This is a genomic window from Tabrizicola sp. YIM 78059, assembly GCF_004959785.1.
GTDB classification, from domain to species: domain Bacteria; phylum Pseudomonadota; class Alphaproteobacteria; order Rhodobacterales; family Rhodobacteraceae; genus Tabrizicola; species Tabrizicola caldifontis.
This window is the reverse complement of sequence record NZ_SJZH01000018.1, coordinates 1-40,378: the sequence shown is the minus strand read 5'-3', so window position 1 is coordinate 40,378 and position 40,378 is coordinate 1. Positions and strand designations below refer to the sequence as shown.

The following is a 40,378-nucleotide window of genomic DNA, read 5'->3' as shown; positions in this document are numbered from 1 at the left end:
GACAAACGGGAATCCCCAAATGCAGACAGGACCTAGGCGCAGGGGGCAACGTCATTGGCGCGCTGGTTCGCCTGGCCGACCATCGTCTTCACGGTGATCGTGCCGGCGCTGGTCGGGGCCACCGCCTGGGCCTTCTGGCGCCGCCTGCGCGAGGGGCGGGACGGGGTGCCCTTCCTTGCCGGGCTCGCACTGTTCGTGCTGAGCTATGCGGGGCTGGGGATCAGCTTTCATCCGCATATCGTGCCGCCTGGCCTGACGATTCACGAGGCCGCCGCGCCGAATGAATCGCTTCTGTTCCTGCTGGTCGGCGCATTGGTGCTAATCCCGATGATCCTGGCCTACACGGGCTATTCCTACTAGGGCTTCCACGGCAAGGTGCGAACCGAGGACGGCTATCACTGATGCGCCGCTGGCTGTGGTTCGTGGGGCTTTATCTTGCCGGGGTGGCCGCACTGGGGCTGGTCGCGCTGGCAATAAGAGCCGCCATCATGCCCTGATCACGCCCGGACAGGCGCCGTCTTCCCCCCAATCAACCGCGCTGCATCGGCAAGCGGCAGAAGCGGCGGCAGGGCCGAGGGCACGGCCAGATAGCGTGGCCGCCAGTCGGGGTGAAACTTCTCCTTGAAGACGCGCAGGCCGGCGAAGTTGTAGAAGTTGCCGCCACGGCGGTAGATCAGCGCGCCGAACCGGTCCCAGAGCCTGCGGCTGCGTTCAGGCGCAAGTCCCGAGAGCGGCGCCATGCCCAGCGAGAAGGCGCGGTAGCCTTGCCCTTTCAGTTTCAGCATCAACTCGGTGAACAGGAATTCCATCGTCGTGCCCGGCGCGGCATCCGAATGGCGCATCAGGTCGATCGTGGCCATGGCGCGACTGCGGGTGGTCAGGATGTGCGCGAAGGCAACGATCCGACCCTGACGGCGCACCAGCGCCAACCGCCAGCGGCCCAGCCAGGACGGATCGAACCGGCCCACCGAAAAGCCCTTCTCGCGCGCCCTTTTCGTCCTGAGCCACGCATCCGAGATCGCGCGAAGTTCAGCGATCAGGGCCGGATCGTGCGGGGGCTGCACGATCTGAAGCGTAAGGCCGTCGCGCACTGCGCGGGCATGGGCCGCGCGCAGCTTCTTTCGCTCGGGGCCGTCCAGGGAAAAGCCGGTCAGTTCCACCACCGCCTCTTCGCCCATCTTGTGCAGCATCAGGCCCAGTTCCAGCATCAGTGGCACGTCATCGACCCCCACCTCGTAGAACACCGGCCGGGCCCCTGCCTGGCGGGCGGCTTCGACAAAGGTCAGCGCAGCCTCTCCGGCGGCGTCGGCGGGCCCGACCGGGCCGCCGTAGGCGATCCACGATCTGCCTGCGACGCCGAACATCACGAAGCCGCGCCCGTCGTCCGAAAAGATCAGCGCCTTGTCGCCGGTCAGGGCAAAACCCGTATCGGGCCGGTCGGCCACAGCCGAAATCGCGGCAGCGCGGGAAAGGTCGTCCGCCCCCGGCAGCACGAAGCGATGCCTCGGCGCACGCAGCAGAAGCCACAGCGCGGCCAGCCCGACGATCAGGCTGGCAACCAGCCCCGCCCGCAAGGCCCGCGGCACTCGGCCGTCAACCGCGAACTGCCACCACAACTCGTGCGCATAGGGTGTGCCCTTGTGGTCAAAGAACAGCACGAAACCGAAGGCGGCAATCGTGGTGACGACAAGTGCGATCCAGCCGGGGCCAAGGGCGGCATGGGTCAGCGTGGTGCGCCGGTGGAATTCGCGCCGGAAACGCAGCAGGATCACCAGCGCCAGCGCAAGGGCACCCGCACGCTGCCAGTCGGGGCCTTGGACCAGTGCCACGACCACGCCGGCCGCCATCGCCGCCAGCGTCAGCCAGAAGGCCCCGAGGCTGCGCCGCACGATCCCCAGCGCCAAGAGGATCAGCCCCGCCCCCAGCGCCGAGGACAGAAGCGCCGACCCCTCCACGAAGGCCAGAGGAAACAGCGTCTCGGCCACCTCTGCGGCCTCGGTCGTGGGCGGGATCAGGGCCGACAGGCTCATCCAAAGGCCCGAACCGAAGACCATGACCGCCAGCACCAGCGGCGCAAGGGGTGCGACCGCGCGCAAGGCGGGGTCCATCGCGGCCATGGCCCTTCCGAAGGCCCCGGCCGGCGCATGCGCTCCGGCTGCCCGCCAGGCCTCGTGAAGGGCCAGAACCACCAGCGCCAGCACGAAGGGAACGAGGAAATACACAAGCCGGTATAGCAGCAGCGCCGCCGCCACCTTGTGCATCGGACTGCCCGCAGGCATGGCGGCAATGACCACCGTTTCGAACACGCCGATCCCGCCGGGGACGTGGCTGATGATGCCGACCATGGTAGCGGCGGCAAAGACCGCCAGGAAGGTCAGGAAGCCAAGGTCCGATACCGGCAGCAGCAGGTATAGCGTCAGCGCCGAAAAGCCGATGTCGCCAAGGCTGAACAGGATCTGCCCGGCAAGGACCGGCAGCGAAGGCGCATGCAGCGTGAAGCGTCCCAGCGTCAGGCTATGGTCTGAGACCGAGGCCTAGGCCAGCGGCAGCGCTATGGCAAGGACGATACCGATGGCCAACAGCCGGATGGTCGTCGCCGAAAAGGGTAGCACCGAAGCGAGGGCACCCGGATGCAGGGCCAGAGCGCCAAAGGCCGACCACGGTTGCCGCCACGCCAAAGGACACGGCAGCGAAGGTGGACACGGCGGCAACGTCGTAGCCATCAAGTCCAAGCCCGGAATAGACCCGCCACCGCACCGCCCCGCCCGAGACGGCGGTAAGTCCGATGGTGTTGCCGAAGGCATAGGCCATCAGCCCCCCGGTCAGAACCACCGGCACCGGCAGCGGCTTGCCGATGTAGCGCAGCGCCGACCAGTCATAACCCGCCAGAGAAAGATACCCGCAAAACGTGGCCGCCAGCGCCAGAGCCAGCGTTGTCCAGGGCGTGGCATGTACCTGAGCCGCGACCTCGGCCAGATTTACCGGTGCCAAAAGCCGGTAAAGCGCCCAGAGACCCACCGCAAAAAGCCCGGCCGCAACGATATAGGGAAACGCGGCCTTGATGCGCGGCCAGAACCCCGGGCGTTCCGTCAAGATCTCGGCATCAACCGGCATGGGCGGCTTGATTCCCATGGGAAAGGGTGTCTCCAACTCTTATGCTTTGTCGTTCAAACGTCGGCAACCGAGGTGGGATTTCCGCACATGAGCTTTCTGAGGCGGATCTGGCACAGTGGCTTGATCGGCAGCTTCCTGACCGGGCTTGCGGTTCTGGCCCCGTTGACCCTGACCTTGATGATCCTGCAATGGATCATGTCGCGTCTTGCTGGGGCCTTCGGGCCGGGCACCTGGGCGGGCGACCTGCTGGCGCGTGCCTGCTCGGCAATGGTCGGGCAGAATCACGCGGCCGTTGCCTTTCTGCTGGGCCTGCTTGCCGTGCTGGCCGAAATCTGGGCACTTGGCGTCCTTATCAGGGGGCGTGCGCGCAAGGGGATCGAGGGCTGGCTTGACGCGCTGTTCTTGCGGGTGCCGCTTCTGCGGCTGGTCTATCGCCTGGTGGCGCAGGTGTTCCGCCTGATGGCGGGTGGCAGCGGCGACGAGATCAAGGCGATGCGCGTGGTCATGGTGCGCTTCGGGGGGCTGGCGGGGCCGATGTGCTGGCGCTGCAGGCCAGCGCGCAAGTCTATGACACGCCAGGCGGCGATCGGCGTGTGATGGTCTATCTGCCCACCTCACCGCTGCCCATGTCCGGCGGGCTGGTGCTGGTGCCCGAGGCCAGCATCGCCCCCGTGCCGGGCATGACGGCCGACGACCTGTTGCGTGTCTATGTCTCGCTGGGCGCGCTGACCCCGGCGCGGCCGGATGCTTTCACCGGCCCGCAGCCCCTGACTGCAGTAAGGGCATGAACCAGATCGCCCCGGCATTCGTGGCCTTCATCGAACAGCACGCCAATCTGGCGGCCCTGATCGTCTTTCTGCTGGCGGCTTCGGAATCCATCGTCGTCGTGGGGGCCCTGATCCCCGGCACGGCCATTCTTCTGGGTCTCAGCGCGATGATCGGTCTTGGCCATCTGCCGCTGTGGCCAGTGCTGATCGGGGCGACGCTGGGGGCGATCGCGGGGGATGCCTTGTCATGGTGGGTGGGCCATCACTGGCGCGACCGGATCGGGGTCATCTGGCCCTTCAGCCGCTACCCCCGGCTGATCACGGACGGGCAGCGCTTCTTCAACCGCCATGGCGGCAAGAGCATCCTGATCGCCCGCTTCACGCCGGGGGTGCGGGCGATCGTGCCCGTGGTCGCGGGCGCCTCGGGCATGCCGGCCGGGCGGTTCTTCGCGGCCAACATCGGATCGGCCCTGATCTGGGCGCCGTCGCATGTCCTTCCGGGGGCGCTGGCCGGCATGGGGCTTGGGCTGGCAGGCCATGTCAGCGCGCGGCTTCTGCTGCTGGTGCTGGGCCTGATACTGACGGTCTTTCTGGCGCTGCTGCTGTTGCGTCTGGTGCTGCGCTGGGTTCTGCCTAGGGCCGATGGCCTGCGCGCCCTTGTGGCCCAGCGCCTGCGCAGCCGCCCGCCCGCACCCTGGCGCCGGGCTGCGCTGGCGGTGCTCAGCCCCGACGATGACCTGCGTCCGCTGATTCTGCTGGGCCTGCCCTTGCTGATGGTCGCGATGGCGCTGGCGGGCCTGGCAGAAGAAGTCGCCGAACATGCGGGCCTTGCCCGGGCCGATGCGGCGCTGAGTCGGGCAGTGACGAGCCTGCGGACCGCGCCGGGGAACGAGGCGATGACCCTGGTGACAAACCTTGGCGATGCCCCGGTGATCATCACTGCGACGGTGGCGGCGGTGTTATGGCTGATCATCCGCCGCCGCTGGCATCTGGCGACGGGGGTCGCGCTGACGATGGGACTTTCCACCGCATTTGCCACCGCGATGAAGCTGACTTTCGCCATTCCGCGCCCGACCGCGCTTTATGACGGCGCGCAGGTGTTCGGATTTCCCAGCGGCCATGCCACCGGGGCGGCAACGCTGTTCGGGCTGCTGATCTGGTTTGCATGGCGCGGGTTGCCACAGCGCTGGGGCGGGCGGCTGGCGGGGCTACTGGCGGTTCTGGTCGCACTGATCGCAGCCTCGCGCATCTATCTTGCCGCGCACTGGCCATCGGACGTAGCGGGTGGTCTTCTGCTCGGCGCCGGGCTGACACTGGTCTTTGCGCTGGCATTCCGCCGGACCGACCCAACCCCTGTCGCACGGGGAACCCTGGCGGCGACTCTTGCGGTCTTCGCCGGGTTCGGCGGCTGGCATGCCATGACGAACCTTCCCGCCGCCCTGCGCATCTATGCCCCCGTTTCCCCCCCGCTCGAGATCATGACCATGGCCGACTGGCTGGCCGGTGGCTGGACCGCTCTGCCCGCCCGCCGAACCGACCTTGCCGGGGAGACCGAGGAAGTTTTCACGCTGCAATGGGCCGGTAACTTGGCAGACCTGCAGAACCTTCTGCTAGGCCAAGGCTGGCACGCGCCGCAGCCGCTTTCAGTCGCCCTTGGGGCCGTTCTGTCGCCCGCAGCCCCGAGCGAGGCGCTGCCCGTCCTGCCCAGGCTTGACGACGGCGCTTATCCGGTGCTGACCCTGATCCTGCCGGCCGCCGATGGCGCCTCACGCAGTGTGCTGCGCCTTTACGCCTCGGGCCATGCGGTTGAAGGCGTCGGGCCGCCTCGACCCATCCTGCTGGGCACGCTGGAGCATGAGCGCCTGATCCACCCCTTCGGTCTGTTGACCCTTTCCATTGCCGAGGACGGCCCTTCCCCGACTCTTGCCATGCCAGATCCGAACCTGCGCACGGTGACGGCTGGAGACAGAACGCAGTTGCTTGGCCCGGTTTGACCTGTGGCGCCGAAGCCTCCGTCGCGTCATACCCGGTCGTGCAGGCGGTGGGCGTGCCGGGGCCGATGCCTCAACGCCGCGGCCTCGCCCCGGCGCAGCGCGGTCAGGCTAGCTGCGGCGATCATGAGGACTGCGGCCCGTAGCCCAGAATGCGGCCGGAAGATGCGACAGCTGCGGCGGGGCGTCGGGGGCGGGATTGCCCCGCCCATCTGCAGCACGAAGGCCGAGAGCGAGATGCCCGCCGTCAGCCCCACCTGCTGCGAGACCGCGGAAAGGCCGGTGGCGCGGCCCATCTCCTCTTCCGTCGCATCGACGAAGACGATGCCGTTCAGCCCGGTGAACACCAGCGCCTGCGCGAATCCTGCCAGGATCACCAGCGGCACGATGACCGCGTAGTTCACGCTCTGGATCGTGCCGAGGCCGAGGAAGGCCGCCGTGCTGACCAGCGTGCCAGCGATCAGCGTCCGACGGAAACCGAAACGGTTCAGGATCCGCGGCGCCAGTGCCCGCATCGTCAACCCTCCCAGCGCGAAGAGCCCGCTGAGCAGGCCCGAGACCAGGATCGAGAGCCCCAGTCCGACCTGGAACAGGAGCGGCAGGAGGAAGGCCGCCGCCCCGCCGCTCATGCGGAAGATCGTGCCCGCAACGATGCCGACGGTGAAGGTATGGTGCTGGAACAGGCGCGGATCGACCAGCGCATCGCTTCGCCCCCGCGCGCGGATCGTGTAGAGCGCCATCACCGCCAGACCCGCCGCCATGGCCCCGAGGGCGACGGGCGTCGAGACCAGATGTTCGCCGAGGCAGAACAGGCCGAACAGCCCGGCGCCGAGGCCTAGGGCGGAAAGGACGAAGCTGGTGCGGTCGAGGGGCGCGACCGGCTCGGGCGGCAGGCGCGGAATCAGCGCCAGGGCGAGCGCGATGGCGATCAGACCGATGGGCAGGTTGATGAGGAAGATCCAGCGCCAGCCGAGGGTCTGGGTGACGGTCGCGCCCACGAGCGGCCCCAGCGCCGGCCCCATCAGCGCAGGCACGGTGATCCAGGCGAGGGCCTGTACCATCTCGTCCTTGGCCACGCCGCGCAGCACGATCAGCCGGCCCACCGGCACTATCATCGCGCCCCCCGCGCCCTGCACCGCGCGCGACAGGACCAGCCCGGTCAGCGTCGATTGCGCGGCGCAAAGGGCCGAGCCGGTCAGGAAAATCACCATCGCCGCGACGAAGACCCGCCGCGCCCCGAAGCGGTCGGCCAGCCAGCCCGAAACCGGCACCATCGCCGCGAAGGCGATCAGGTAGGTGGACAGCGCCAGTTTCAAGGACAGGACGGGGACCGACAGGTCCTGCGACAGGACCGGCAGCGCGGTGGCCAGCACGGTGGCGTCCGTTGTCTCCATCAGCATGGCCAGCGCCACGATCAGCGCTACGACCACGCGCGCCCGGAAATCCTGTGTGGCCGTCAATGCGCCATCCCTGCCTTGGCGCCCGTCTTCGGCTTCTGCATCAGCGCCACGAAGGGCAGCATGGCGAAGGCTGCCCAGCCGGTCAGCGCGAAGGCGTCCTGGAAGGCCAGCATCTGCGCCTGCCGGGCGATCACGCCCGAAAGCTGCGCGGCCGCCGCCGGGTCGGTCGGGGATAGCCCCAGCGGCGCCAGCCAGGCTGCGACCTCGGGGCGGAAGGGGGTGATGTCCTGCACGAGGACGCTCCAGTGGAACTGGGTGCGGGTGGCCACCTGCCAGCCCACCACGGCGATGCCGACCGACGACCCGATGGATCGCGCGACGCCGTAGATGCCCGAGGCCTCGTCCTGCCGGTCGCGTCCGACGTTCTGGAAGGCGAGCGTCGACATGGGCACGAAGAACAGCCCCATGCCGAGGCCCGAGACGATGCCGGGCAGGGCGATGTCCCAGAAGCCGGCGTCGAGGTTCAACCGCGCAAGGCCCAGGTTGCCGAGGCCCAGGGCGCAAAGCCCCAGCACCAGAAGGACGCGCGGATCGACCCGGCCCATCAGCACCGCCCCGGTCAGCACCATCGAGGCCCCGGCGGCGAGACCTCGCGGCATGAACAGAAGGCCGGCATCCACCACCGGATAGCCCAAGAGCCCCTGCACGAAGAGCGGCAGCACCGCGATCGTGCCGAACATAGCCAGGCCGAACCCCAGCATCGTCGCGTTCGCGGCGGCGAAACTGCGGTCGCGCAGAAGCGCGAAGTCGATGATCCCGTCCCACATCCGCCAGCCGCGCGTGACGAAGACGGTGCCCGCGAACAGCGCGACCAGCGCGGCAACCTGGATCAGGCGCGAGGCGAACCAGTCGCGAGTCTCGCCCAGGTCCAGCACCATCTGCACCGCGCCGATCGCCGTGACCATCAGCGCAAGGCCGAGCCAGTCGATATGGACGCGCTTCACGTCCTCCTGCGGCAGTTCGCCCGCCATCATCATGAGCGCGAAGGCGGCGACGGGCAGGTTGACGTAGAACACCGCGCGCCAGCTGAAATATTCGGTCAAAAGTGCCCCCAGCGTCGGCCCCAGCACCGGGGCCACGACCACGCCCAGGCCGAACAGCGCCATCGCCTGACCGCGCTTTTCCTTTGGGAAGGCGTCGAACAGGATCGACTGCGACAGTGGGATCAGGAAGGCCCCGGCCAGCCCCTGGCCCAGGCGGAAGGCCACCATCATTTCGACGTTCTGCGCCAGCCCGCACAGCATCGAGAACCCGGCAAAGGCCAGGATCGCCCCGGTGATCAGCCGCCGCCGCCCGAACCGGCGCACGAAAAGCCCGGTCAGCGGCATCACCGCGACCGAAGCCACGATGTAGCTGGTCAGGATCCAGACCGTCTGGTCCGAGGTGATGCCGAAGGCCGCCTTGATATGCGGCAGCGCCACGTTGACGATGGTGGAATCCAGCACCTCCAGCACTGCGGTCAGCACCACGGCCAGGATCACCGTCCAGCGCACGGCGGGCGGCGCAGCAGTTTCAGCCTTGGCAGCAGCACCGGTCATGGCGCGGGCGTTGCCGTGGTATCCACGGTGACTGTGCTTGACGCGCCCACACGCAGCGGCATGGCGGCATCGCCGGAGCCTGCTTCCAGCGCGATGCGGACCGGAAAGCGCTGTGTCACCTTGACCCAGTTGCCGGTCGCGTTCTGCGGCGGCAGAAGCGAGAAGACCGCCCCAGATCCCGCTCCGATGCTTTCTACCCGGCCCTTCAACACCATCCCCGGATACATGTCGATGGTCACGGTGGCGGGCTGGCCGGGCCGCAGACGGGCGATGTCGGTTTCCTTGAAATTCGCATCCACCCACCAGTCCCCGTCCTCGATGATGGAAAACAGCGGCTGGCCGGCCGCCACCATGGCGCCGGGACGCAGCGATAGGTTGGCCACCCAGCCGTTGACCGGACTGCGCAGCACCGCATCATCCAGCGCAATGCGCGCCTGTTCCAGCCGCGCCATGGCCGCGCGCACGGCGGCATTCTCAGTGCCCTGCGCCCCCAGCTGATCCTGCGCAGCCTTCAGCGCCGCGGCCGCCGCATCGCGCGCCGCCAGCGCCCCATCGCGCGTGGTTCGGGCGTTGTCCAGTGCTGCCTGCGCCAGATCACCCCGGGAATACAGCGCCTCGGCCCTGTCGAAGGCGGTCTGGGCCTGCTCAAGCACCGCATTGGCCTGGGCCAGCTGCGCCTCGGCGGCCGCCACCTGCGCCGCGCCGGCACCGGCGGTCTGCGCGGCCTGTTCGAAGGCCGCCTGTGCCGCGCCAAGTTCGGCCCGCAGGATGTCATCCTGCAGGCGCAGAAGAACCTGGCCCCGGTGCACCAGTTCATGTTCCTGCACCTCGACTGCGGCAACCCGCCCGCCGACCCGAGCCGCGACTGTCAGCACGTTTGCACCTACATAGGCATCGTCTGTCGAGGGGTGCAGCGCCTGATGCCGCCACCACAGGGCAAGCCCGCCCGCAGCACCGGCAAGGACAGCGATCAGCACAAGGATCTTGAAGGATTTCATTGTCAACCTCGACGGAACGACCGACCTACGGCACGAACGGCGCGCCGCGGGCCGGTATCTTGTTGGCTTTCCCCGGCCGTCACGGCCCCATCGGCCCATCCATCAGCACCGGGAACAACCCGACGAGGCCGGTCAGGACAAGATAGGTCGCGACAATATAGTTCAGTAGTCGCGGCATGATAAGGATCAGGATTCCGGCGATCAGCGCCGCCAGCGGCCCCAGCACCAGGTGCATCTGCATCCCCATCATTGCGCCACCGCCTGCTTCTGCGCCTCGACGAAGTGGGCGCGCAGTTTCGCCTCGTCGGTCGAGGACAGGTTGGTGCGCAGCACCGTGCCGCCCAGTTCAGCCAGATGCCCGATGACCCGGTCCGAGGTCACGTTGCGCGCCATCATGAACAGCGCCGCCTTGCCGGGCGACAGGGTCTTGGCCACGTCCTTCATGAAGTCGTCGCGGATCCCGAAATCACTGAGCGCCCCGGCCACGGCGCCCGCCGCCGCCCCGGTGACCAGCCCGATCAGCGGGTTCAGGAACAGGACCCCGATCAGCAGCCCCCATAACGAGCCCGACATCGCCCCTAGCGACCAGGGGTTGACCATCTGGCACAGATGCACCTTGCCGTTCTCGTCGGCCACCGCGACCACGGCGTCGCCGACATCGGCGTAGTATTCGTTCGACAGTTCGAACAGCTTCCTGCTGGCGGCTTCCGCCGCTTCGGCATCGTCGGAGCCGATCACCACCAGTTCAGCCATGATCCGGTCTCCTTGTCCCCGGGGTTCAGAGGTTGATGTGCTCGGCCGACCACTCGGCGAGCGGCAGGCCCCGGTTCGGCACGCGGCCGTGGTTGCGGAAGAACGTCTCCTTGTTGGCCAGTTTCTGGGCATAGGGCAGACACCCCCCCTGCGCAGCTCCTGGATGTTACCGCCGCACCAGCTTGTCGCGTCAATGTAAAATGCCTGGCCGCCCGCATGTCGCCGATGCAGACGACCCCGGGCATCCAGGGCGCATCGGCCTTCGCAGGCTCCATTCTGGCCATGTCCCCGGCGATCCGCCGCCCGACCATCTCGTATTCCTGATGCCCCAAGGCGCCGAGCTTCGACACCGTCAGCACCGCCGCAGGCAAAGACCTTGGGCCGGTCGGGGTTGCGCATCCGCATGTCGGTGACGAGGAAGCCCACCTCGTCCGCGATCGGCAGCCCGCGCAGGAAGTCTTGCGGCTTCCTGGTCGGAAAAGCGATCATGAGCTCGGCCTTCGGCGTCCTGCATTCGAGAAACTCGACCCCGTTGGCAGTCCTCCCGCGCGACCACAGCCGCGACAGCACGACGCCGGCACCCAGCAGAACCAGTTCAGAGGCCGCGACCCCGGCCCCGGTGTTGCCCTGAAGATGCAAAAGCCAACCGGCCATCGCCGCCCCCTCAGGCCATGTTCCAGCCGTGGCTCACGTTCAGCGCCTGCCCGGTAAGGGCGTTGGTCGGGAAGGCGGCAAAGACGAAAGCCACCTCGGCCACGTCCTCGACCGTGGTGAACTCCTTGTCCGCCGTCTCGCCCAGCATGATGCGCTCGATCACCTCCTTCTCGGAGATGCCGAGTTCGGCCGCCTGTTCGGGGATCTGCTTTTCCACCAGGGGCGTGCGCACGAAGCCGGGACAGATCACGTTGGCGCGGATGCCGTGCTTGCCGCCTTCCTTGGCGATGACGCGGGCAAGGCCCAGAAGGCCGTGCTTGGCCGTGACATAGGCCGATTTCAGGGGCGATGCCTCGCGCGAATGGACCGAGCCCGTGAAGACGATGGCCCCGCCCCCCCGCGCCTTCATGTGCGGGATGCAGGCCTTCGAGGTCAGGAAGGCGCCATCGAGGTGGATCGCCAGCAGCTTCTTCCAGTCGGCGAAGGGAAACTCCTCGACCGGGTGGACGATCTGGACGCCCGCGTTCGAGACCAGCACATCCACGCCGCCGAAGGCCGCGACGACCTTTGCCACACCGGCGTTCACCTGGTCCTCATCTGTCACGTCCATCGCCACCCCGATGGCGCGGCCCGGGCCGCTCGCCGTCAGCTCGACCGCAACGGCATCGGCAGCCGCCTGCTTCAGGTCGGCGATGGCCACAAGGCCCCCCCGCGCGAACGTGGCGTTCCGCTATGGCCCGCCCGATGCCGCTGGCGGCCCCGGTGACGATGCAGGATTTGCCCTTGAGATCCAAGGTCATTCTCCTTGCTGCCGGCCGCCGTGCGACCGCATTTCCGTGCGCGTGTCAGATGCCCGCAGACCGGAGGGCCGACGGATGGCCCCAGCCATGGCGCGGCCCCGAGATGGTCTTGTGCGAGAGGCCCGATGCCCCGGGTCGCTGCGTCGGGATATGGACAGCCGAGACGGCCCCTGGCACCGGCCGGCCATCCGGCCCGCTGCGCGGTGGAACAGCTCCAGCCGCGCCGGGCCTGCGGGCCGGCGCGGTGGGTGATGACCATGAACTTGCAGCGGTCGGTGCGACAGGGCCAGGCGGGAAGCCGGGGCTTGTCGGCGGCATGGCAACGTCGGCGGCATGGCAACAAAGTGCGCGCGACCAGATCATCCTCTTTCATGGATCGGCGCCTTTTCTTCAGAGTCGGCGGCATCGAAGACATGCATCCCGGCCTTGGTCGCGTCGTGTGCGGACAGTTGCGGGTGTGACAGGCTGCGTGCCACGTCCGCAACGCCGGCCGCCCAGGGCGCCCGCATCGCCTCGCGCGAGAAGTCATAGTCCTTGGCACCCGTCTCGTAGGGCTTGGCGCGATAGATCAGATGGATCAGCGTCAGCGGCGCCCGGGCCGGGGGTGCAAGCAGCCGCGCCACCGTAGGATCGGCCTTCAACGCCGCGGGCAGCGCATCCGCATGTGCATGCAGGGCGGCAGCAAGCGCGTGTTTGGCGCGCATCCGGTCGGTCACAGCTCGGATGCGGCTGGAAAAGCGGATGTCCTTCTCGCGTGCCTCGACCGTCCAGATCGAGCGGGGAACGGGTCCACGAGCCGGAAAGAGGTCCACCTGCCAGACCACCAGCGGGAGGTCGTCAGCGCGGCTCTCGATCACCCGGGCAAGTGGCGTGTTCATCACCAGACCGCCGTCCCAGAAATAGTCTCCGTCGATCTCGACTGGTGGAAATCCAAGGGGCAGCGCCCCCGATGCCATCATGTGCTCCGGCCCGATGCGGCGTTCGGCGCTGTCGAACCAGATGAAATTCCCGGTGGCCACGTTCACCGAACCTACGACCAGACGCACCGGCCCGGCGTTCAACAGGTCGAAGTCGACCAGATCCTCAAGCGTATGGCGCAGGGGCGCGGTGTCGTAGAAGCCCGCATGGCCCGGCAGGCCGGAGGCGTCGAGCGCGGCCGGCCAGGGGCGCGGCGCGAAGAAGCCCGGCGCGCCGGCGGTCAGCGCGATCCCGGCGCCCAGAAACCGCAGCCCCGGCCAAGACGCGGCGCCGCTCACCCGTTCCCAGAAGGCCGTCAGCCGCTCGGCGCGACGGTCGGGCGGGTTGCCGGCAATCAACGCTGCGTTGATTGCCCCGATCGAGATGCCGGCCACCAGATCGGGCAGGATGCCGGCTTCGGCCAGACGGCAGACGGCGCCCGCCTGATAGGCGCCAAGCGCACCGCCCCCCTGCAGGACGAAGGTGGTGCGGTGCCGGGTGGTCCGTTTCATGCCTTCGTCCTCCCCTCGGCCGGGGCGCGCAGGTCGAGCATCGTCCATTGCCCCTCGATGACCGGACCGCCCATGGCTGCGGCCCGCATCCGGTCCAGCCTCCGGCTTGAAGGCCCGGCAAGCACCAGGGCCAACGCCACGGCGGCCAGAATCGGCAGCGCGATCAGGGCGGCGAGCCCGATCATGAGGATGCTCATCGACGTTCCGATGACGATCAGCCCGGAATTGCGCAGGTGGGACAGCATGGTCGGTATTCCCTTCACTGACGACAACCTGCCCGGCACGCATTGCCATGCGCTGCCGGGCAGATTGAATCGCTGTAATCTTTGAAGCGCGCCCCCGGATCCGGGGGCGCGGTGCGGGGCGCAGGATTGCGGCTCAGCCTGCCTGCTGCTCGCCGCTTTCGCCGTCCTCGCCGCCGTTGTGGTCCTGGTCGCCGACCATCACCTTCCCGGTCGCGGCATCCACCATCATCTCGGCCACCTTGCCCGAGGCATCGGCGAGCTTCAGCTCGATTCCGAGCGCGCCGTCCTCATGCTCGAACTCGGCCGAGAGCACCTTGCCCCCCTGCGCCTCGGCACCCGAGATGGCCTGAAGGAGGCCGGTCTTCGCCCCCTGGATCGCGGCGAGTTCGTTCGCCTCGGAGGTATCGCTGTCGCCGTCCGATTCGGGCTTCTCGTTGTCCGGGGTGCTGGCGAGGATCGCGCCGGTCATCGGGTCGATGCGGTGGTCGATCTCGGTCGGGCCGCTCTGCTCGGTCACGTCGAAACAGGTCCCGTCCTTCGTCACCTTGAACTCGGCGCCGGTCACGATACCCTGGCCCGCAGCCTCCGCCACGCGGATGGCGTCCGCCAGCGTCAGCCTGGCCCCAGCAAGCGCCTTCAAGCTGGTGGCCTGCTTGCCACCGGTTTCGGCCCGCGCCACCGTGGCGGCAATACCGCCGAGCGCGATGGATCCGGCGAGCGTCGCCGTCATCAGCCTTGCAAATCGGGATTTCGGTTTGGGTTGCATGGTCTTCTCCTTTTGCTTCTGGCAGCGACCGTCGCTGCCATGACGCCAATCTGGAGATCGCGCATCGCAAGCGCCTTTCACCTGCGTTGAAAATCTGCCATTATAGAAAATGTCGAAATATCATCGATTTGTAGATCATGGCCCATGACCCGCCAGACGAATGTCGTCCTCCTGCCTCTCGGACGAGCAGGCCGGGAGCCACTTCCGCGGCGTTGGCGACATGACCCTTTCTCACCCCCGCTTCCTGGCCTTTCTTGCAGTATTCGTCGCGGTCACCTCGGCCGGTTCCTTCTTCTTTCCGATCGAGGAAGCGACGATCCTGGGCTTCGACCTTGCCGCTGCCGTGTTTATCGCGCTGGCCCTGCCCCTATGGGCGGTGGACAACCCCGAGGACGCCCGTGCCCGCGCGGCGCGCGACGACGGCGGGCGGATTTTGCTGATGCTGACAGCGGCGGCGGCGCTGGCGGCGATCCTGCTTGCGCTGGGGCGGATGATCGAGGGGCGCAGCCACCTGACCAGCACGGATTTCGCCATCGTCGCGGGAACGCTGGTGCTGGCCTGGCTGTTCTCGAACCTGGTCTATGCCTTCCACTATGCGCATCTCTACTACGACCAGGTCGATGCGGGCGATGCAGGCGGGATCCTCTTTCCCGAAGGCGGAAAACCGGTTTTCGCGGATTTTGTCTATTTCGCCTTCGTGATCGGCATGACCTGCCAGACGGCCGACCTCGACATCTCGTCGCGAACGATCCGGCGGGTGGTCACGCTGCACGGCCTGTTCGCCTTCTTCTTCAATCTCGGCGTGCTGGCCATGACCATAAACGTGCTCTCGGGCGTGCTTTGACGCCCGAGAGCGAGGCCGGTTACAGCATTGGTCTTGAGACCGATCAGGCAGGCTGATCACCGCGCTGCCCCAAGGTGACGGCCAGCTCGGTCGGCTTGCCGGCGCGCAGGAAGTCGAGCTTCACCTCGGCGCCGGGCTTGGCGGTGGCGATCAGCCGGGTCAGATCACGCGGGCTGTCCACCACATGGCCATCGACCGCCGTCACCACATCGCCGCGCTTCAGTCCGGCCCTGGCTGCCGGGGTGTCAGCGTTGACATCCACGATCAGCGCCCCCTTGGCGGCATCCAGCCCCAGCGCCGCAGCGATATCTTCCGTTACCGGCTGGATCGAGACGCCCAGCCAGCCGCGCTCTACCTTTCCGTCGCCGCCAAGATCGGCGATCACGGCCTTCGCGGTCTCTGACGGGACGGCGAAGCCGATCCCGACCGACCCGCCGCTGGGCGAGACGATCGCGGTGTTGATCCCCACCACGCGGCCCTCGGCATCGAACAGCGGCCCGCCCGAGTTACCTCGGTTGATGGCGGCGTCGGTCTGGATGTAGTTGTCGAAGGGTCCTGAGCCGATGTCGCGGCCCAGCGCCGAGACGATGCCGGCCGTCACCGTGTTGCCCAGGCCAAAGGGGTTGCCGATCGCCACCACGTCCTGGCCCACGCGCAGGCTGGCACTATCGCCCCATTCGACGAAGGGTAGATCGTGGCCCGCCTCGACCCGGATCAGGGCAAGGTCGGTCGCAGGATCGGTTCCCACCACCTTGGCATCCAGGCTGGTGCCGTCCGCCAGCTTGACTGTGACCGTTTCGGAGCCATCCACGACATGGTTGTTCGTCACGATGTCGCCCGAGGCAGAGATGATGAAGCCCGTGCCCACGCCCTGCATCTGCGGCGCCTCACCCTGCGGTCCGAAAGGCTGGCCGGGCATCGGCATACCGAAACGGCGGGCGAAATCCTCGAAGCCTGGCGGCAGGTCGGCGGGGTTGAAATCTGCGGCATCGGCCTTCTTGGTCACCTCGATATAGACGACAGCGGGCGAGACGCGCGCGACCAGGTCGGCATAGCCGCCGGGCTGCACTGAATAGGCCTGGGCGGGGGTAACGGTCGGGGCAAGTGCACCCACGGCGGTCGCCCCCATCAGCGCGCCCAGCATAAGCGCGGGCCAGCGGCGGAAATCGGGTCGTGTCTGCATGTCAGTTTCTCCTGGCTTTCGCCCCGCATCATCCTTTGACCGGGGCTGTCGATGCTGCCAAGATCGTTGGCCATGTTTGCAGGGAAACCTCGCCCGCATTGCAAATGCGCAATCTTCCTCGCAATCGCCTCACCGCGGTTCACAGGAAAGAGATTGCGGATTTGTAATCTGCCGGCCAGCACCCTGTCGGCTGGCGCCTGCATTTCCCGTTCCTCGAAACCTGAAAACCGAGGAGACGAAGGTTGATCCGCAAACTGAAGATCCGGGGCGCGCGCGGCCTGTTCCTGCTGGCGGTGGCCGGGGGCCTGGGATTCTGCTTGCTTGCCTCCGCGATGGGTGTGGTGGCCGGCAGGCTTCTGATGCTGGGGTTGCGGCTTGCAGAAAGTGCCGACGCGTCGGATGGAGCAAGGGGCTGCAGGCAACGGCTGACAATGGCACCCAACCCGCCTGCGCATGTCGCAGACTGTCTGACCGACGGAACTACCCAGCGCGGCGGCTTTCGCGCATGGCCCTTTCGGGATAGACAGGAAAGGCACGCCAGCACAGGCGCGTATCCCGCATGGACCGCAGCATGAAACTACTGGTGATCGAGGACGACCGGACCACGGCCGACTACATCGTGGGTGGCCTGCGGCAAGAGGGCCACGTCGTTGATCACCTTGCCGACGGACGCGAGGCGCTGGCTCAGGCAATGTCGGGTGGCTATGACGTGATGGTGGTGGACCGGATGCTGCCGGGTCTTGACGGGCTGTCGCTGGTCAAGGCGCTGCGCGCGGCAAAGGTCGCCACTCCCGCGATCTTCCTGACCGCCGTGGGCGGGGTGGACGACCGGATCGAGGGCCTACAGGCGGGCGGCGACGACTATCTGGTGAAACCCTTCGCCTTCGGCGAGTTGTCGGCGCGCATTCATGCGCTGGCCCGCCGACCACAGCCGGCGGCGCAGGAAACGGTGCTGACCGCGGGCGACCTGACGATTGACCTGATCCGCCGCAAGGTGACGCGCGCGGGCGTCGAGATCGACCTTCTGCCCCGCGAGTTCGCATTGCTTGAGCATCTGCTGCGCCGCGAGGGCCGGGTCCAAACGCGCACCATGCTTCTGGAGGCGGTCTGGGACATCAGCTTCGATCCCCAGACCAACGTGGTGGAAACCCATATCAGCCGGCTGCGGTCGAAGATCGACAAGCCCTTCGACCGGGAACTTCTGAAAACCGTCCGCGGCGCGGGCTACAAGATCGAGGGCTAGCGCCGTGGCCACCCCCACAGCGCTGTTTGCCGGGGCCATACGTGTGGCCCGATCCACCCCCGTCCGGCTGGCGCTGGGGTTGGTTGCACTGTTTTCACTGGTCAGTGTGGCGACGCTGGGGGTGGCCTATGTGCAGATCCGCGGCAATCTTGTCGAACAGATTTCTGCAACGCTTGACCAGCATGTTGCGGGCTTTCGCGTGACCGACAACCCGGCCGCGCTTGCCGCGCTGGTCGCGGCCGAGGCCGTGGCGGCCGATCCGGAAAGCCGGATCTTCGTGTTCATTGCCCCGGACGGTTCCAGCGTCGGCAATGCCCGGGCCGAGATCAGGGGCACGGAAGTTCGTCTGATGCCACTGGAAGGCGGGCGCAAGCTGGGCATCGACGGCTACGAACACCGGATCGTGCCGATGGCAGGCGGGCTTCTGGTCGTCGCGGAAAGCCTGGAGCCCACGAAGGAACTGCGGGAGACCTTCCTCGATCTGGTGGCCCTGAGCCTGGTGCCCACGATCCTTCTGTCGCTGGCTTCGGGGGTCTGGCTGGCCGCCGCATCCGCACGGCGGGTCACACGCATAGAAACCGCACTGGGGCGCCTTGCAGAGGGCGATCTGACCGCTAGGGTCGGCGGGTCGGACCGTGGCGACGACCTGTCGCGCATCGGCATCGGCATCGACCGCATGGCCGAGGCGCAGGAGGCCGCAACTGCCGCATTGCGCCAAGTCTCGGCCGACATCGCGCATGACCTCAAGACTCCGGTCCAGCGCCTGGCCCTGATGCTTGCCGACCTGCGCGACCGCCTGCCTGAAGACGGCCCCGAGGCCGACCTGGCGGCCCGCGCCGCGCAAGAGGCCAACCGCGCCGTGGCCGTGTTCCAGTCGCTTCTGCAGATCGCACAGATCGAGGGCGGAAGCCCCAAGGCCCGTTTTGCCTCAGTCGATCTGGCAGCCGTCCTGCGCACCTTTACCGAGATCTACGAACCCGCGGCCGAGGATTCCGGCCACGAACTGCGTCTGGCCCCCCTGCCCGAGGGTCCGGTGCTGGTCACCGGCGACCGCAACCTCCTGGGCCAGGCAGTGGCCAACCTGATCGAGAACGCGCTGCGGCATACGCCGGCGGGCTCGCGCATCGACATCTCGCTTGCGCGGCAAGCGGGCCGGGTGGTGCTGACCGTGGCCGACAACGGCCCCGGCATCCCCGAGGCGGAACGCAACAAGGTGCGCCGCCGCCTCTACCGCCTGGAACGGTCGCGCACCACGCCCGGCCATGGCCTTGGCCTGGCGCTGGTCGATGCCATCGCCCAAGTCCACGGTGCGGACCTGACCCTGGCTGACGACGCCCCCGGTCTGCGGGTGCGACTGACCTTCCCCGATCCCGCCGCCTGCGCGACCAAGGCCCCGGCCCGATGAAACACCTTCGGATCGTGCAGCGCCTTTCGGCCCTTGCCCTTGCTTGCATCCTGACCCTTGGCGGCCATCTCGGCTGGCAGCAATGGCGCGGCAACTTCGCGATCGTCGTTGCCGGCGAGGTCTACCGCTCGAACCAGCCCACACCCGAACGGCTGGCGGCCTATGTGCGCGACCATGGCATCCGCGCGGTTCTGAACCTGCGCGGGGCCCAACCGGCGGCCGACTGGTACAAGGCCGAACGCAAGGCCGTTACCGACTTGGGCCTGACGCTGATCGACCTGCCGCTCTCGGCCGGGCGTGAATTGACACGCGATCAGGCAGAAACTCTGCTGGCCACACTGCGCGATGCCCCGAAGCCGCTTCTGATCCATTGCCGTTCCGGCGCGGACCGGACCGGACTTGCCTCGGTCGTCTATCGGGCGATGCTGGGCAGGATCGACGAGGAAATGGCAGAACAGCAACTGTCGATCCGATACGGGCACTTCTCGGTTCCCGTGCTGTCGGCCGCCTTGCCGATGGACGCAAGCTGGGAGAGGATGGAAAACTGGTGGGCCATCTAGGAACGGGCCACTACAACTCTGGCAGAAGTTGATCCGGCTTGACCTTTTCACCATCGACGCATCGGCCTGCCATCAGCTGGTGTCGAAGCCTGGACATCGCCTGATCCCGGCGCGGGCTTCCCAGACGCGGGTGCAGGTTCGCAGAAAGATGTGGTATTGGACGTTCCGCGACCGGCGCTGGACAAAAGCTTTGCCCCGCCGGGCACCCTTGCCATCCGCGCCGATCCTGATTCCGCGCGCGGATGGCACCTCGATGATGTCGGTCAAGGTGAACGCGACTTCCAATCATCGCCTGTATCCAGTCTGTCTTCGTCGCGGTAACCTGCTGACGCACCTCGCAAGAAATCGATGACTGAATGTGCCCGGCTGCCTTGCGTTTGCCGGGCCGTCGCAGCATTGTGTCGTCAAGGGGAGAGAATATCATGGAATACCGCACGCTTGGACGCTCGGGCCTGAAGGTTTCTGCAATCGCGATGGGCACCTTCACCTTTGGCGGGGTCGGCCCGTTCGGCCGTGTCGGCAATCAGGGGGTCGATGACGCCCGGCGGCTGGTGGATCTCTGCCTCGATCACGGGGTCAATACCTTCGACTGCGCCAACATGTATTCGATGGGCGTGGCCGAAGAGATCCTGGGCGAGGTGCTGGAGGGCCGCCGCGACCGCGTGCTGGTCACCTCCAAGGCGCGGATGCGCGTGGGCGACGGCCCGAACGACGAAGGCACCAGCCGCCACCACCTGATCCGCGAATGCGAGAAAAGCCTGAAACGGCTGCGGACCGACCACATCGATATCTACTTCATCCACGAATGGGACGGCACCACGCCGGTCGAGGAAAAGATGGCCGCGCTGGACCGGCTGATCCAGGACGGCAAGATCCGCTATGCGGGATGTTCCAACTATTCCGGCTGGCACATCGCCAAGTCGCTGATGGCCGCGGACCGCGACCGCCGCGCCCGGTTCGTTACCCAGCAGATCCATTACACGATCGAGGCGCGCGAGGCCGAATACGAGCTTCTGCCCCTGGGCCTGGATCAGGGGCTGGGGACGATGGTCTGGTCGCCGCTTGCGGGCGGGCTTCTGACCGGCAAGCACCGCCGGGGCCGTCCGGTGCCCGACGGCAGCCGGCAGGCCGCCGGCTGGACCGAACCGCCGATCCGCGATGTCGAACGGCTCTGGGACATCGTCGAGGTGCTGGTCGATGTGGGGCAGGCGCACGGCGTTTCTGCCGCTCAGGTGGCGCTCGCCTGGCTTTTGACCCGGCCCACCGTGGCCAGCCTGATCGTCGGCGGCCGGAACGAGGCTCAGTTCAAGGACAGCCTGGCCGCCGTGTCGCTGAAGCTGACCGAGGCGGATATGGCCCGGCTGAACGAGGTCTCGAAGCCGCCGCTGCTCTACCCCTACTGGCATCAGGGCCAGTTCGCCCGGGCGCGCTTCTCGCCTGCCGACTGGGTGCTGCACGAAGGCAACGAGCCGCCGGCGTGGTAAGACAGACGGGGCGGGATTTCCCGCCCCGTTTCCATTTCAGCGCCCCGCGAGGGCGGCGGCGATCGCGGTCATGGCGATCATGCCCGGATCGTCCATCCCGATGGTCTTTTCCCCGAAGATGCGCGCCCGGCCCACAGTTGCGGGTTTGTCCTTTAAGGCTGCCTGGGCGCGGGCCGCGGCATCCGCCGCCGCCGCCGCAACCGCCGCCGGATCGGTCAGGCCGGCCGTTGCCTGCGCCATCGCGTCGAGGCTGTCGAGTACGGTCTTGCCGCCCAGTTCCGCCTTGCCGCGCGCCTGCATCGCATCACGCGCGCCCGCGATCAGGGCCGAGACCTCGGACGCCTCCACCCCTGTCCGGCCCTTCAGCGCCTTGGCCATGCTCATCAGCCCGGTCGCCATCAGCGTGCCGTAGGACGACCCCGAGGTTCGCGTGAAGGCCTGCGCGCAGGCCAGAAGCGCTTGGCCAAGGTCGTCAGGCAGGCCGGGAGCGGCCTCCTGCATGGCCTTGGTGCCGCGCGTCAGCGTGACCCCCAAATCGCCGTCGCCAAGCGCCCCGTCGGCGCTGTTCAGCATGTCGAAATCCCGCGCCATGGCATCAACCAGCCGGTCGATCGCTGCGCGCAGATCGGCCACGGTTAGGGTCATTTCACGCTCCAGAACGCGCAGTCGCACGGGGCCTTGAGGAAGCCCTCCAGCTCGTCGTCCAGCTTGCACAGGGTGAAGGAGACGCCGGCCATCTCCATGCTGGTGGCATAGCGGCCGACCAGCGGCATGACGATGCTTGCCCCCGCGCCTTCCAGCCGCGCCTTCACTGTCCGGTAAAGGATGTACAGCTCTTCCGGCGGCGTGGCGCCCAGACTGTTGACCATGACCGAGACGCGGTCGCCCTTGCCCACCGGCATGTCGGCCAAGAGGCGGTCCATCATCTCGCCCGCGATGGCATCGGCGGGGCGCAGCTTGTCGCGCCAGACGCCGGGCTCGCCATGGATGCCCATGCCCATCTCCATCTCGTCCTCGCCGATGGTGAAGGTGGGTTTGCCCGCCTGCGGCACCGTGCAGGGCGACAGCGCCGCACCGACCGAGCGGCAGGCATCGGCGGCCTTCTGCGCGATGCGGGTCACTTCGTCGAGGTCATGCCCCGCCTCGGCCGCGGCGCCGGCAATCTTGAAGGCATAGACCATGCCTGCCACACCCCGACGCTTGGCGGCCTCGGCCGGCGGCGCGCTGGCCACGTCGTCGGCCAGGACCACGGTGGTGCAGCGGATGCCGTCAAAGTCCACCAGGTCACCGGCCATGTCGAAGTTCATGATGTCGCCGCCGTAGTTGCCGTAAAGGCGCAGCACGCCCGCGCCCTGATCGGCGGCGCGGATCGCGTCGGCCATCTGCTCGGCCGAGGGGCTGGCGAAGACGTCACCGATGGCGCAGGCGTCCAGAAGGCCGGGGCCGACATAGCCGGTAAAGACCGGCAGGTGCCCCGATCCGCCGCCCGAGACGATCCCGACCTTGCCCGCCTTGCCGGGGGTGGCGCGGGCCACGGCGCGCTTCGTCTCTCCTACCAGGCGGTAGAATTCGGGATGCGCTGCCGTCAGGCCTTTCAGCATCTCGTCAACGTAATCGGCGGGGTTGTTCAGTATCTTCTTCATGGTCTGCCTCCGGTCAGCTGCGGCGCCCTGCGGGCCGCCAGGTGTTCACGATCATCACGAAAATCAGCAGGCTGCCCCAGATCAGCTCGCGCGCGAAGTTGGACACGCCGACCATGTTCAGCCCCGAGGACAGGAACTGCATCGACAGCACCGCCAGCACCACCCCGATGATCCTGCCATAGCCGCCATACGGGTTCACCCCGCCCAGAATGGCGATCAGCACGGCGAGGAGCAGATAGCTCGACCCGTAATCCGCCTTGGCCGAGTTCGCCCGGCTCATCACCACCATGCCGGCGGTGGCTGCCAGCGCGCCCGAGGCGACATAGACCTTTATCAGCATCGCGTCGATGTCCATGGCGGCAAAGCGCGCGGCCAGGGGATTGGCACCGAACATGCGGACCTTCACCCCGAAGGCGGTGCGGGTCAGGATCAGCGACAGCCCCCCCGCCAAGAGGGCGAACAGGATCAGCGGCGTGGGGATGCCAAGGATCGTCGCATTGCCGATCCAGGCGGCGGCGGCGGGCAGGCCCATCACCGCCGACCCCCCGGTCAGGGCAATGGCAAAGCCGGTGAAGATCAGCCCCGAACCGAGCGTGGCAAGAATGGCCGGCAGGCCGAGCTTTGCGACAAGCAACCCGTTGAACAGCCCCGCCGCCATCCCCACCGCTATCGCGGCAGAGAGGGCAAGCAGAACCACCGTCGTCCCGTCCGACGATCCGGTCAGTCGCGTCATGATCAGCGCGGCAACGATAGCCGAAAGGTTGGCGATGCCCACCACCGAAAGATCGATGCCCCCGGTCAGCATCGTCAGCGTCATCGCCAGCGCGAGGATCGCGAATTCGGGGAACTGGAAGGCCATAGAGGTCAGGTTCTGCCAGCTGAGAAAGCGGTCAGGCGACAGCGCCGCCATGGCCAGGAAGACGGCCACGGCGATGACCGCAAGCCGCCCCTCGGGGCTGGAGACCAGTCGTTGCAAGAGGTTCTGGCGCATCTTCAAGGGTCCTCCTCACGCCGCGCGCGCGGCGGCGCGCTTGGCCTGCCAGGCGGGCAGACCGGTTCCCACAAGGATCAGGATGCCGATGGTCACCGATTGCCAGGTGGTCGGGATGCCCAGCACGATCAGGCTGTTGCGCACCAGCACGATCAGCGCGACACCCAGGACCGTTCCGGTCAGCGTGCCGTGCCCGCCGGCAAGCCGCGCCCCGCCCAGCACTACGGCGGCAATCACCGAAAGCTCCAGCCCGACCAGGTCGAAGGGGTTGGCAACGCGCGCCATGCTGGCATGGATCACCCCGGCCAACCCCGCCAGCATGCCCACATAGACATAGATGAAGAACTGCACACCCTTCACGTTGATCCCGATGCGCCGGGCGCTTTCGACCGACCCGCCGATGGCATAGATCTGCCGGCCCAGCATCGTGCGCTGCAACAGGAACCAGGTGATGACGATGACCAGCACCGTGACCACGAAGGCGCCGTGCAGGTTGTAGAACGACCCGTCGGCGTTCTCGCCCCGTATCAGCATCATCCGCCCGAATTCCCGCATGCCGGGGGGAAGGGTCGTGATCTGCTTCTGCCCGATGAAGGTCAGCATGAAGCCGCGGAAGATCGACAGCGTGCCCAGCGTCACGATCAGGGTGGGCAGGCCGAAGCCTGCGATCAGGATTCCGTTGATCGCGCCAAGGCAGGCGCCTACCGCCATGCCGAAGCCCAGCGCCGCCCACCAGGGCATCCAGGGCAGGGCCGCGTTCAGCACCATGGCGGTGACATACATGGTGAAGGCGGCGATGGCGGTGAAGCTCACGTCGATCCCGCCCGAGATCAGCACCAGCATCGCAGCCACCGCGAAGATGCCCAGCACGATCCCGCCGCGCAGCAAGTCGGTCAGCGTGGCGATCGACAGGAAACCGGGGTCGGACAGCGCCGCCAGCAGGCAGAAGGCCAAGATCACCAGCGCGACAAGTGTTTCGTTGCGGGTCCAGTCGATCTTCATGACGCCAGCCTGTGCGCAAGTTCGGTCTCGTCCACGCTGCCGCCGGGAATGTCCTCGACCATCCGGCCGCCCTTCATGACCAGGATGCGGTGGCAGGTGGCCAGAAGCTCCGGCAGGTCATCCGAGATGACGATGACCCCCAGCCCCTGTGCCGCGAGTTCCGCTATGATGCCGTGGATTTCCGCCTTGGAGCCGACATCGACGCCGACGCTCGGCCCGTTCAGGATCAGCACGCGCGGGCTGCGCGCCATCCAGCGCGCCAGAACCACCCGCTGCTGGTTCCCGCCCGACAGCGAGCGGACCGGGGCATCGGGATCGGGCGCCTTGACCTTCAGCCGCACCAGCCAGTTGCGCGCCTCATTTAGAAGGCCGGGAAGGTCCAGCACCCCGCCCATCCGGGCATGGGCATCCAGCCGGCCGATGGCGATGTTCTGCACGATGCTTTGCGTCAGGAACAGGCCCTCGGTCAGCCGGTCCTCGGGGACATAGCCGATGCCTGCCGCCGCTGCAGCGATCGGATCGCCGCCCGGCACCTCGCGCCCGTCCAGCGTGATGCGGCCCGCCTCGGGCGCGACCAGACCGAAGAGCGCCTTGGCCAGCGCCGTCCGGCCCGAGCCGAGCAGGCCCGAAACCCCCAGCACCTCGCCCGAGTGCAAGTTGAAACTCACGTCCTCGAACGCCCCGGCCTTGGACAGGCCCTGCACCTGCAGCAGCATCGGGGCGTCGGCAGGCAGTGGCGCGGGCGGCTCTTCCGCCACGTCGCGGCCCGTCATGTGCCGCGTCAGGCTGGCCGCGTCGAAGTCATTCGCCGGGCCTTCGGCGACCTTCTGGCCGTTGCGCAGGACCACGACCTGCTCGCAGACCTCCAGCACCTCGGCCAGCTTGTGGCTGACGAACAGGACGGCCACCCCATCGGCCTTGAGCCGACGGATGATGGTCAGAAGCCCCCGCACCTCGCGTTCGGTCAGGGCGGTGGTGGGTTCGTCCATGATGATGAGCCGGGCCTCGGTCGCCAGCGCCCGGGCGATGGCCACCAGCTGCTTGTGTGCGACCGACAGGGTTTCCACCACCGCGCCCAGCGGAATGTCCACCCCGATGCGCTCCAGCGTCGCCCGCGCCAGTTTAAGCATCCGGGCGCGGCGCACCAGCCGCACGCCTTCGCCCAGCTCGGCCGAGAAGGCGATGTTCTCGGCCACGGTCAGATTCGGAAACAGGCTGAAGTCCTGGAAGATCACCTTGATCCCCGCCTCGGTCGAGGCGCGGGGCGTCAAGGGCCCCTGGACCTGCCCGGAAAAGGCAATTGTTCCCCGGTCGGGGCGTTCCACCCCGGCGAGGATCTTGATCAGGGTCGATTTGCCTGACCCGTTTTCCCCGGCCAGACACACCGCCTCGCCCGCGGCGATGGTGAACCCCACGTCCGACAGGGCCGTGATTCCGGCATAAGTCTTGGTCACGCCCGAAAGCGCGACGAGCGGTTCCGACATGGCTTTCCTTCCATCGGGTTCGGGGGGCCGCACGGCCCCCCGCTGGCTTTGAGGCCCGATCAGAACGGATAGTCGGCCATGTTGTCCTTGTTCACGTTGACCCAAGCCTGACCGTAGATGACCTTGCCGTCCAGCTTGACCTTCTCATAGCCCGGCAGGCCGAGGTCCATGCCGTCGGTCACGCTTTCTCCGTTCATCACCATCACGGCCAGCTTGTTCATGGCGTAGCCCGCAACCGACGGATCCCAGAAGCCGATGCCGTCCACCGCACCGGTTTCCAGATACTGTCCGGCGATCGACGGCAGCGAGGTGCCGAAGACGCAGGTCTTGTCGGCAAGGCCGCGCTCCTCGATGGCAAGACCGATGCCTGCCACGTCGGTCGAGGCCGAACCCTGCATGCCCTTGATGTTGGGATAGGCGCGCAGCACTTCCTGGGCCTTCTCATAGGCCTTCTGCTGGTCGTCGAAGGTCTCGTTCTTGTCGCCCACAAGGGTCATGTTCGGATAGTTCGCCTTCTGGTAGGCTATGGCGCCGTCCACCCACTGGTTGTGGGTCTGGCTGGTCAGCGAACCCACGAACACCGCATATTCGCCTTCGCCGCCCATGCACTTGGCCAGTTGCTCCATCAGGTTGGCGCCGAAGTCCTCGTTCACGAAGGCTTCGAGGTCGTAGTTCGTGTTCTGCTGGCTTGCGGCCTCGTGGGTGATCACGGTGATGCCGGCATCCATGGCCCGCTTCAGCACGGGTTCCAGCGCCTCGGGGCTCATCGGCACCACGGCGAGCGCGTTGACCCCCTGGGCGATCATGTCCTCGATCAGCGCAGCCTGCTGCTGCGGGTCGGCCTGCGCCGGCCCGACCTGGAACGCATCGTTGCCGGTATCGGCCGCGAACTGCTTGACGCCTTCCTCCATGCGGTTGAACCACTGGATGCCGGCGATCTTGACCACGGTGGCAATCTTCTTGGCATCCTGCGCCATCGCGGGCATGGCCGCCATCGAGGCCGAGGCGGCCAGGATTGCAACGGTCTTCGTCAGTTTCATGTCTTCCTCCCTTTGCGGCCACGCGGGCCTGTGTGATTGACGTTTTCCACCAACCTAAGCGGCTTGTGCCGCCTTTCCAACCGCCTTGATCATGTCGAGGCGATATTTCCTTGTTTCGCACCAGCAGGTTGCGCGAAACGCGCTTGGCCCGCGGACCATTGCGATCCCGGACAGGGCCATGTCAGTCTGCCGCTTTCCGGTCAGGATCTGCCCCCCCTTGCGATTGATGCATTTTCCGGTTCCAGAAGCCCGGTCACAAGCCCAGGCGCCACCAGATGCGGCAGATGGCCGGCCCCGCGGACCAGGTGGATGGCCACATGTGCCGGAAGCCCTGCGACCGACTGCCAGTCCAAGATGCGGTCGGCGGTACCCCAGATCACGCTGATGGGCGGGGCGAGCCGCTCGAGATCGGCCGTCATGTCGATCTGCTGCATCCCCTGATGCGCAAGCCGCCGGACAAGGTGGCCCAGAGCCTCGCGGCGGGATTGCAGCCGGGAAAGCTCTTCGGCCAGCAGGCTGTCGCTCATCGGTCCCGCGTCCAGAAGCGACAAGGCCCGCGCCAGCGCGGCGGGTGTTTCGGCCGCCAGCATCCCGTCCAGGAAATCGGCATTGATCCGAGCTCCGACCCCGGCCGGGGCGATCAGCACCAGCCGCGCGATCCGCGGCCCCAGACGCTGTGCCAGCCGGACGGCAAGCAGGCCGCCCAGCGAATGCCCGACAAGCGCGATGCGCCCGGCGGGCAGGCCGGGCAGGATCAGGTCCGCCATCGCCTCGACCGTTTCGGCGCGGTCGGTGGAAAGGCCATGGCCGGGAAGATCGGGGGCGTGCACCGCCATTCCCGCGCGCGCCAGCCTCTGCGGCAGGTCGCGCCAGCCGCGCGCGCTGTCGAAAAGGCCGTGCAGCAGGACAACCGTTCCCGCCCTGCCCGATATGCCACCCTGCCCGCGCACGTCCTCGGCCGTGATACGCCCGTTGCGGCCGGTGCCCGGCACCAGTGTCAGGTCCACCCCGCCGCGCCGTGCAGCCGCGCGCGCCGCCGGACTGGCGCGCAGCCCGGCATGTCCTTCCGCGACCGGCACCGCCACGGCCGGCGCGGCCGGGGTCTCGGGTTGCACCTCCCGGGTCGGCGCGGCCCCGGTCGCCGGGGCCTGGGCACCCGCTTCCTCGACCTCGGCGAAGGGCTGGTCCAGCGCGACCGTCTCGCCCTCGGCCACCAGCTGCGCGACCAGCACACCATCGGCCATCGCAGGCACCTCGACCACGGTCTTGTCGGTCTCGACCTCCATCAGCACGTCGCCGCGCCGGTAGGCCGAGCCCGGCGCCACCAGCCAGGCGGTGACCCGGGCCTCCTCCATGGTCTCGCCCAGGCGCGGCAGGGTCAGCGTCACGCCGCCCATGGCGGAGCCTTTCGTGTCACCAGCCACAGGGCCGTGTCATGGATCAGGTCGGCCGAGGGGATCGAGCCGCGTTCCAACGGCGGCGAGACCGGGATCGGGATGTCCTCGCCGCCAAGGCGCAGGATCGGCTCTTCCAGCCAGTCGAAGCACAACTCGCCCAGCCGCGCGGCGATTTCCGAGGCGACCGAGCCGGTCACCACGGCCTCGGTCACCACCATGGCCCGACCGGTGCGGCGCAGGGCTTCGACCAAGGGCGCCTCGTCCAGCGGGTTCAGGCAGCGCAGGTCGATGACCTCGGCCTCGACCCCGGCGGCGGCCAAACGCTCGGCGGCGGCGAGGGTTTCGTGCAGCATCCGGCTGTAGGTCAGGATCACCAGATCGCGGCCCTTGCGCCGCGTGACGGGCTGGCCCCAAGGCGCATCGGGGCGGGCGGGGTCAAGCTCGCCCTTCAGCGTGTAAAGCCCCTTGTGTTCGATCACCACCACCGGGTCGGGCTGTTCAAGCGCGCCGCGCAGCAGGTGATAGGCGTCGTTCACCGTGGCGGGCATCACCAGCCGCAGGCCGGGGACATGCATGATCCAGGCCTCGAGGCTCTGGCTGTGCTGGGCGGCCGCCGACCGGCCCGTGCCGCCTTGTGTCCGCAGCACCATTGGCACGCCGATCTGGCCGCCGAACATGTAGCGGCTTTTCGCGGCCTGGTTGGCGATCTGGTCCATCGCCATGCCAGCGAAGTCCACATACATCAGTTCCGCCACCGGGCGCAGACCGGTCATCGCCGCGCCGATCGCCGCGCCGATGATCGCGGGTTCGGAAATCGGCGTGTCGATCACCCGGTCCGCGCCAAAGAGGTCGATCAGCCCCTTGGTCACGCCATAGGCGCCGCCGTAAAGCCCGACCTCCTCGCCCATCAGGATGACCGAAGGGTCGGCCTCCATCGCATCCAGCAGCGCCTGGCGGATCGCTTCGCGATAGGTCGTCTCGGTCATGCGCGTGCCTCCTCGGCCAGGACTGCGGCCAGCCTGCGGGCCTGCGGGCGGGGGGCGGGCGTGCCCGGGGCATAGACATCCTCGAACATCGTCGTCAGCGCCGGGGCCGTGGCCGCAAGCGCATGGGCAAGGGCCGCGTCCATCTCGACGCCCGCCTCGGCGTCGATCCGGGCAAGGTCGGCCTCGGGGGCCAGGCCCTCGGCCAGCAGCCGCGCCCGCGCCCGGGCTACGGGGTCGCGCTGGCGGCCCTCGGCCTCTTCCTCGGCCGTGCGATAGGGCGACTTGTCCATCCGGGCATGGCCGTAGAAGCGGTAGGCGTCGATCTCCAGGAACCCCGGCCGACCCTGCCGCGCATCGGCGACGAGCGCGCGGGCAGCATCGTGCACCGCCTCGACATCGGCGCCATCGGCCCGCGACGCGGCCAGACCGAAGGCCGCCGCCCGCGCCGGGAAGTCCCGGTTCCCGGCGGACCGGTCCACCCGCGTGCCCATGCCATACTGGTTGTTGATGCAGCAGAAGATCACCGGCAGGCGCCAGAGTGCCGCCATGTTCATCGATTCGTAGAGGATCCCCTGGCTCATCGCACCATCGCCGAAGAAGGCGACCGAGATCTGCCCCTCGCCCCGGTTGCGGTAGGTCAGACCCGCGCCCACGACATGCGGGATGCCGCCGCCCACGATGGCATTGGCGCCGAGATGCCCCAGCGCCCGGTCGGCGATGTGCATCGACCCGCCCTTGCCCCGACAATAGCCGTCTTCTTTCCCGGCGATCTCGGACATCATGCGCTTCGGATCGGCACCGCGGCCCAGGAACACGCCATGGCCGCGGTGGTGGGTGGTGAAGCTGTCGCCCTCGCGCATCGCATCAGTCAGGCCAACCACGGCTTCTTCGCCGATCGACAGGTGCAGCATCGACCCCGCGCTGCCACCCTTCAGGAACAGCTCTCCCACCCGCTCCTCAAAGGACCGGATGCGCCGCATCATGCGATAGCGCGACAGGGCGCCGGTGTTGGCCGTCTGCACGGGGGCGTTCATTCGGGGGCTCGCAGGGGTTTCAGTGCGGCATAGGCCGCGCGGTAACGGTCGTAGATCGGGCCATAGGCGGCATGGGCATCCATGTCGGGCTCGACCCGCCGCGCGGTGCGCACCATCGCGGCACAGGCCGCGTCGATCGAGGGGAAATGCCCCGCCCCGACCGCCGCCAGGATCGCCGAGCCGAGCGCGGGGGCCTCGGGCTGTTCGGTCAGCTCCAGCGCCAGGCCCAGCGTGTCGGCATGGACCTGCAGCCAGAAGGGCGACCGGGTCGCGCCGCCCGCCACCACGATCCGCCGCGCGGTGAAGGCCGAGCCGAAGGCTTCGACGATGGCGCGAGTGCCGAAGCAGACCGACTCGACCAGCGCCCGGTAGACATGCGCCGGCGTGTGTTTCAGGCTGAGCCCCGTGATCGCTCCCCGCGCCAGCGCATCGGTATGCGGCGTCCGGTTGCCCTGGAAATGATCGACGGCCAGCAGCCCCTCGGCCCCCGGCGGCAGGGCCGCGGCCTGGGCGTTCAGCGTGTCGAAGTCCAGATGTTCAGCAAAGTTGCGCTTGAACCAGGCGATGACCGACCCGGTCGAGGTCTGGCCGCCCTCGATGATCGGCAGGCCCGGATAGACGCAGTCCATGTAGGTGCCCCAGATGCCCGGCACGTGGACCGGGCGTTCCGCCACCCCCAGTTGCAGGTGCGACGAACCGGTGATCAGCGCCAGATCCCCTGGCCGCGTGACGCCAAGGCCGATCATCCCGATAAAGGCATCCGCCCCGCCCTGCACCACCGGCAGCCCCGCCCGCAGGCCGAGATGCCGCGCGGCGGCCTCGGTCAAGGGGCCGATCACCTGGCCCGGTGCGACGATCTCGGCTGGCCAGCGGTCTTTCAGGTCAGACAGGCCCAGACGCTCCAGCATCGACAGCGGCCAGCCGCCGTGGTCGGTCTGATAATGCCAGCGCATCGTGACATTGTTCAGCGAGGCGACCCAGCGCCCGGTCAGCCGCAGCGTCAGATAGTCCTGATATTCCCCCACCATCGCGGCCCGCGCCCAGAGGTCGGGCTGATGGCGCTTGATCCACAGCGCCTTGGGGATCATCCATTCCGGGCTGACCGGCCCCGCGCCGCCGCCGTTCACCCGCAAGGCCGGGTCGCCGCAGGCCGCGACCTCGGCCGCCTCGTGGTGCGCGCGGACGTCCATCCACAGAAGGCAGGGACGCAGGGCGCGCCCCTCGGCATCCAGCGCCACCACCGTGCACGAGGTCGTGTCGCAGGCCAGACCCGAGACCTGGTCCAGCGTCACACCCGCCGCCGCCATCGCCTCGCGCACGGCCACGCCGGCCGCGTGCCACCAGTCGTCGGGGTTCTGCTCGGCCTGTCCGGGCTGCGGAAAGGCCGTGGCATAGGCCCCCTTGCCCACCCCACGCGACCGGCCGGACAGGTCGAAGACATGCGCCCGAAGCGACTCTGTCCCCCCATCGATGCCGATGACATAGGTCATGCCTTGCGCCCTGGTTTCTGCATCTGCAATGCTGCATCTGCAACTCTGTGCAGCAATTGCACATTTGTTGATAGCCATTGACGAAGGACTGCGTCAAGTGGCTAGATGCCGGCGGAACGGCCGGGAGCGGAGGGCGGTGCGCGCATGTCGGCGGGCGGCAGGGAAACGGACGACATGGTCCAGGCGACCTGGCTCTACCACATCGGCCAGATGAGCCAGGAAGAGGTCAGCCGCCGCATGGGCCTGTCGCGTTTCAAGGTGCTGCGGCTGTTGCAGGACGCGCGCGACCTGGGCCTCGTCCGCATCAGCATCGAACACGGCACCACCGGCACCCTCGCGCTTGCCGACCGGCTGATGGAACGCTTTGGCCTGACCGAGGCGATGGTGGCCCCCGATGCCGGCGAGGATCCCGCCGCGGGGCGGCGCGCGGTCGGGCAGATGGCCGCCGGGTGGCTGGCACGGATCGGCCGCGAGGGGCGGCTGACCATCGGCATGGGATGGGGGCGCACCGTGGCGGCGATGGCCGATGCGCTGACCGGCCTGCGCAACCCCGATCTCTGCTTCGTGTCGTTGATGGGGTCGATGACGCATACCTCGGCCACCTCGCCCTTCGATGTCTGCGTGCGCCTGGCCGCGCTGACCGGGGCGCGGGCGGTCTTTCTGCCTGCCCCCTTCCTGGCCGACACGCCTGAGGATGCCGCGCTGATCCGCGGCCAGCGCCTGGTGCGCGAGGCGCTGGAGGCGGCGCGGGCGGCCGAATACATGGTGATCTCGGTGGGCGAATGCACCCGCGAGGCGCTCTTGCAATCCAGCGGCATCCTGACCCCGGACGAGGCCGCAGGGCTGATCGCCGTGGGCGCCGTGGCCGATACCACCGGCAAGTTCTTCGCCGCCGACGGCAGCCTCGCCCCGACCGAACTGAACCTGCGCGCGCCCTCGATCGACCTCGACGACCTGCATCGGTCGGACGTGGTCGTGCTGTCGTCCGGCGCGGGCAAGGCTGCCGCGCTGCGCGCCGTGCTGGCGGCGGGTTTCGTAAACCGGCTGATCGTGGATGAGCCCCTTGCGCGGGCACTGTTGCAGGAGGAAGCAGCATGAAGGGATTTGGCGTCCATACCTCGATGTGGACGATGGCCTGGGACCGGCCCGGCGCCGAGCGCGCGGTCAGCGCCTGCAAGGCCCTGGGCTTCGACTTCATCGAGATCGCGCTTCTGTCGCCGGACAAGGTGGACACCGCCCATTCCCGCGCCCTGCTGGAGCGTGAAGAAATGCCCGCCGTCTGCTCGCTGGGCCTGCCCGAGGGCAAGCGCGCTTCCTCCGACCCCGAGGCTGCCATCGCCTTCCTGCGCCATGCGCTCGACCAATGCGCCGCGATCGGGGCACAGGCGCTGACCGGCGTCACCTATGGCGGCATCGGCGAACGCAGCGGCCAGCCGCCGACCGAGGCCGAACGCGACAACGTGGCCCGGGTCCTCGCCGCCGCCGCCGCCCACGCCCGCAAGCACGGGATCGCCTTCGGGATCGAGCCCGTGAACCGCTACGAGAACCATATCCTCAACACCGGCTGGCAGGCCGTGCAGATGATCGAGAAGGTGGGGGCGGAGAACATCTTCATCCACCTCGACACCTACCACATGAACATCGAGGAGCGCGGCATGGCGCTGGGCATCCTCGATGCCGGACCGCACCTGCGGTATATCCACCTCTCCGAAAGCGACCGCGGCACGCCGGGGGAAGGCAACGTCCGCTGGGACGAGGTCTTCGGCGCTTTGCAGGCGGTGGGGTTCGCGGGCGGGCTGGCGATGGAAAGCTTCATCGACATGCCGCCCGAGGTGTCCTTCGGCCTGTCGGTCTGGCGCCCGGTCGCCGAAAGCCGCGACGTGGTGCTGGAGCGCGGCCTGCCCTTCCTGCGCAACAAGGCGCGGCAGTATCGGCTCAGGTCATGAATGTCGGATCCCACGGTTGGAAGGGTCACCAGCTTCGAAGGAACCGTGGGATACATCTTCGTAAAAGGTCGTCTTGGCACCGCCAAACCCGCGCGCGCCTTCAACCGCCATGTGAAGGGGCGGCCGTCTTCCGCTTGCTTTGCGACTGTGCAGGGGTGTGCGACCACGCGCAGGGACTTCGGAAAGATCGCCAGACGATACGAAAAGACAGGGCAAAACGACCTCGCCGCCCCCCTTATGGCCGGCGCAAGGCTCTGGACCATGTATCAGGAGGCCACATCCTCAACCACGCCGTCGGACACTGCCAAATAAGAGTTGGCGCAAAATCACCTCGTTGGCTCTGCGCATACAGGCCGGTTGAAAAGCTGGATCAACAGGAATGATTCCCCGAGGATTTATGCAACGGAGTGCAATGATGCTCAAGACGGCCACTAAAGTTCCATGGTCGTACCCCGGTTGATACGGGCACCATCACCGAAGGAGCTTTCGTCGCAAGGGTGTCACGCCCGTCGTGCTGTCGCGTAGCCCATCTTTTCTGATAATTCCTCCGCGGCACCGACCAGGCTGACAAGGTACCTCTCCCGGTTCTTCAGTCCGTCGTCTCGAGGTGTGACGAGGCAGAGAGTGGCTATGCAGGTTGCGTCGGCCCGGTAGACGGGCGCCGAGAAGCAATGGGTAAAATTTTCGACTTCGCTGTTGAACGTGAAATAGCCGTCGGCCGCCGCTTGGCGAACCTGAGCCAGGAATATTCCCGGGTCAAGCCGCCGTCCGTCCGGGAGGATGAAGTCCTCTGGCGGAATGAGCGAGAGGATGTCGGCGTCGGACAGATGCGACACAAGAAGCCGCCCAGAGGCGGTCCAGGGCAGCGGAACCAGTTCTCCAATTGCCGAGGATATGCGGAAAGGGCGCACGCCTTCGCGCATCATTGCGACGGTGTACTTGTTGCCCTCCATCAGGCACATCTGTGCCGTCTCGCGCGTGACCTCGGCCAGCCTGACCAACAGGCCCTCGCACTCGCGCATCAGGTCGAACCGGTCGGCATAGGCCATCCCCAGGAAATACAGTTTTCGGCCAAGAAATACCCGACCGTCGCCACCCTGATAGTCCAGCATCCCGTGGGCGAGCAGGAGGTTCACCAGATCATAGACAGAAGACCGCGGTGCCCCGATTTCCTGGGCGATCTCGTTGGGACGCAGCGGTTGCCGACGCGTGCGGAGGAACTCTAGGATGTCGAAGGCTCGGTCAAGCCCTCTTGTCCGCCTAGCGATCGATTGATCCTCCATGCCTTTCCTCCGGCTGATCGGCGCCGTGTGCCCTGCCGCGAGCGCCCGTGTCAGTCACGGTCCGCGCGATAGGCCACACAATCCACTTCGACCTTGCAATCCACCATCATCCGTGACTGGACGCAAGCGCGCGCCGGTGGATTCTTGCCGAAATACTCGGCGTAAATCTTGTTGAAGGTCCAGAAATCGCGTGGATCGTCAAGCCAGACGCCGACGCGGACAACGTCCTCAAGCCCGTAGCCGGCCTCGTTGAGGATGGCGATCAGGTTCTCGATCGCCTTGCGACTTTCGGGGATGATGCCACCGGCGATGATTTCACCGTTTTCCATCGCGACCTGTCCCGAAACGTGAAGCCAGCCGTTGGCTTGTACGGCCCGGGCAAAGGGTAATGGCTGGCCGCCGGCGCCGACGCTGCCGGTTCCGAAACGCTTGATAGACATGTGTCCTCACTTCCTCAATTGAAACCAGTGCCTTTCAGGAATTCCCGCAGCCGCTCTGTCCCGGGCCGCAAGAAGATTTCCCTAGGGTCGCCTTCTTCGCAGACGACCCCTTCGTTCATGAAGATGACCCGGGACGAAACCTCGAAGGCAAAGCGCATCTCATGCGTGACAATCAGCATCGTCATGCCTTCTGCCGCCAGTCCCTTTATCACCTGAAGAACTTCACCCACAAGCTCCGGATCGAGCGCGGAAGTCACCTCATCGAACAGCATGAGTCGCGGCGCCATGGCGATGGCGCGGGCAATAGCCACCCGCTGCTGCTGGCCGCCTGACAATTGCCCTGGGTAGTGGTCGGCCCGTGAGGCCAGACCGACCCGGGCGAGCCAGTTTTCAGCCAGGGCGCGGGCCTCGGAACGGCTGATCTTCTTGACCTTTACCAGTCCGAGCATCACGTTCTCGGCCGCCGTCATATGCGGGAACAGGTTGAACTGCTGGAAGGCCATGCCGGTCAGCGCGCGTTGGGCAGCAATCTCCTTTTCGTTCTTGCGGCGGCGCACGCCACCTTGCGTATGATAGCCGATCTCTTGCCCGTCGAGGCGGATCTCGCCACCCTGGAATTCCTCCAGCATGTTCACGCAACGCAGCAGCGTCGTCTTGCCCGACCCCGACGATCCGATGATGGAGATGACCTCACCTTCATTCACGCTGTAGTCGACACCCTTCAGCACCTCGACCGGGCCGTAGGATTTGCGCAGTCCCTTGATCTCAAGGATCTTTTTGCCCATCGGGTCCGCCTCCTCAGGACGTATAGGCGATCTTGCGCTCGACGTATTTGCCAAGCCTCTCGATGCCAAAATTGACGATGAAGTAGAGGAACCCGGCGACAAAGTAGAACTCCAGGCTCATGAAGGTGCGCGAGATGACCTCTTGCGTGCGCAACAGCAATTCCAACACGCCGATCACCGACAGAAGTGTGGAAGCCTTTACCATCTCGGCGGCGGTGTTGACCCATGCCGGCAGGATCTGGCGCAGCGCCTGCGGCCACAGCACATATAGAAATGTCTGGCGGAAGGTCAGACCGATCGCTTGGGCGGCTTCGGTCTGGCCGCGCGGCAGTGCCTGCAACCCGCCGCGCACGATTTCGCCGACATGCGAGGAGCAGAAGACTGCCAAGGCCAACACGCCAGCCTGAAACGGCCCAAGGTTCACTCCTACTGCCGCAGAAACATAGTAGCTGGCCAGCACAAGCACCAGAACGGGTGTGCCGCGGATGATGTCCGTGTAAAGCCGCACGACCAGCTTCAGCAGACGTGGGCCGTAGACCAGTGACAGCCCTACGAGCACACCCAGAACCGACCCGCCGACGATCGACAGCAGCGAGATAGATACCGTGGTGCCAAGTCCGCTCAGGATCACGAACCGCGCGATCCAGAGCTGTTCGAAGAAGGTGGCAAGTTCGGTCACTGCATCACCTCGGCAACGCCATGCGGCGCTCGACCCCGCGCAGGATGGCGGCAAGCAGCATGCAGGTGGCAACATAAAGCCCCGAGGTCACCAGCCAGGTTTCTACGATCCGGAAGCTTTCGACATTTATCTTCTTGGCCGCAAAGGTTAGTTCCGGAACCGAGATCGCTGCGGCCAGCGAGGTATCCTTGAACAGCGAGATCATCGTCGAGGACAAAGAGGGCAGCGCGTTGCGCAGCATGAGCGGCAGGATAATCGATATCCGGATCTGGTTCGGGGTCAGGCCGACAGCCAGGCCTGCTTCGGTCAGGCCCCTGGGTATGGACACCAGACCCGCGCGGAACACTTCGGTAAGGTAGGCGCCGGAATAAAGGGCAAGAACCGTGACGAAGCTTTCGATCTTGCCCAGTTTGATGCCCAGTTGCGGCAGCGCGAAATAGGCGAAAAGCACCAGCACCAAGATCGGTGTGTTACGGATGAACGTCACATATCCCGCCGCGATCGCCCTCAAAGCGCGCGGCCCAGACGTCATCGTGAAGGCACTCACAAGCCCGATGACGGCGCCGATCACAATCGCGACCACCGCAAGCCCGAGACTAAGAGCAAGCCCAAGCAACAAGGCATCGAGACTGCGCCACACCGCGCCGAAATTCAGAACATACCCCATGACGGCTCCGCTGCCAGAGGAAGGGTGGATCGGGGCGCGGATCGGCCCCGATCCGGGAGGGTTACTGGAACTCGACCGGGAAGCCGATCTGCGGCGGGGCCAGATCCTTGCCGAACCACGTCTTGAAAGAGTTGGCATAGAAGTCGAATTCGACCCCGGTCATCGCTTCGTGAAGGGCGGTGTTCACGAAGTTCAGCCAGTCCTGATCGCCCCGCTTTACGCCACAGGCGTAGGATTGCGGGTTCCAGCCATAACCGGCATCCTTGTAGAGGCCGGGGTTCTGGTTCATGTGCCACGCGATCGACGACTGGTCCGTGGCGGCCGCATCCGCGCGGTCGGAATTCAGCGCCTGATACATCAGGTCGACGGATTCGTACTGGTCAACCGTGGCATCGGGCAGAGCCGCGTGAACCATTTCTTCGGCATAAACGTTCTGTAGTACTGCGATGGTGACTGCTGACCCTGCAGCCTTCAGTGCCGCGTAGTCGGCGTATTGGCTGCCGGACTTCATCATCAGGCCGACGCCCTCCCGGTAATAGGGAATGGTGAAGGCGATCTGCTGGGCACGCTCGCCGGTGACAGTCATGAACTGACAGGTGATATCGACCTTGCCGGTTGTGATGTTCGGGATGCGGGCATCCGAGGACTGATCCACGAACTGGACCTTCTCGGGATCGCCGAACAGCGCCTTGGAGATGATATGCGCCATGTCGATGTCAAAGCCCTGAAGCTTGTCTTCCGCGCTCTTGAAATGCCAAGGCGCATTGGTCGAGCCAGTGCCGACGATCAGGTAACCACGGGACAGAACTTCGTCCAGCTTGGAACCATCCTCTGCCAAGGCAGGCACGGAGGACAGGGCGGCGACGGTGGCGATCACCAGCTTGCTGGCGTGAAAAGGGTGGATCATGGCGTTTCCCTGTGGGCTGTTTTGATCATTTTGTCCGGTATTTTGGACATACGTCCCTTGTTCCGGATTGACATATCCAGACCGAGAGGCCATCACTTGTCAAGCGCGTCTTTTCGAAGGCTGCGCCGATCAATGCCCGCCGCAGGCCATCCTTACCCGGAGCCGCAGATGCCGATCCTCTTCCTCGTTGCGCTTCCACCGCAGAAACGGAGACCGGATGCCGCGCCGTCGATCCCATCCTAGGCGACGGCGTTGGAGCGATGACGAGACGGACGTTTCTGAGTATCGGTGAATGCATGGTGGAACTGCTAACCACCGGGCCGATGCAGCTGCGCATGGGCTTTGCTGGCGACTGTTTCAATACAGCCCATTACGCCCGGCAGGCGCTGGGCTCCGACTGGGAGGTGGAGTTTTTTTCTGTGGTCGGAAATGATGCCATCTCTCGCCAGATGCTCGGGTTCATGGCGGAAAAGCAGGTCGGAACGCGGCACGTCCTGCAATCGGCCGACCGCACCGTAGGGCTCTACATGGTGCACATTGACCACGGCGAACGCAGCTTTTCCTACTGGCGTTCGGCCTCGGCTGCCCGACTTCTGGCCGACGACCCGGACAGGCTTTTCCAGGCGATCTCCGAGGCGGAGATAGTGTTCTACTCCGGTATCACGCTCGCAATCCTGTCCGCTGCAGGCCGCCGGACGCTTCTGGCAAGCCTCGCAGCATCACGTGATGCGGGAAAGCTGGTGGCTTTCGATCCCAACATCCGGCCCCGGTTGTGGGAAGACCCTGCGACGATGCGGGCGGTCATCACAGAGGGCGCGCGCTCTGCCAGCATTGTGCTGCCGAGCTTTGACGATGAGGCAACGTATTTCGGCGACCCCGACGTGCAGTCGACGATTGCGCGCTACCGCGAACTCTGCGGCGACCGTGTCGTCGTCAAGGACGGAGAAAGGGGCGCTACCCTCAGCTTCAACGGGCTGTCTGACCACATCCCTGCAGTCCGGGTCGAATCAGTGGTGGATACGACTGGCGCCGGCGACAGTTTCAACGGTTCTTTCTTGGCCCATCTGGCCCGGCACGGCGATCCGCGCCGTGCCGCGGCCTTTGCCTCCAAAGTCGCGGCCCAGGTAATTCGCCAGCAGGGTGCGATCATCGACCATAGCATAAGAGACGAACCATAGAGTTATCCCGCCGTCATGCAGGCGCCGGTCGACGCCATCGACGACATGATCACCCACGAGCTCTGACATGTGGCGGAGCGTCATCGCGGCTCCGCCTTCTTTGCGCTCCTCAACAACGTCGTGCCCGACTGGGAGCGTCGGAAGCAAAGGTT

The 40,378-nt window shown here is 66.8% G+C and carries 43 protein-coding genes; 15 read left to right on the top strand and 28 right to left on the bottom strand.

The window, feature by feature from the left end; translation table 11 throughout:
- The first annotated feature begins 54 nt into the window (after positions 1–54).
- Both EZM81_RS16655 and EZM81_RS16650 read left to right on the top strand, forming a co-directional pair.
- Positions 55–360: a cytochrome d ubiquinol oxidase subunit II gene (locus EZM81_RS16655; RefSeq protein ID WP_211195436.1), complete on the top strand. Its 306-nt coding sequence runs from the start codon at positions 55–57 to the stop codon at positions 358–360.
- 41 nt (positions 361–401) lie between these two features.
- Positions 402–497: a DUF2474 domain-containing protein gene (locus tag EZM81_RS16650; protein ID WP_136646512.1), complete on the top strand. Its 96-nt coding sequence runs from the start codon at positions 402–404 to the stop codon at positions 495–497.
- Here the strand turns inward: EZM81_RS16650 and mprF are convergent, their stop codons facing one another.
- Positions 498–2,453: a bifunctional lysylphosphatidylglycerol flippase/synthetase MprF gene (gene mprF / locus EZM81_RS16645; RefSeq protein WP_248298260.1), complete on the bottom strand. Its 1,956-nt coding sequence runs from the start codon at positions 2,451–2,453 to the stop codon at positions 498–500. It abuts the gene before it with no gap.
- A 61-nt stretch (positions 2,454–2,514) separates the two neighbouring features.
- A complete protein-coding gene (locus EZM81_RS18370; protein WP_169052399.1) occupies positions 2,515–3,132 on the bottom strand; it encodes a YbhN family protein in 618 nt (205 codons plus the stop codon).
- A 69-nt stretch (positions 3,133–3,201) separates the two neighbouring features.
- Between EZM81_RS18370 and EZM81_RS18365 the strand changes: the two genes are divergently transcribed.
- From EZM81_RS18365 to EZM81_RS16630, 3 genes are read left to right on the top strand one after another with little or no spacing between them, the layout of a single operon-like run.
- Positions 3,202–3,711 carry a DUF502 domain-containing protein gene (locus tag EZM81_RS18365; protein WP_169052398.1) on the top strand — a complete coding sequence of 170 codons (510 nt, stop codon included), beginning with the start codon at positions 3,202–3,204 and terminating at the stop codon, positions 3,709–3,711.
- Entirely contained in the window at positions 3,711–3,902 is a 192-nt protein-coding gene (locus EZM81_RS16635; protein WP_136646509.1) for a hypothetical protein, read from the top strand. The genes EZM81_RS18365 and EZM81_RS16635 overlap by 1 nt, the downstream gene beginning before the upstream one ends.
- Positions 3,899–5,875, top strand: coding sequence for a bifunctional DedA family/phosphatase PAP2 family protein (locus tag EZM81_RS16630; RefSeq protein ID WP_136646508.1), 1,977 nt, complete (start codon positions 3,899–3,901; stop codon positions 5,873–5,875). Before EZM81_RS16635 ends, EZM81_RS16630 begins: the two co-directional genes overlap by 4 nt.
- Positions 5,876–5,901: 26 nt before the next feature.
- On the opposite strand, the gene EZM81_RS16625 is transcribed toward EZM81_RS16630, so the two are convergent.
- From EZM81_RS16625 to EZM81_RS16585, 9 genes are all read right to left on the bottom strand, one after another.
- Positions 5,902–7,332 (bottom strand): MFS transporter, encoded by a 1,431-nt coding sequence (locus tag EZM81_RS16625; RefSeq protein WP_136646507.1) that lies wholly within the window; start codon positions 7,330–7,332, stop codon positions 5,902–5,904.
- Positions 7,329–8,870, bottom strand: coding sequence for a DHA2 family efflux MFS transporter permease subunit (locus EZM81_RS16620; protein ID WP_136646506.1), 1,542 nt, complete (start codon positions 8,868–8,870; stop codon positions 7,329–7,331). Before EZM81_RS16620 ends, EZM81_RS16625 begins: the two co-directional genes overlap by 4 nt.
- Entirely contained in the window at positions 8,867–9,868 is a 1,002-nt protein-coding gene (locus tag EZM81_RS16615; protein WP_136646505.1) for an HlyD family secretion protein, read from the bottom strand. Before EZM81_RS16615 ends, EZM81_RS16620 begins: the two co-directional genes overlap by 4 nt.
- A 79-nt stretch (positions 9,869–9,947) precedes the next feature.
- Positions 9,948–10,103 (bottom strand): DUF3096 domain-containing protein, encoded by a 156-nt coding sequence (locus EZM81_RS16610; protein ID WP_248298259.1) that lies wholly within the window; start codon positions 10,101–10,103, stop codon positions 9,948–9,950.
- An 11-nt stretch (positions 10,104–10,114) separates the two neighbouring features.
- A complete protein-coding gene (locus EZM81_RS16605; protein WP_136646504.1) occupies positions 10,115–10,621 on the bottom strand; it encodes a DUF1269 domain-containing protein in 507 nt (168 codons plus the stop codon).
- Between the two features lie 664 nt (positions 10,622–11,285).
- A complete protein-coding gene (locus EZM81_RS16600; RefSeq protein WP_248298258.1) occupies positions 11,286–11,975 on the bottom strand; it encodes a 3-hydroxybutyrate dehydrogenase in 690 nt (229 codons plus the stop codon).
- 459 nt (positions 11,976–12,434) lie between these two features.
- A complete protein-coding gene (locus EZM81_RS16595; RefSeq protein WP_136646503.1) occupies positions 12,435–13,544 on the bottom strand; it encodes a patatin-like phospholipase family protein in 1,110 nt (369 codons plus the stop codon).
- Positions 13,541–13,789 (bottom strand): hypothetical protein, encoded by a 249-nt coding sequence (locus tag EZM81_RS16590; protein ID WP_136646502.1) that lies wholly within the window; start codon positions 13,787–13,789, stop codon positions 13,541–13,543. The genes EZM81_RS16595 and EZM81_RS16590 overlap by 4 nt, the downstream gene beginning before the upstream one ends.
- A gap of 133 nt (positions 13,790–13,922) precedes the next feature.
- A complete protein-coding gene (locus EZM81_RS16585; protein ID WP_136646501.1) occupies positions 13,923–14,555 on the bottom strand; it encodes a PepSY domain-containing protein in 633 nt (210 codons plus the stop codon).
- A gap of 220 nt (positions 14,556–14,775) precedes the next feature.
- Between EZM81_RS16585 and EZM81_RS16580 the strand changes: the two genes are divergently transcribed.
- Positions 14,776–15,399 carry a DUF1345 domain-containing protein gene (locus tag EZM81_RS16580; protein WP_136646500.1) on the top strand — a complete coding sequence of 208 codons (624 nt, stop codon included), beginning with the start codon at positions 14,776–14,778 and terminating at the stop codon, positions 15,397–15,399.
- Between the two features lie 43 nt (positions 15,400–15,442).
- Here the strand turns inward: EZM81_RS16580 and EZM81_RS16575 are convergent, their stop codons facing one another.
- Positions 15,443–16,582 (bottom strand): Do family serine endopeptidase, encoded by a 1,140-nt coding sequence (locus tag EZM81_RS16575; protein ID WP_136646499.1) that lies wholly within the window; start codon positions 16,580–16,582, stop codon positions 15,443–15,445.
- Between the two features lie 242 nt (positions 16,583–16,824).
- On the opposite strand from EZM81_RS16575, the gene EZM81_RS16570 reads away from it, so the two are divergent.
- The 6 genes from EZM81_RS16570 to EZM81_RS16545 all read left to right on the top strand — a co-directional run bounded on the left by EZM81_RS16570 (position 16,825) and on the right by EZM81_RS16545 (position 21,274).
- Complete coding sequence (locus EZM81_RS16570; protein WP_136646498.1) at positions 16,825–17,157, top strand: hypothetical protein; 333 nt, start codon at positions 16,825–16,827, stop codon at positions 17,155–17,157.
- Positions 17,154–17,825 carry a response regulator transcription factor gene (locus tag EZM81_RS16565; protein ID WP_136646497.1) on the top strand — a complete coding sequence of 224 codons (672 nt, stop codon included), beginning with the start codon at positions 17,154–17,156 and terminating at the stop codon, positions 17,823–17,825. Before EZM81_RS16570 ends, EZM81_RS16565 begins: the two co-directional genes overlap by 4 nt.
- A 4-nt stretch (positions 17,826–17,829) precedes the next feature.
- Complete coding sequence (locus EZM81_RS16560; RefSeq protein ID WP_248298257.1) at positions 17,830–19,230, top strand: HAMP domain-containing sensor histidine kinase; 1,401 nt, start codon at positions 17,830–17,832, stop codon at positions 19,228–19,230.
- Positions 19,227–19,790, top strand: coding sequence for a dual specificity protein phosphatase family protein (locus EZM81_RS16555; protein ID WP_136646496.1), 564 nt, complete (start codon positions 19,227–19,229; stop codon positions 19,788–19,790). Before EZM81_RS16560 ends, EZM81_RS16555 begins: the two co-directional genes overlap by 4 nt.
- Before the next feature lie 28 nt (positions 19,791–19,818).
- Entirely contained in the window at positions 19,819–20,142 is a 324-nt protein-coding gene (locus EZM81_RS16550; protein WP_136646495.1) for a hypothetical protein, read from the top strand.
- A 70-nt stretch (positions 20,143–20,212) separates the two neighbouring features.
- Entirely contained in the window at positions 20,213–21,274 is a 1,062-nt protein-coding gene (locus EZM81_RS16545; protein ID WP_136646494.1) for an aldo/keto reductase, read from the top strand.
- A 36-nt stretch (positions 21,275–21,310) separates the two neighbouring features.
- Here EZM81_RS16545 and EZM81_RS16540 read toward each other — a convergent pair whose 3' ends face one another.
- From EZM81_RS16540 to EZM81_RS16495, 10 genes are all read right to left on the bottom strand, one after another.
- Entirely contained in the window at positions 21,311–21,919 is a 609-nt protein-coding gene (locus EZM81_RS16540) for a dihydroxyacetone kinase subunit L (protein ID WP_136646493.1), read from the bottom strand.
- Positions 21,916–22,917: a dihydroxyacetone kinase subunit DhaK gene (locus EZM81_RS16535; protein WP_136646492.1), complete on the bottom strand. Its 1,002-nt coding sequence runs from the start codon at positions 22,915–22,917 to the stop codon at positions 21,916–21,918. Before EZM81_RS16535 ends, EZM81_RS16540 begins: the two co-directional genes overlap by 4 nt.
- A 13-nt stretch (positions 22,918–22,930) precedes the next feature.
- Positions 22,931–23,908 (bottom strand): ABC transporter permease, encoded by a 978-nt coding sequence (locus EZM81_RS16530; protein ID WP_136646491.1) that lies wholly within the window; start codon positions 23,906–23,908, stop codon positions 22,931–22,933.
- A gap of 15 nt (positions 23,909–23,923) precedes the next feature.
- The gene (locus tag EZM81_RS16525) at positions 23,924–24,910 is read right to left on the bottom strand and encodes an ABC transporter permease (protein ID WP_136646490.1); all 987 of its coding nucleotides are present in this window, start codon (positions 24,908–24,910) and stop codon (positions 23,924–23,926) included.
- Positions 24,907–26,394, bottom strand: a complete 1,488-nt coding sequence (locus EZM81_RS16520; protein WP_136646489.1) for a sugar ABC transporter ATP-binding protein — start codon at positions 26,392–26,394, stop codon at positions 24,907–24,909. Before EZM81_RS16520 ends, EZM81_RS16525 begins: the two co-directional genes overlap by 4 nt.
- A gap of 59 nt (positions 26,395–26,453) precedes the next feature.
- A complete protein-coding gene (locus tag EZM81_RS16515) occupies positions 26,454–27,434 on the bottom strand; it encodes an autoinducer 2 ABC transporter substrate-binding protein (RefSeq protein WP_136646488.1) in 981 nt (326 codons plus the stop codon).
- Positions 27,435–27,634: 200 nt separating this feature from the next.
- The gene (locus EZM81_RS16510; RefSeq protein ID WP_211195435.1) at positions 27,635–28,831 is read right to left on the bottom strand and encodes an alpha/beta fold hydrolase; all 1,197 of its coding nucleotides are present in this window, start codon (positions 28,829–28,831) and stop codon (positions 27,635–27,637) included.
- Positions 28,819–29,817: an alpha-ketoacid dehydrogenase subunit beta gene (locus tag EZM81_RS16505; protein ID WP_136646486.1), complete on the bottom strand. Its 999-nt coding sequence runs from the start codon at positions 29,815–29,817 to the stop codon at positions 28,819–28,821. The genes EZM81_RS16510 and EZM81_RS16505 overlap by 13 nt, the downstream gene beginning before the upstream one ends.
- Positions 29,814–30,851, bottom strand: a complete 1,038-nt coding sequence (locus tag EZM81_RS16500) for a thiamine pyrophosphate-dependent dehydrogenase E1 component subunit alpha (protein ID WP_136646485.1) — start codon at positions 30,849–30,851, stop codon at positions 29,814–29,816. Before EZM81_RS16500 ends, EZM81_RS16505 begins: the two co-directional genes overlap by 4 nt.
- The gene (locus EZM81_RS16495; protein WP_136646484.1) at positions 30,848–32,341 is read right to left on the bottom strand and encodes a ribulokinase; all 1,494 of its coding nucleotides are present in this window, start codon (positions 32,339–32,341) and stop codon (positions 30,848–30,850) included. The genes EZM81_RS16500 and EZM81_RS16495 overlap by 4 nt, the downstream gene beginning before the upstream one ends.
- A 174-nt stretch (positions 32,342–32,515) precedes the next feature.
- On the opposite strand from EZM81_RS16495, the gene EZM81_RS16490 reads away from it, so the two are divergent.
- Positions 32,516–33,439: a sugar-binding transcriptional regulator gene (locus EZM81_RS16490; protein WP_248298256.1), complete on the top strand. Its 924-nt coding sequence runs from the start codon at positions 32,516–32,518 to the stop codon at positions 33,437–33,439.
- The gene (locus tag EZM81_RS16485; RefSeq protein WP_136646483.1) at positions 33,436–34,287 is read left to right on the top strand and encodes a sugar phosphate isomerase/epimerase; all 852 of its coding nucleotides are present in this window, start codon (positions 33,436–33,438) and stop codon (positions 34,285–34,287) included. The genes EZM81_RS16490 and EZM81_RS16485 overlap by 4 nt, the downstream gene beginning before the upstream one ends.
- A 500-nt stretch (positions 34,288–34,787) precedes the next feature.
- Here EZM81_RS16485 and EZM81_RS16480 read toward each other — a convergent pair whose 3' ends face one another.
- The 6 genes from EZM81_RS16480 to EZM81_RS16455 form a co-directional block, all read right to left on the bottom strand.
- Positions 34,788–35,570 (bottom strand): IclR family transcriptional regulator, encoded by a 783-nt coding sequence (locus EZM81_RS16480; protein ID WP_136646482.1) that lies wholly within the window; start codon positions 35,568–35,570, stop codon positions 34,788–34,790.
- A 50-nt stretch (positions 35,571–35,620) separates the two neighbouring features.
- The gene (locus EZM81_RS16475) at positions 35,621–36,010 is read right to left on the bottom strand and encodes a RidA family protein (protein ID WP_136646481.1); all 390 of its coding nucleotides are present in this window, start codon (positions 36,008–36,010) and stop codon (positions 35,621–35,623) included.
- Between the two features lie 14 nt (positions 36,011–36,024).
- Complete coding sequence (locus tag EZM81_RS16470) at positions 36,025–36,795, bottom strand: amino acid ABC transporter ATP-binding protein (protein ID WP_136646513.1); 771 nt, start codon at positions 36,793–36,795, stop codon at positions 36,025–36,027.
- 13 nt (positions 36,796–36,808) lie between these two features.
- A complete protein-coding gene (locus EZM81_RS16465) occupies positions 36,809–37,474 on the bottom strand; it encodes an amino acid ABC transporter permease (protein WP_211195434.1) in 666 nt (221 codons plus the stop codon).
- Positions 37,475–37,478: 4 nt separating this feature from the next.
- On the bottom strand, positions 37,479–38,141 hold the full coding sequence (locus EZM81_RS16460; protein ID WP_136646479.1) for an amino acid ABC transporter permease: 663 nt from the start codon (positions 38,139–38,141) through the stop codon (positions 37,479–37,481).
- Positions 38,142–38,202: 61 nt separating this feature from the next.
- Complete coding sequence (locus tag EZM81_RS16455; RefSeq protein ID WP_136646478.1) at positions 38,203–39,048, bottom strand: transporter substrate-binding domain-containing protein; 846 nt, start codon at positions 39,046–39,048, stop codon at positions 38,203–38,205.
- A gap of 296 nt (positions 39,049–39,344) precedes the next feature.
- Here EZM81_RS16455 and EZM81_RS16450 point away from each other — a divergent pair, with 296 nt between their 5' ends.
- Positions 39,345–40,226 (top strand): sugar kinase, encoded by an 882-nt coding sequence (locus EZM81_RS16450; protein WP_248298255.1) that lies wholly within the window; start codon positions 39,345–39,347, stop codon positions 40,224–40,226.
- Positions 40,227–40,378 lie beyond the last annotated feature (152 nt).

What these genes read in the sequence shown, in the direction of transcription:
- EZM81_RS16650 (WP_136646512.1), top strand. Translation starts at nt 402, where the DNA reads ATGCGCCGCTGGCTGTGGTTCGTGGGGCTTTATCTTGCCGGGGTGGCC.
- EZM81_RS18370 (WP_169052399.1), bottom strand. Translation starts at nt 3,132, where the DNA reads ATGGGAATCAAGCCGCCCATGCCGGTTGATGCCGAGATCTTGACGGAA.
- EZM81_RS18365 (WP_169052398.1), top strand. Translation starts at nt 3,202, where the DNA reads ATGAGCTTTCTGAGGCGGATCTGGCACAGTGGCTTGATCGGCAGCTTC.
- EZM81_RS16635 (WP_136646509.1), top strand. Translation starts at nt 3,711, where the DNA reads ATGGTCTATCTGCCCACCTCACCGCTGCCCATGTCCGGCGGGCTGGTG.
- EZM81_RS16630 (WP_136646508.1), top strand. Translation starts at nt 3,899, where the DNA reads ATGAACCAGATCGCCCCGGCATTCGTGGCCTTCATCGAACAGCACGCC.
- EZM81_RS16620 (WP_136646506.1), bottom strand. Translation starts at nt 8,870, where the DNA reads ATGACCGGTGCTGCTGCCAAGGCTGAAACTGCTGCGCCGCCCGCCGTG.
- EZM81_RS16615 (WP_136646505.1), bottom strand. Translation starts at nt 9,868, where the DNA reads ATGAAATCCTTCAAGATCCTTGTGCTGATCGCTGTCCTTGCCGGTGCT.
- EZM81_RS16610 (WP_248298259.1), bottom strand. Translation starts at nt 10,103, where the DNA reads ATGCACCTGGTGCTGGGGCCGCTGGCGGCGCTGATCGCCGGAATCCTG.
- EZM81_RS16605 (WP_136646504.1), bottom strand. Translation starts at nt 10,621, where the DNA reads ATGGCTGAACTGGTGGTGATCGGCTCCGACGATGCCGAAGCGGCGGAA.
- EZM81_RS16595 (WP_136646503.1), bottom strand. Translation starts at nt 13,544, where the DNA reads ATGAAACGGACCACCCGGCACCGCACCACCTTCGTCCTGCAGGGGGGC.
- EZM81_RS16590 (WP_136646502.1), bottom strand. Translation starts at nt 13,789, where the DNA reads ATGCTGTCCCACCTGCGCAATTCCGGGCTGATCGTCATCGGAACGTCG.
- EZM81_RS16585 (WP_136646501.1), bottom strand. Translation starts at nt 14,555, where the DNA reads ATGCAACCCAAACCGAAATCCCGATTTGCAAGGCTGATGACGGCGACG.
- EZM81_RS16580 (WP_136646500.1), top strand. Translation starts at nt 14,776, where the DNA reads ATGACCCTTTCTCACCCCCGCTTCCTGGCCTTTCTTGCAGTATTCGTC.
- EZM81_RS16575 (WP_136646499.1), bottom strand. Translation starts at nt 16,582, where the DNA reads ATGCAGACACGACCCGATTTCCGCCGCTGGCCCGCGCTTATGCTGGGC.
- EZM81_RS16565 (WP_136646497.1), top strand. Translation starts at nt 17,154, where the DNA reads ATGAAACTACTGGTGATCGAGGACGACCGGACCACGGCCGACTACATC.
- EZM81_RS16555 (WP_136646496.1), top strand. Translation starts at nt 19,227, where the DNA reads ATGAAACACCTTCGGATCGTGCAGCGCCTTTCGGCCCTTGCCCTTGCT.
- EZM81_RS16545 (WP_136646494.1), top strand. Translation starts at nt 20,213, where the DNA reads ATGGAATACCGCACGCTTGGACGCTCGGGCCTGAAGGTTTCTGCAATC.
- EZM81_RS16540 (WP_136646493.1), bottom strand. Translation starts at nt 21,919, where the DNA reads ATGACCCTAACCGTGGCCGATCTGCGCGCAGCGATCGACCGGCTGGTT.
- EZM81_RS16535 (WP_136646492.1), bottom strand. Translation starts at nt 22,917, where the DNA reads ATGAAGAAGATACTGAACAACCCCGCCGATTACGTTGACGAGATGCTG.
- EZM81_RS16530 (WP_136646491.1), bottom strand. Translation starts at nt 23,908, where the DNA reads ATGCGCCAGAACCTCTTGCAACGACTGGTCTCCAGCCCCGAGGGGCGG.
- EZM81_RS16525 (WP_136646490.1), bottom strand. Translation starts at nt 24,910, where the DNA reads ATGAAGATCGACTGGACCCGCAACGAAACACTTGTCGCGCTGGTGATC.
- EZM81_RS16520 (WP_136646489.1), bottom strand. Translation starts at nt 26,394, where the DNA reads ATGTCGGAACCGCTCGTCGCGCTTTCGGGCGTGACCAAGACTTATGCC.
- EZM81_RS16515 (WP_136646488.1), bottom strand. Translation starts at nt 27,434, where the DNA reads ATGAAACTGACGAAGACCGTTGCAATCCTGGCCGCCTCGGCCTCGATG.
- EZM81_RS16510 (WP_211195435.1), bottom strand. Translation starts at nt 28,831, where the DNA reads ATGGGCGGCGTGACGCTGACCCTGCCGCGCCTGGGCGAGACCATGGAG.
- EZM81_RS16505 (WP_136646486.1), bottom strand. Translation starts at nt 29,817, where the DNA reads ATGACCGAGACGACCTATCGCGAAGCGATCCGCCAGGCGCTGCTGGAT.
- EZM81_RS16500 (WP_136646485.1), bottom strand. Translation starts at nt 30,851, where the DNA reads ATGAACGCCCCCGTGCAGACGGCCAACACCGGCGCCCTGTCGCGCTAT.
- EZM81_RS16495 (WP_136646484.1), bottom strand. Translation starts at nt 32,341, where the DNA reads ATGACCTATGTCATCGGCATCGATGGGGGGACAGAGTCGCTTCGGGCG.
- EZM81_RS16490 (WP_248298256.1), top strand. Translation starts at nt 32,516, where the DNA reads ATGGTCCAGGCGACCTGGCTCTACCACATCGGCCAGATGAGCCAGGAA.
- EZM81_RS16485 (WP_136646483.1), top strand. Translation starts at nt 33,436, where the DNA reads ATGAAGGGATTTGGCGTCCATACCTCGATGTGGACGATGGCCTGGGAC.
- EZM81_RS16480 (WP_136646482.1), bottom strand. Translation starts at nt 35,570, where the DNA reads ATGGAGGATCAATCGATCGCTAGGCGGACAAGAGGGCTTGACCGAGCC.
- EZM81_RS16475 (WP_136646481.1), bottom strand. Translation starts at nt 36,010, where the DNA reads ATGTCTATCAAGCGTTTCGGAACCGGCAGCGTCGGCGCCGGCGGCCAG.
- EZM81_RS16470 (WP_136646513.1), bottom strand. Translation starts at nt 36,795, where the DNA reads ATGGGCAAAAAGATCCTTGAGATCAAGGGACTGCGCAAATCCTACGGC.
- EZM81_RS16460 (WP_136646479.1), bottom strand. Translation starts at nt 38,141, where the DNA reads ATGGGGTATGTTCTGAATTTCGGCGCGGTGTGGCGCAGTCTCGATGCC.
- EZM81_RS16455 (WP_136646478.1), bottom strand. Translation starts at nt 39,048, where the DNA reads ATGATCCACCCTTTTCACGCCAGCAAGCTGGTGATCGCCACCGTCGCC.
- EZM81_RS16450 (WP_248298255.1), top strand. Translation starts at nt 39,345, where the DNA reads ATGGTGGAACTGCTAACCACCGGGCCGATGCAGCTGCGCATGGGCTTT.